56 protein-coding genes and 2 rRNA genes (1 of these 58 running past the window's edge) are annotated in these 56033 nt (G+C 72.6%); 23 read left to right on the top strand and 35 right to left on the bottom strand.

Going from position 1 to position 56033, the window contains the following annotated elements; genetic code table 11:
- The 3 genes from B086_RS0120105 to hemL all read right to left on the bottom strand — a co-directional run.
- On the bottom strand, positions 1-750 hold the 5' portion of the coding sequence (locus B086_RS0120105) for a hypothetical protein (protein ID WP_018568230.1). It extends 549 nt beyond the left edge of the window; the window shows 750 of its 1299 coding nt (coding positions 1-750); it begins with the start codon at positions 748-750; the stop codon falls past the left edge of the window.
- Between the two features lie 228 nt (positions 751-978).
- Complete coding sequence (locus B086_RS0120100; protein WP_051115876.1) at positions 979-1626, bottom strand: histidine phosphatase family protein; 648 nt, start codon at positions 1624-1626, stop codon at positions 979-981.
- Between the two features lie 110 nt (positions 1627-1736).
- Complete coding sequence (gene hemL / locus B086_RS0120095) at positions 1737-3053, bottom strand: glutamate-1-semialdehyde 2,1-aminomutase (protein ID WP_018568228.1); 1317 nt, start codon at positions 3051-3053, stop codon at positions 1737-1739.
- On the opposite strand from hemL, the gene B086_RS0120090 reads away from it, so the two are divergent.
- Together B086_RS0120090 and B086_RS0120085 are read left to right on the top strand one after the other, a co-directional pair.
- Positions 3052-3342 carry a hypothetical protein gene (locus tag B086_RS0120090; RefSeq protein ID WP_018568227.1) on the top strand — a complete coding sequence of 97 codons (291 nt, stop codon included), beginning with the start codon at positions 3052-3054 and terminating at the stop codon, positions 3340-3342. The genes hemL and B086_RS0120090 overlap by 2 nt on opposite strands.
- Positions 3343-3778: 436 nt before the next feature.
- A complete protein-coding gene (locus B086_RS0120085; protein ID WP_018568226.1) occupies positions 3779-4216 on the top strand; it encodes a hypothetical protein in 438 nt (145 codons plus the stop codon).
- Between the two features lie 15 nt (positions 4217-4231).
- On the opposite strand, the gene B086_RS0120080 is transcribed toward B086_RS0120085, so the two are convergent.
- Together B086_RS0120080 and B086_RS0120075 are read right to left on the bottom strand one after the other, a co-directional pair.
- Positions 4232-4792: a flavoprotein gene (locus B086_RS0120080; protein ID WP_018568225.1), complete on the bottom strand. Its 561-nt coding sequence runs from the start codon at positions 4790-4792 to the stop codon at positions 4232-4234.
- 153 nt (positions 4793-4945) lie between these two features.
- Positions 4946-5515 (bottom strand): DoxX family protein, encoded by a 570-nt coding sequence (locus tag B086_RS0120075; protein ID WP_018568224.1) that lies wholly within the window; start codon positions 5513-5515, stop codon positions 4946-4948.
- 229 nt (positions 5516-5744) lie between these two features.
- Between B086_RS0120075 and B086_RS0120070 the strand changes: the two genes are divergently transcribed.
- The 3 genes from B086_RS0120070 to B086_RS0120060 all read left to right on the top strand — a co-directional run bounded on the left by B086_RS0120070 (position 5745) and on the right by B086_RS0120060 (position 9031).
- Positions 5745-6404, top strand: coding sequence for a hypothetical protein (locus B086_RS0120070; protein ID WP_018568223.1), 660 nt, complete (start codon positions 5745-5747; stop codon positions 6402-6404).
- Positions 6405-6496: 92 nt separating this feature from the next.
- Complete coding sequence (locus tag B086_RS45520) at positions 6497-6952, top strand: hypothetical protein (protein ID WP_018568222.1); 456 nt, start codon at positions 6497-6499, stop codon at positions 6950-6952.
- 189 nt (positions 6953-7141) lie between these two features.
- Positions 7142-9031 carry a phosphatidylglycerol lysyltransferase domain-containing protein gene (locus tag B086_RS0120060; protein ID WP_018568221.1) on the top strand — a complete coding sequence of 630 codons (1890 nt, stop codon included), beginning with the start codon at positions 7142-7144 and terminating at the stop codon, positions 9029-9031.
- A gap of 30 nt (positions 9032-9061) precedes the next feature.
- On the opposite strand, the gene B086_RS0120055 is transcribed toward B086_RS0120060, so the two are convergent.
- The 5 genes from B086_RS0120055 to B086_RS0120035 form a co-directional block, all read right to left on the bottom strand.
- Positions 9062-10501: a sensor histidine kinase gene (locus B086_RS0120055; RefSeq protein WP_018568220.1), complete on the bottom strand. Its 1440-nt coding sequence runs from the start codon at positions 10499-10501 to the stop codon at positions 9062-9064.
- Positions 10502-11251 (bottom strand): response regulator transcription factor, encoded by a 750-nt coding sequence (locus B086_RS0120050; protein ID WP_026252599.1) that lies wholly within the window; start codon positions 11249-11251, stop codon positions 10502-10504. It abuts the gene before it with no gap.
- A 150-nt stretch (positions 11252-11401) separates the two neighbouring features.
- Positions 11402-12115 carry a CE1759 family FMN reductase gene (locus B086_RS0120045; RefSeq protein WP_018568218.1) on the bottom strand — a complete coding sequence of 238 codons (714 nt, stop codon included), beginning with the start codon at positions 12113-12115 and terminating at the stop codon, positions 11402-11404.
- The gene (locus B086_RS0120040) at positions 12112-13203 is read right to left on the bottom strand and encodes an LLM class flavin-dependent oxidoreductase (protein WP_018568217.1); all 1092 of its coding nucleotides are present in this window, start codon (positions 13201-13203) and stop codon (positions 12112-12114) included. The genes B086_RS0120045 and B086_RS0120040 overlap by 4 nt, the downstream gene beginning before the upstream one ends.
- 145 nt (positions 13204-13348) lie before the next feature.
- Positions 13349-14704, bottom strand: a complete 1356-nt coding sequence (locus tag B086_RS0120035) for an MFS transporter (protein WP_018568216.1) — start codon at positions 14702-14704, stop codon at positions 13349-13351.
- 131 nt (positions 14705-14835) lie between these two features.
- Between B086_RS0120035 and B086_RS0120030 the strand changes: the two genes are divergently transcribed.
- From B086_RS0120030 to B086_RS0120010, 5 genes are all read left to right on the top strand, one after another.
- Entirely contained in the window at positions 14836-15810 is a 975-nt protein-coding gene (locus B086_RS0120030) for a LysR substrate-binding domain-containing protein (protein ID WP_018568215.1), read from the top strand.
- 100 nt (positions 15811-15910) lie between these two features.
- Positions 15911-16252 carry a YnfA family protein gene (locus tag B086_RS0120025; RefSeq protein WP_018568214.1) on the top strand — a complete coding sequence of 114 codons (342 nt, stop codon included), beginning with the start codon at positions 15911-15913 and terminating at the stop codon, positions 16250-16252.
- A 50-nt stretch (positions 16253-16302) separates the two neighbouring features.
- A complete protein-coding gene (locus B086_RS0120020) occupies positions 16303-17079 on the top strand; it encodes an SDR family NAD(P)-dependent oxidoreductase (protein WP_018568213.1) in 777 nt (258 codons plus the stop codon).
- Complete coding sequence (locus tag B086_RS0120015; protein ID WP_018568212.1) at positions 17079-17315, top strand: hypothetical protein; 237 nt, start codon at positions 17079-17081, stop codon at positions 17313-17315. The genes B086_RS0120020 and B086_RS0120015 overlap by 1 nt, the downstream gene beginning before the upstream one ends.
- Before the next feature lie 43 nt (positions 17316-17358).
- The gene (locus B086_RS0120010) at positions 17359-18627 is read left to right on the top strand and encodes a tyrosine-protein phosphatase (RefSeq protein WP_018568211.1); all 1269 of its coding nucleotides are present in this window, start codon (positions 17359-17361) and stop codon (positions 18625-18627) included.
- Positions 18628-18648: 21 nt separating this feature from the next.
- Here B086_RS0120010 and B086_RS0120005 read toward each other — a convergent pair whose 3' ends face one another.
- Positions 18649-19842 (bottom strand): RtcB family protein, encoded by a 1194-nt coding sequence (locus B086_RS0120005; RefSeq protein WP_018568210.1) that lies wholly within the window; start codon positions 19840-19842, stop codon positions 18649-18651.
- A gap of 206 nt (positions 19843-20048) precedes the next feature.
- Between B086_RS0120005 and B086_RS0120000 the strand changes: the two genes are divergently transcribed.
- The 3 genes from B086_RS0120000 (at position 20049) to B086_RS0119990 (ending at position 23443) form a co-directional block, all read left to right on the top strand.
- A complete protein-coding gene (locus B086_RS0120000) occupies positions 20049-20927 on the top strand; it encodes a hypothetical protein (protein WP_018568209.1) in 879 nt (292 codons plus the stop codon).
- Between the two features lie 145 nt (positions 20928-21072).
- Positions 21073-22023: a DUF3558 domain-containing protein gene (locus B086_RS0119995; protein WP_234029338.1), complete on the top strand. Its 951-nt coding sequence runs from the start codon at positions 21073-21075 to the stop codon at positions 22021-22023.
- Positions 22024-22159: 136 nt separating this feature from the next.
- Positions 22160-23443, top strand: coding sequence for a DUF2637 domain-containing protein (locus B086_RS0119990; protein ID WP_018568207.1), 1284 nt, complete (start codon positions 22160-22162; stop codon positions 23441-23443).
- 91 nt (positions 23444-23534) lie between these two features.
- Here the strand turns inward: B086_RS0119990 and lysS are convergent, their stop codons facing one another.
- Positions 23535-25277 carry a lysine--tRNA ligase gene (gene lysS / locus B086_RS0119985; RefSeq protein ID WP_018568206.1) on the bottom strand — a complete coding sequence of 581 codons (1743 nt, stop codon included), beginning with the start codon at positions 25275-25277 and terminating at the stop codon, positions 23535-23537.
- Between the two features lie 247 nt (positions 25278-25524).
- Between lysS and argS the strand changes: the two genes are divergently transcribed.
- On the top strand, positions 25525-27288 hold the full coding sequence (gene argS / locus B086_RS0119980) for an arginine--tRNA ligase (RefSeq protein WP_018568205.1): 1764 nt from the start codon (positions 25525-25527) through the stop codon (positions 27286-27288).
- 1 nt (position 27289) lies between these two features.
- On the opposite strand, the gene B086_RS0119975 is transcribed toward argS, so the two are convergent.
- Positions 27290-27697 (bottom strand): ATP-binding protein, encoded by a 408-nt coding sequence (locus B086_RS0119975; protein ID WP_018568204.1) that lies wholly within the window; start codon positions 27695-27697, stop codon positions 27290-27292.
- 112 nt (positions 27698-27809) lie between these two features.
- On the opposite strand from B086_RS0119975, the gene B086_RS0119970 reads away from it, so the two are divergent.
- From B086_RS0119970 to B086_RS0119960, 3 genes are read left to right on the top strand one after another with little or no spacing between them, the layout of a single operon-like run.
- Positions 27810-28637, top strand: a complete 828-nt coding sequence (locus B086_RS0119970) for a helix-turn-helix domain-containing protein (RefSeq protein ID WP_018568203.1) — start codon at positions 27810-27812, stop codon at positions 28635-28637.
- Positions 28634-28813 (top strand): DUF397 domain-containing protein, encoded by a 180-nt coding sequence (locus tag B086_RS0119965; RefSeq protein WP_018568202.1) that lies wholly within the window; start codon positions 28634-28636, stop codon positions 28811-28813. The genes B086_RS0119970 and B086_RS0119965 overlap by 4 nt, the downstream gene beginning before the upstream one ends.
- A gap of 34 nt (positions 28814-28847) precedes the next feature.
- Entirely contained in the window at positions 28848-29624 is a 777-nt protein-coding gene (locus B086_RS0119960; RefSeq protein ID WP_018568201.1) for a DUF4253 domain-containing protein, read from the top strand.
- Between the two features lie 18 nt (positions 29625-29642).
- Here B086_RS0119960 and B086_RS0119955 read toward each other — a convergent pair whose 3' ends face one another.
- From B086_RS0119955 to B086_RS0119945, 3 genes are all read right to left on the bottom strand, one after another.
- Positions 29643-30545 carry an SAM-dependent methyltransferase gene (locus B086_RS0119955; RefSeq protein ID WP_018568200.1) on the bottom strand — a complete coding sequence of 301 codons (903 nt, stop codon included), beginning with the start codon at positions 30543-30545 and terminating at the stop codon, positions 29643-29645.
- Positions 30546-30603: 58 nt separating this feature from the next.
- The gene (locus B086_RS0119950) at positions 30604-31506 is read right to left on the bottom strand and encodes an SAM-dependent methyltransferase (protein WP_018568199.1); all 903 of its coding nucleotides are present in this window, start codon (positions 31504-31506) and stop codon (positions 30604-30606) included.
- Between the two features lie 82 nt (positions 31507-31588).
- Positions 31589-32947, bottom strand: coding sequence for a helix-turn-helix domain-containing protein (locus B086_RS0119945; protein WP_018568198.1), 1359 nt, complete (start codon positions 32945-32947; stop codon positions 31589-31591).
- Positions 32948-33183: 236 nt separating this feature from the next.
- On the opposite strand from B086_RS0119945, the gene B086_RS0119940 reads away from it, so the two are divergent.
- Positions 33184-33954 (top strand): DUF4232 domain-containing protein, encoded by a 771-nt coding sequence (locus B086_RS0119940; protein WP_018568197.1) that lies wholly within the window; start codon positions 33184-33186, stop codon positions 33952-33954.
- A 194-nt stretch (positions 33955-34148) separates the two neighbouring features.
- Positions 34149-34373 (top strand): hypothetical protein, encoded by a 225-nt coding sequence (locus B086_RS40300; RefSeq protein WP_018568196.1) that lies wholly within the window; start codon positions 34149-34151, stop codon positions 34371-34373.
- Here the strand turns inward: B086_RS40300 and hemB are convergent.
- The gene (hemB, locus tag B086_RS0119930; RefSeq protein ID WP_026252597.1) at positions 34337-35329 is read right to left on the bottom strand and encodes a porphobilinogen synthase; all 993 of its coding nucleotides are present in this window, start codon (positions 35327-35329) and stop codon (positions 34337-34339) included. The two genes, B086_RS40300 and hemB, sit on opposite strands and share 37 nt — an antisense overlap.
- A gap of 122 nt (positions 35330-35451) precedes the next feature.
- On the bottom strand, positions 35452-36408 hold the full coding sequence (locus B086_RS0119925; RefSeq protein ID WP_037873721.1) for a helix-turn-helix transcriptional regulator: 957 nt from the start codon (positions 36406-36408) through the stop codon (positions 35452-35454).
- A gap of 82 nt (positions 36409-36490) precedes the next feature.
- Here B086_RS0119925 and B086_RS0119920 point away from each other — a divergent pair, with 82 nt between their 5' ends.
- Complete coding sequence (locus B086_RS0119920) at positions 36491-36910, top strand: VOC family protein (protein ID WP_018568193.1); 420 nt, start codon at positions 36491-36493, stop codon at positions 36908-36910.
- Between the two features lie 108 nt (positions 36911-37018).
- On the opposite strand, the gene B086_RS0119915 is transcribed toward B086_RS0119920, so the two are convergent.
- The 6 genes from B086_RS0119915 to B086_RS0119890 all read right to left on the bottom strand — a co-directional run bounded on the left by B086_RS0119915 (position 37019) and on the right by B086_RS0119890 (position 43905).
- Positions 37019-37723 carry an RICIN domain-containing protein gene (locus B086_RS0119915; protein WP_026252596.1) on the bottom strand — a complete coding sequence of 235 codons (705 nt, stop codon included), beginning with the start codon at positions 37721-37723 and terminating at the stop codon, positions 37019-37021.
- Positions 37724-38003: 280 nt separating this feature from the next.
- Complete coding sequence (locus B086_RS0119910; RefSeq protein WP_018568191.1) at positions 38004-39713, bottom strand: uroporphyrinogen-III synthase; 1710 nt, start codon at positions 39711-39713, stop codon at positions 38004-38006.
- Positions 39710-40669: a hydroxymethylbilane synthase gene (gene hemC / locus B086_RS0119905; protein WP_026252595.1), complete on the bottom strand. Its 960-nt coding sequence runs from the start codon at positions 40667-40669 to the stop codon at positions 39710-39712. The genes B086_RS0119910 and hemC overlap by 4 nt, the downstream gene beginning before the upstream one ends.
- Complete coding sequence (locus B086_RS0119900) at positions 40666-42465, bottom strand: glutamyl-tRNA reductase (RefSeq protein WP_018568189.1); 1800 nt, start codon at positions 42463-42465, stop codon at positions 40666-40668. Before B086_RS0119900 ends, hemC begins: the two co-directional genes overlap by 4 nt.
- Positions 42462-43226 carry a redox-sensing transcriptional repressor Rex gene (locus B086_RS0119895; protein ID WP_026252594.1) on the bottom strand — a complete coding sequence of 255 codons (765 nt, stop codon included), beginning with the start codon at positions 43224-43226 and terminating at the stop codon, positions 42462-42464. The genes B086_RS0119900 and B086_RS0119895 overlap by 4 nt, the downstream gene beginning before the upstream one ends.
- 382 nt (positions 43227-43608) lie before the next feature.
- A complete protein-coding gene (locus tag B086_RS0119890) occupies positions 43609-43905 on the bottom strand; it encodes a glutaredoxin family protein (protein WP_018568187.1) in 297 nt (98 codons plus the stop codon).
- Between the two features lie 188 nt (positions 43906-44093).
- On the opposite strand from B086_RS0119890, the gene B086_RS0119885 reads away from it, so the two are divergent.
- The 3 genes from B086_RS0119885 (at position 44094) to B086_RS0119875 (ending at position 47776) form a co-directional block, all read left to right on the top strand.
- Positions 44094-45020 (top strand): HAD family hydrolase, encoded by a 927-nt coding sequence (locus B086_RS0119885; RefSeq protein WP_078509655.1) that lies wholly within the window; start codon positions 44094-44096, stop codon positions 45018-45020.
- A gap of 438 nt (positions 45021-45458) precedes the next feature.
- Positions 45459-46280 carry an ECF subfamily RNA polymerase sigma factor, BldN family gene (locus B086_RS0119880; RefSeq protein ID WP_018568185.1) on the top strand — a complete coding sequence of 274 codons (822 nt, stop codon included), beginning with the start codon at positions 45459-45461 and terminating at the stop codon, positions 46278-46280.
- A gap of 242 nt (positions 46281-46522) precedes the next feature.
- A complete protein-coding gene (locus B086_RS0119875) occupies positions 46523-47776 on the top strand; it encodes a DUF5667 domain-containing protein (protein WP_018568184.1) in 1254 nt (417 codons plus the stop codon).
- A gap of 93 nt (positions 47777-47869) precedes the next feature.
- Here B086_RS0119875 and B086_RS0119870 read toward each other — a convergent pair whose 3' ends face one another.
- From B086_RS0119870 to B086_RS0119820, 11 genes are all read right to left on the bottom strand, one after another.
- Entirely contained in the window at positions 47870-48955 is a 1086-nt protein-coding gene (locus tag B086_RS0119870; protein WP_018568183.1) for a lysophospholipid acyltransferase family protein, read from the bottom strand.
- A 14-nt stretch (positions 48956-48969) separates the two neighbouring features.
- Positions 48970-50031 carry an NAD-dependent epimerase/dehydratase family protein gene (locus B086_RS0119865; RefSeq protein ID WP_018568182.1) on the bottom strand — a complete coding sequence of 354 codons (1062 nt, stop codon included), beginning with the start codon at positions 50029-50031 and terminating at the stop codon, positions 48970-48972.
- A 157-nt stretch (positions 50032-50188) separates the two neighbouring features.
- Positions 50189-50287, bottom strand: coding sequence for a 30S ribosomal protein bS22 (locus B086_RS42950; RefSeq protein ID WP_003948845.1), 99 nt, complete (start codon positions 50285-50287; stop codon positions 50189-50191).
- A 151-nt stretch (positions 50288-50438) separates the two neighbouring features.
- Positions 50439-50651, bottom strand: coding sequence for a helix-turn-helix domain-containing protein (locus B086_RS0119855; RefSeq protein WP_018568181.1), 213 nt, complete (start codon positions 50649-50651; stop codon positions 50439-50441).
- Positions 50652-50780: 129 nt separating this feature from the next.
- Positions 50781-51596 (bottom strand): phosphatase, encoded by an 816-nt coding sequence (locus B086_RS0119850; RefSeq protein WP_026252592.1) that lies wholly within the window; start codon positions 51594-51596, stop codon positions 50781-50783.
- 97 nt (positions 51597-51693) lie between these two features.
- Positions 51694-52866 carry an acetoin utilization protein AcuC gene (locus tag B086_RS0119845; RefSeq protein WP_026252591.1) on the bottom strand — a complete coding sequence of 391 codons (1173 nt, stop codon included), beginning with the start codon at positions 52864-52866 and terminating at the stop codon, positions 51694-51696.
- Positions 52817-54055 carry an MFS transporter gene (locus B086_RS0119840; RefSeq protein ID WP_078531137.1) on the bottom strand — a complete coding sequence of 413 codons (1239 nt, stop codon included), beginning with the start codon at positions 54053-54055 and terminating at the stop codon, positions 52817-52819. Before B086_RS0119840 ends, B086_RS0119845 begins: the two co-directional genes overlap by 50 nt.
- Before the next feature lie 84 nt (positions 54056-54139).
- Positions 54140-54946 carry a VC0807 family protein gene (locus B086_RS40295; RefSeq protein WP_018568177.1) on the bottom strand — a complete coding sequence of 269 codons (807 nt, stop codon included), beginning with the start codon at positions 54944-54946 and terminating at the stop codon, positions 54140-54142.
- A gap of 93 nt (positions 54947-55039) precedes the next feature.
- Entirely contained in the window at positions 55040-55696 is a 657-nt protein-coding gene (locus B086_RS0119830; RefSeq protein WP_018568176.1) for an HAD family hydrolase, read from the bottom strand.
- Positions 55697-55758: 62 nt separating this feature from the next.
- A 5S ribosomal RNA gene (gene rrf / locus B086_RS0119825) occupies positions 55759-55875 on the bottom strand.
- Positions 55876-55959: 84 nt separating this feature from the next.
- A 23S ribosomal RNA gene (locus tag B086_RS0119820) occupies positions 55960-56033 on the bottom strand; the annotation flags it as partial.

The raw sequence follows: 56033 nt of genomic DNA, 5'->3' as shown, positions 1-56033 counted from the left end.
GTCCTTGGCGGTGGGCAGCAGGTGGTCCTGGCCGAGCAGGCAGGGGGTGCGGCCGCCGACCAGTTCCTTGTCGTAGTCGAAGGGCAGGGAGGGCAGGTCGGTCCAGCCGGTGTTGGTCCGCCACTGCTTCACGAACGCCTTGGCCTGGTCGATCTCGCTGCGCCACTGCTTGGGCGTCCAGTTGCCCACGGTGCCGTGGCCGGAGCAGAAGTGGCCGTTGAAGTGGGTGCCTATCTCGTGGCCCTCCAGCCAGGCACGGCGCACGTTGGTGAGCGTGGCCTTGATGTGCTCGTCGGTGAGGTAGCCGATGTCGGAGGCGCCGCGCGCGTTGTTCGGCGGGTCGTACATGCGCTTCTTGGACTCCGGGAGCAGATAGAGCCCGGAGAGGAAGAAGGTCATGCCCGCCTGGTGCTGCTTGGCGAGGTCGAGGAAGCGGGGGAAGAGGCCGTTGCCGACCTCGCCGGCGCCGTCCCAGGAGAAGACGACGAACTGCGGCGGGGTCTGGCCCGGCTCCAGCGGGACCGGCTTGGCGGGCTGGTGCGGCTGCTTGCCGGTGAACGACGTGGAGCCGTCGCCGATCGGCCGGGCGGGCGGCGGCGTGTCCTTGCCCTGCGAACCCGCACCGGAACCGGAACCGCCGGCGTCGTCCGAGCTGTCCGAAGACGAGAGGCCGCCGCAGCCCGCGAGTCCTACGGCAGCCGCGGTGCCCGCGCCGACGCCGAGTATTCCCCTCCGGGAGAAGGTGCGCATGAGTCCCTCGATCCGTCACGTCCGCTGAATGGTGGTCACTCATTCAGAGGGCGTGACGGCCGCGAGGGTTGCGCGACGCGGTATGAATTTCACAACAAACATAGCGAAATTGTCCGCATGTGACCGATGACTTACGGCCTACTTACGCTCTGTGTACTACGGGGGACCGTAGTTGATCGAGATCAGAGCAGAGTGCGGCACGATGGGGCGATATGCCCCATAAGAGCGTTACGCCCCGAAGGCCTTCCCCTGGCCCTTCACCGGCCGGGCGCCCGCCAGCAGATGCGCCGGCACCAGATCACGGGCCGGCTCGCTGTAGCCGACGGAGACGATCCGGTCGCCCTGGTACGTGAACGTCGTCAGCGAGGCCAGCGTGCACTGCCGCTTGCGCGGGTCGTGCCACAGCCGCCGCCGCTCCACGTAGGACCGCACGATCCAGATCGGCAACTGGTGGCTGACGACGACGGCCTCGTGCCCGCGCGCCCGGTCCTTCGCCGCGTTCAGCGCGCCCATCATGCGCACCACCTGGTCGATGTACGGCTCGCCCCAGGACGGCCGGAACGGGTTGACCACGTGCTTCCAGTTCGCCGGGCGGCGCAGCGCGCCGTCGCCGACGCCGAACGTCTTGCCCTGGAAGACGTTCTCCGCCTCGATCAGCCGCTCGTCGGTGGCGAGGTCGAGCCCGTGCGCCTTGGCGATCGGCGTGGCCGTCTCCTGCGCCCGCTCCAGCGGCGAGGCGACGACGTACGTCACATCGCGCGGGGCCAGGTGCTCGGCGACCCGCTCGGCCATCTGCCGCCCCAGCTCGGACAGGTGGTAGCCCGGCAGCCGCCCGTAGAGCACACCGGTCGGGTTCTCCACCTCGCCGTGGCGCATGAGGTGGACGACGGTGACATCGCCGCCCCCACCGCTCCCGGCAGCCTGGATGTCCTCAGCGCCCTTGATGTCCTCGGTGATCTCGGTGATCTCGGTGTTCCGCTGCTCGCTCATGCCGTGGCCTCCGCCGCCGCGCGGGCCGCCGCCGGAAGGGCGTCGGCGATCCGCTGGAGCGCCCGCTCGTCGTGGGCGGTGGACACGAACCACGACTCGAAGGACGAGGGCGGCAGATAGACGCCGTGCGCCAGCATCGCGTGGAAGAAGGCGGTGAAGCGGTACGACTCCTGCGCCCTGGCGTCGTCGTAGTCGCGCACCGGCCGGTCGGTGAAGAACACCGAGAACATGTTGGAGGCGTTCTGGAGGGTGTGCGCGACGCCCTCCTTGGTGAGCGCCTCGGAGACCATGGCCTGGATCTGCTGCGAGACGGCGTTCACCTTGGCGTAGGCCGCGTCGTCGAGCAGCCGCAGCTGGGCGAGGCCCGCGGCGGTGGCGACCGGGTTCCCGGAGAGCGTGCCGGCCTGGTAGACGGGCCCGGCGGGGGCGAGGTGCGCCATCACCTCGGCGCGGCCGCCGAAGGCCGCGGCCGGGAAGCCGCCGCCCATCACCTTGCCGAAGGTCATCAGGTCGGGCTCGACGCCGTCGACGCCGTACCAGCCGGCCCGGCTGGTGCGGAAGCCGGTCATGACCTCGTCGGAGACGTAGAGCGCGCCGTTGTCCCGGCACAGGTCCCTGAGGCCCTGGTTGAACCCGGGCAGCGGCGGCACGACGCCCATGTTGCCGGGCGAGGCCTCGGTGATCACACAGGCGATCTCGTCCGGGTGCGCGGCAAAGGCGGCGCGCACCGCGTCGAGGTCGTTGTACGGCAGCACGATGGTGTCGCCCGCCTGGGCGCCGGTGACGCCGGGCGTGTCCGGCAGCGCGAAGGTGGCGACGCCCGAGCCGGCCGCGGCCAGCAGCGAGTCGACGTGCCCGTGGTAGCAGCCGGCGAACTTGACGACCTTGGCGCGCCGGGTGAACCCGCGGGCCAGCCGGATCGCGGACATGGTGGCCTCGGTGCCGCTGGAGACCAGCCGGACCTGCTCCAGCGGCGCGATGCGCGCCACCATCTCCTCCGCGAGGGCGACCTCGCCCTCACCGGGCGTACCGAACGAGGTGCCGCGCGCGACCGCGTCCTGCACGGCCGCGATCACCTCGGGGTGGCTGTGCCCGAGGATCATCGGCCCCCAGGAGCACACCAGGTCGACGTACTCCCGGCCGTCGGCGTCCGTCAGGTACGGCCCGCTGCCGGACACCATGAACCGGGGCGTACCGCCCACGGCGCGGAAGGCACGCACCGGCGAGTTCACGCCGCCGGGCGTGACGGTCGCCGCCCGGTCGAACAGCGCCTGCGAGGCGGGGGCTTCGTATGGGTATGGCAGTTCGCTCATGACCTGCGACTTCTCCGATTTCTCGGTTCTCCCGGCGCTGATTCGGTCCCTCGGGCTGCCGGCCGTCCGGCGTCCGGGCTTCCGGCGCTCGGGCGGACGGCCGCGGTCCGATCAGCGGTCCGGCGGGCGTGTCCTGTCCGGCCACCGGCCCGGTGACCTGTTCGCCGACCTGTTCGGTGACCACTCCGGTGACCTGTTCAGGGTAGGCCAGGGGGCGCGGGGGGATCCCGTATCGGTATCGGTGGCCGTGGCCGTGGCCGAAGAAGCGGCTCAGGCCCGGCCCATCTGAGAAACTGGCCTCCTCGTACGTATGCACAGAGACAGGGACGGATGCGTGCGGGCGGACGGACAGGAGGAAGAGTCGTGGCAGGGTCGTGCCGACGGCCACGAAGATCCCGCGGCGAGATGGTTCGGCGTACGTTTCGGCGTGCGGCCGTGGGGGAGGTCACTGACACGATGATCGGGTTGCGCGGCGGGGGCCACGCGTCCTAGAAAAGCAGTCGGGTGGAGATATGCATCGCGGTGGCGGACTGGGCGAGGGGACTGACGACCTGGGTCCTCGGCGTGCCCGGCGGGGAAGGCACCGGCGCGAAGCGGAGGAGACCGCCGAAGCACGTCAGGCGCAGGGCGCGCCGGGCGAATCCGAGCGCTCCGACCGGCGGACCGACGACCGGGCGGGACGCCGGGCCGATCGCCTCCGGGCGGGGAGCAGGAATGGTGGTCGGGTGGGGGTGACGTACAAGTACTTCGGCGCCCCCGACGGCGCGACCGCGGCCCGGGTCCCGATCTCCATGCGCCCCGAGGAACTGGGCGGCGACGAGCTGGGCATGAACGGCATGTTCACCAAGATCAAGCCGGAGACCATGGCCGCGATGGTCCTCACCGGCATCGAGGGCGTCCCCCTGCACCGGGTCCCGCCCCTCGAACTGGTCGTCCTCCACCCCGACTACGCCGTCGTCAGACTCCCCATGACCGTCGTCGACCCCCTCCGCGACATCGGCGAGGAAGCGGTCGGCGCCGCCGCCTTCATCTGGTCCACAGTCCCGGACCGCGGCGGCCCGCGCGACGCGTTCAACGTGTACCAACTGCTGCACGAGTGGCAGGATTTCAGCCATCGGCTGCATGAGGCGGGGCATCAGGCTTATTGCCTGGTGTGGCCCTGATCCATGCTGACGTCTTCATGCTGATGTCTTCATGCTGACGTCGGCGCTCAGCAGCTCCAGGGCTTCCTCCCAGCGGAAGCGGCCCGCCCCGCCGCCGGTCTTCGGCCGGTGGGGTTCGTACGAGCCGATCAGGACGCCCATCTCGCGCAGCCGGTCCAGGCTCTGCCGGTGGGTGGGGTGGGCGGCCTGGGCGGAGTTCAGGTAGGGCAGCACGGCGACCGGGATGCCCATGCCGTACGCCTCGCAGAGGATGCCGAGGGCGAGGGTGTCGGAGATCCCTGCGGCCCATTTGTTGATCGTGTTGAAGGTGGCGGGAGCCACGGCGATCGCGTCCGCGGGCGGCAGCGGGCGCGGATCTCCCGGCGAGCGCCAGGCGGAGCGGATCGGGTAGCCGGTCTGTGCCTCGACCGCCGTCGCGTCGATGAAGCCGAGACCCTGCGGTGTGGCGACGGCGCCGACATCCCAGTTCGCCTCCTGGGCGGCAGTGATGAGCTTGCCGACATCACGGGCGACACCTGCCGCGCACACGACGACGTAGAGGAAGGGCTTCTTGTCCGGGGCGGTCGGTCCGGTCACGGGGGGACTCCCGACTGGCGGCTGACGCGGTGCGGTTCCGGCAGGGTACTGCGGCGGGCACGGACGTCGGGGCGGCGGATGCCCCGGGCGGCGCAGGTCTCCGCGCCGCGCGAAGCCTGGTGGCCGTCGGCGGGGCGGCCGGGCAGGCGGGGGTCACAGGGCCAGCGTGATCGCCGCCCCCGCTCCCCCGAGCCCCGCCGCCAGGGCTGCTTCGGGCCAGCCGCCGGTGGACCAGGGGAAGACGCGGTCGGCGGCGAGGCGGCCGGGGCCGGTGGCGGCGACGGTCAGGGCCACGACGGCGATGGCGATGTTGTATTCGATGCCGCCGTCGGCGTCCCAGAAGCCGTGGGCGCCGGTGACCGTGACCATGGCGTTGATCATGACGCCGATCAGTGCGGCGGCGGCGAGCGGGGTGAGGAGGCCGAGGGCCAGGCCGAGGCCGCCGAGGAGTTCGGAGAGGCCGCCGATCACGGCGTAGACGCGGCCGGGACGGTAGCCGATCGCCTCGAAGCCGCGGCCGGTCGCCGCCAGGCCGCCGCCGCCGAAGAGGCCGAACAGCTTCTGGGAGCCGTGCCCGGCCATCAGCAGGCCGAAGGTCAGCCTCAGGAGCAGCAGACCCCAGTCGGCGGCCCATGAGCGGGGCCGGGCGGAGGTGGTGCGGTGGGGTGTCGTCGTCGGCTCCGTGGCGAACGACGAACGGTTCAGGATGCGCTTCGCGGACATGGGAAGCTCCGGAGGGGCAGGGCAGGAAAGGGGTCGTCCTCCACGTTTCCGGACGGGCGGACATCGCGCATGTCGGGACGGGCTCGGCGGGGGCTCGGCGGGCCTGCCGTCGTCGGCCGTGTACAGGAGGGAACGGGCCGTGTGATCATGATGGCTGCGGCCGCCGACCACGGCCGTTGCCGGGGGATGCCGTCCGTGGGCGGCACGGGGACGCATCGGGGGGTGCGCAGTGACACGGACGGCCTCGGTCGTCGCGCTCGTCGTGGCTCTCGCGGGTATCGCCGGGAGCGTCTTCGTCGGCGCCTCCGGACTGGACACGGTGATGGGCTGCGGCCCCGCCGACCACACCTACCCGGACCAGACCGCACGGGACTGGGTGACGCAGGCCGACCATGTCGTGGTGGCCGCGCCGGTCGGCGAGGAGGACACCGGGCGGCGGGACTACAAGAGCGGCCCGGTCAGCTACGAGACCGACCGCAAGGTGACCTTCCGCACCGATCGCCGTCTGTGGTCCGCCGCCCGGCCCCGGCGCGCGCTGGGCGGCGACTTCGCGCTGGTCGCTCCCGGCTGGCGGGTGCTGCGGGCGGGCGGCACCCGGATCAAGCGGACCACCGGGGACGCGCCCCGCCTGGAGACCGGCCACACCTACCTCCTGGCCCTGCGCTGGTCGGAGGGCGCCTGGGCGGTGCTCGGCGAGGGGGCCTCCGTACCGTTCGACGGGCACACGGCCGGGTCGGGCGAGTGGTGCGGTCGGGTCCTGGACAAGGACGACGTCGCCCGCGGCGAACTCTTCTCCCGCTCCGACGACCACAGCCTGGAGAAGGCCCTGCTCGGGAAGGACGAGCAGGCCGTCGTCCGCGCTCTCACCCGCGCCGCCCGCAAGAAGTGACGGAGAGTGACAAAGCCCCCGGTTTTCCTCCGCGCCCGGCACTACGTACTGTAGGGTCCCGCTCGCCCTTCTCCATCGTCCACGGGGGATCCATGCAGGAAGCGCGTTGTCCGGCGCCCGGTGCTCCACCGCCCGGCGAGGAGCGGGACGGCGGGCTCGCGCCCACGGTCGCCGCCCTGGTCGTGAGCCTCACCGTCGCCGCCGTCGGGGTGTACGAGCTGAGCGGCTTCGGGCTGCACAGCCTCGACCACCGGCCCCATCTGTTCAGCGACGGCTTCGCCACGGCCGGTGTGATCGTCGCGACGGTGGCGGCCGGGGCGGCGGTCGGCAACCTGGCCTGGATCCTGACGGCACCCCGAAGGCGCGCCACCCTCACCGTGAGTGACCACACTGATGATCATGACGGTTGCGGTGCCAGGGACGACGAAGACGAAGGGGGCAGCGGCGACCGCAGTGACCGCAGTGACGGTGTCGGTCCGGGCTCCGCGGGTACTCCGCATGCTCCCTGCGTCTCCGCCGCGGTTCATCCTCCCGGCCCCGGCGAGTAAGCACACACCCGTCCCCTCCTTACCTTCTCCCGGAACACTGGGGCCAAGGCCCCTCAGCCACCGCCCCCGACCACCACCGCCAGCCACCCCCGGCCATCGCCAGTCCCTGTCCGTAGCCGCCCCTCCCCGTCCCTCCCGTCCGTCCCCATCGGCCCCCATCCGGCCCGTCCCCGAGGTGACCCGTCACCCATGCCCGCTCGGCAGTCCGTCCTCATCCCCCCGCAGCGCACCCCGCGTACGTCCGCGCGCCCCTCCCCCGGCCCCCGGCTGCGGGCGGGCGCCGCCGCGGCGACCGTCTGGTACCTGCGGGTGCTCGCGCTGCTCAACATCGTCGCGGTGCTCTCGCTGCCGTTCCGCGAGGAGGTGCACGAGCACAACGCCGGTGAGTTCTTCACCCCGTACCTGGCCACCGCGGGCCTCGTCTCGGCCGCCCTCGCGCTCTTCCTGGCCGTGGTGATGCGGCGCCGCAAACGCGCGGCCTGGGTGTTCAACCTGCTGCTCGCCGGACCCCTGTTCGCGCTCTACGTGCTCGCGCTCACCCAGGAGCGCTTCCGCGAACACCCCTTCAACTGGCTCTCGGCGGCCCTGACCGGCCTCTTCGTGATCGCACTGCTGGTCGGCCGCACCGAGTTCAACGCCATCGGCGACCGCTCCAACCCCCGGCTCGCCCTGGCCGTCGGAGCCGTCGGCATCCTGGTCAGCGGCGGCCTGGGCACCTGGCTGGTCGACGCCACCAACAAGGTGTCCGGCGCGCCCCTCACCGACAAGGTCGCCTACACCCTGCTGCGCAGCGTCAGCGTCGGCCCGCTCGCCGACCGCGTCCCCGCCGTGGAGTCGCCCCGCTGGGTGGACATCCTCATCAACGTGCTGATGGCGGGGACCTTCCTGCTGGTGCTGTACGTCTGCTTCCGCTCGCCGCGCGGCCTGGCGCTGCTCGGCGCCGAGGACGAGACGCGGCTGCGCGAACTGCTGGACCGGCACGGCGAACGCGACTCCCTCGGCTACTTCGCCCTCCGCCGCGACAAGGCCGCGATCTTCTCCCCCACCGGCAAGGCCGCCGTCGCCTACCGCGTCATCGGCGGGGTCAGTCTCGCCTCCGGGGATCCGATCGGCGACCCGGAGGCATGGCCCGGCGCCATCGACGCCTGGCTGACCGAGGCCCAGCGGCACGCCTGGACGCCCGCCGTCATGGGCGCGAGCGAGGAGGCCGGGACGATCTACGCCCGGCACGGCCTCGACGCCCTCGAACTGGGCGACGAGGCCATCGTCGACGTCGCCGACTTCAGCCTCGACGGACGCGCCATGCGGGGCGTGCGGCAGGCGCACAAGCGGGTCCAGCGGGCCGGCTACACCGTCACCCTCCGCCGCCACGAGGACATCCCGGACGACGAGATGGCCCTGCTCGTGGAGCGCGCCGACCACTGGCGCGACGGCGCCACCGAGCGCGGCTTCTCCATGGCGCTGGGCCGCCTCGGCGACCCGGGCGACGGCCGCTGCGTGATGCTGGAGTGCCGGGACGCGGACGACGAGCCGCGCGCGCTGCTCAGCTTCGTGCCCTGGGGCGAGCACGGTCTCTCCCTCGACCTGATGCGCCGCGACCGCGAGGGCGAGAACGGCCTGATGGAGTTCATGGTCGTCGAACTGCTGCTGCGCGCCGGGGAGATCGGCGCACAGCGGGTCTCGCTGAACTTCGCGATGTTCCGCTCGGTCTTCGAGCGCGGGGCGCGGCTCGGCGCCGGTCCGGTGCTGCGGCTGTGGCGTTCGGTGCTCACCTTCTTCTCCCGCTGGTGGCAGATCGAGTCGCTGTACCGCGCCAACGCCAAGTACCGGCCGGTGTGGGAGCCGCGGTTCCTGCTGTTCGCCAAGAGCGCCGACATCCCGCGCATCGGCCTGGCCAGCGCCCGCGCCGAGGGCTTCCTCACCCCGCCCGCGCTGCCGTCCTTCGTCCGCCGCGGCCGACGCCACGGCGCACCCGGCACACCGGAGGCTTCCTCCGCGCGGGCCGCCGACCGGTCCGGCCCGGCGGGTCCGACCGGTCCGACCGGTCCGACCGGACCCGCCGACCAGGACCTGTCCTAGCGCTCTCGCCGGGGGAGTGACCTCCGGAGGTCACTCCCCCGCCTCCCGCTCCGCCCCCACCGTGAACCCGATCACCGCACCCCCGCCCTCGCGCCGGTAGGCGAAGGGCGCGCCGCCGTGGGCGAGGGCGACCTCGCGCACGATGGACAGGCCGAGGCCCGAGCCGGGCAGGGAGCGGGCGTCGGCGGCCCGGTAGAAGCGGTCGAAGACGCGGAGCAGATCGGCCTCCGCGACCCCGGGGCCGCGGTCGAGGACCTCGACGCGCACGGTGCCCGGCCGGGCGGGTCCGAGGACCGCGATCTCGATGGGCGCCGTGCCGCCGCGGTCGAACTTGGTGGCGTTCTCCACGAGGTTGGAAATGGCCCGCTGGAGCATGCCCGGCCGGCCGTGGGCCGTCGTGTCGCCGCTCGCCCGGATCACGATGTCGCGGCCGGTGCGGCGGCGGGCGAGGCCCGCCACGTCCTCGGCGATGTCGGCGAGGTCCACCCGCTGCGGCGGTTCGCTGTCGGACTGGCCCGCCGCGAGGTCGACGAGTTCGTTGACGAGGTCGGTCAGTTCGCGGGCCTCCTGGGTGAGGTCGGCGACCAGGTCCTCGCGGGTGGCGGGCGGCAGTTCGTCGATACGCCGCAGCAGCGAGATGTTGGTGCGCAGCGAGGTGAGCGGGGTGCGCAGTTCGTGGCCCGCGTCCTGGACCAGGCGCCGCTGGTCCTCCTCGGACTGGGCGAGGCGGCCGAGCATACGGTCGAAGGCGCGGCCCAGGCGCCCGACCTCGTCGTAGCCGGTGACCGGGACCTGGACGCCGAGCCGCCGGGTGCGGGCGACGTCCTCGGCGGCGGCGGTGAGGACCACCAGGCGCCGGGTGATGCGGCGGGCCAGCCACCAGCCGAACAGACCGGCCGCGATCACCACGATCGCCATCAGCACCAGGGTGCGCTGCTGGAGCGCGCGCAGCAGGTCCTCGGTGTCGCTGAACTCCTGGGCGATCTGGACGGCGCCGCGGCCGTCGCCGAGCGCGACGGTGGCGATGCGGTACACGTCGTCGGCGACGGGCACGTCCTGGTACTCGATGGTCTTGCCCGCCACGGCGTCACCGGCCAGCTCCCGGTCGTCGACGGTGACGGGCAGCGGCGGGCTGCCGCGGTCGACGACCTGACCCCCGGCGCCGAGCACCTGCACGTCGGTACGGCTGGGCCGGACGACCTCGTGGCCGGGGCGGGAGGAGGAGAAGTCCTCCGGGGTGCGGTCGTAGCGCCGCACCTCGTCCTGGACGTCCTGCACGACCTGGGTGAACACCGACTGCTGGTCCACCCGGACCAGCCGGGCGGCGGAGTTGTACGACAGGATGCCCACGAGGACGGTGACGGCGGCGGTCACCACGGCGAACGACACCGCGAACGTGGTCCGCAGCGACCAGAGCCGCGGTCGTGGCCGGGGCCGGGGCCGGTCCGTCAGCCGCGCGAGGCGGCCCACTCAGTCCTCCCGCAGCACGTAACCGACGCCGCGGACGGTGTGGATGAGCTGCGGCGCGCCCGGCGCGTCCAGCTTCCGGCGCAGATAGCCGACGTAGACGGCGAGGTTCTTGGAACCGGGGCCGAAGTCGTAGCCCCAGATCCGGTCGTAGATGGTGGAGTGGTCCAGGACGATGCCGGCGTTGCGGACGAGGAGTTCGAGGAGTTCGAACTCGGTGCGGGTCAGCTCCAGTTCGCGGGTGCCTCGCCAGACGCGACGGGCCTGGAGGTCCATCCGGATCCCGGCCGCCTCGACCTGCCGCTCGGGCAGGTGCGGCGCCCTGGCCGGGGCCGGGGCGGGGGCGGCGGCCGGTGCGGCGGGGGCGGCCGGTGCGGGGGCCGGTTCGGCAGCGGGCGGGGTGGTGCGGCGCAGCAGGGCGCGCAGCCGGGCGAAGACCTCTTCGACGTCGAAGGGCTTGACGACGTAGTCGTCGGCGCCCGCGTCCAGGCCCGCGATCCGGTCTGCGGTCTCCACCAGGGCGGTGAGCATGAGGATCGGGGTGCGGTCGCCCTCGGCGCGCAGCACCCGGCAGACCTGGAGCCCGTCGATGCCGGGCATCATCACGTCCAGCACGAGGACGTCCGGCGGGGTCCGGTGGGCCTGGGCGAGCGCCTCGACGCCGTCGGCGACCGCCGTCACCGCGTAGCCCTCCAGGGTCAGGGCCCGCTCCAGGGCGTGGCGGATGGCGCGGTCGTCTTCGGCGAGCAGCACAGTCTGGGGCACGCGACCAGTCTGCCAAGGCGGTGACGGTACGAAGGGGGCGAGCGGGCCGGTGATCACCCTTTTTACCCGGCTCTCACCGTCCCGGGCGCAACCGGCGGTACGGGCCCGCCGTACTCGCGCCGCTCAGCCCCTCACCCCTCAGCCCCTCAGCCGGGCGAGCTGCTCCTCGAACGGCACCACGGCCAGACCGCCGTCCGCCGCCCCGCCCGGTCCGGCCTGCTGTCCGGGAACGGCCGGCGGCCCGGGTACGGCCTGCTCCCCGGGTACGGTCCGCCCCGCCGGGTCCGCGCCACCACCCACCGGTGCGGCCGGTGCCACCGGTGCCGCCAGCGCCGCCGGTGCCGCCAGCGCCGCGAGTTCCCCCGCCGCCCGCTCGATCCGCTCGGGCAGCCCCTCGGCGCCCCAGTCCTCGGAGGCGGCGTAGACGCCGGTGGGGACGACCACGGCCCGCAGATGGGCGAAGAGGGGCCGCAGCGCGTGGTCGAGCACCATCGAGTGGCGGGCGGTGCCGCCGGTGGCCGCGATCAGCACCGGCTTGCCGGCCAGGGCGTCCTTCTCGCGCGCGCCGAGCACGTCGAAGAAGGACTTGAACAGCCCGCTGTAGGACGCGGAGAAGACCGGCGTGACGGCGATCAGCGCGTCCGCCTCCGTCACCGCGTCCAGCGCGGCGGCCAGCTCCGGGCCGGGGAAGCCGCTGGTCAGGTTGTGCGCGATGGCCACGGCGAGGTCGCGCACCTCGACCACCCGGACCCGGGCGTCCGTGCGGTCGGCGGTCGCGGCGGCCAGCCGGTCGGCGAGCAGCCGGGTGGAGGACGGGACGCTCAGCCCCGCCGAGACGACGACGAGCTTCATACGGTCACCTCCGGGGTGTCCTTCGCGGCGAGCAGCGAGGTGTGGGTGGGCGCGTCCGGCACACCGGCCGGGCGGTCCTCGGCGAACTCCTTGCGCAGCACCGGCACGACCTCCTCGCCGAGCATGTCGAGCTGTTCGAGGACGGTCTTCAGCGGCAGCCCCGCGTGGTCCATCAGGAACAGCTGGCGCTGGTAGTCGCCCGCGTACGAGCGGAAGGCCAGCGTCTTCTCGATGACCTGCTGCGGGGAGCCCACGGTCAGCGGCGTCTGGTCGGTGAAGTCCTCCAGGGAGGGGCCGTGGCCGTAGACGGGGGCGTTGTCGAAGTAGGGGCGGAACTCGCGCACCGCGTCCTGGGAGTTCTTCCGCATGAAGACCTGGCCGCCCAGGCCCACGATCGCCTGCTCGGGGGTGCCGTGCCCGTAGTGGGCGTAGCGCGAGCGGTACAGCTCGATCATGCGCTTGGTGTGGTCGGCGGGCCAGAAGATGTTGTTGTGGAAGAAGCCGTCGCCGTAGTACGCGGCCTGCTCGGCGATCTCCGGGGAGCGGATGGAGCCGTGCCAGACGAACGGCGGTACGCCGTCCAGCGGGCGCGGGGTGGCGGTGAAGCCCTGGAGCGGGCTGCGGAACTTCCCCTTCCAGTCCACGACGTCCTCGCGCCACAGCCGGTGCAGCAGAGCGTAGTTCTCGATGGCGAGGTTGATGCCCTGGCGGATGTCCTGCCCGAACCAGGGGTAGACCGGGCCGGTGTTGCCGCGGCCCATCATCAGGTCGACCCGGCCGTCCGCGAGGTGCTGGAGCATCGCGAAGTCCTCGGCGATCTTCACCGGGTCGTTGGTGGTGATCAGGGTCGTCGAGGTGGACAGGACGAGGCGCTCGGTGCGCGCGGCGATGTAGCCGAGCATGGTGGTCGGCGACGACGGCACGAACGGCGGGTTGTGGTGCTCGCCGGTCGCGAAGACGTCCAGGCCGACCTCCTCGGCCTTCAGCGCGATGGCGACCATGGCCTTGATGCGCTCGCGCTCGGTCGGCGTCCGGCCGGTGGTGGGGTCCGGCGTGACGTCGCCGACGCTGAAGATCCCGAACTGCATGGTCGCTCATCCTCCAGGTTGTTGACTGTTCAACTATACCTGGTGAACGGTCCCCCACCCGGAGGTATTCCGCACCCGCGCCGCACCCCCTCCGCATCCCCTCCGCGCCCCGCGACACCCCTCCGCCGCCCGGCTCCTCGGCGGCTCAGGCCGCCCCGGTCCCCGCCGCCAGCGCCTCCGCCTCCCCCTCCGGACCGCGCCCCTCGTCCCCGTCCCCGCCCTTCGTCCGCCACGGCAGCAGCACCGGCGTCACGAACAGCAGCAGTCCGGCCAGACCGATCGCGGCACGCGTCCCGGTGAACACCGCCAGCAGACCCCACAGCGCGGTCACCGCCGCCGTGGTCAGCTTGCCGCTCGCCGACCAGGCCGCGAGCGTGCGGGCCACCCGGTCCGACGGGGTCAGCTCCAGCCGGTAGGCGCTGTACACCGGGTTGAACACCCCGCACAGGGTGATCAGCACCACCTCGACCACCATCACCACCGCCAGTCCCGGCACCCCGGGCCGTACGAACACCAGGCCCACCGGCCAGCACACCCTGAGCGCCCCCGTGGCGAGCAGGACCCGGCGCCGCCCGTACCGCCTCACCAGCGGGCCCGCCAGCCGCGAGCCGAGCAGCCCGCCCAGGCAGGGCACGGCGAAGGCGAGGCCGTACTGCCACGGCGCGAACCCCAGCGGGCCCAGCATCAGCACCGCCAGCAGCGGCGCCGCCGCCATGATCAGCGCGTTGGTCAGCAGCGTGTTGAAGAACAGCGGCCTCAGCACCGGATGCGTCAGCACGAACCGCCAGCCGTCGAGCAGGTCGGCCGCCCGCAGCCGCCCCGGCGCACCCCCCTCCGCGTCCCCCTCCGCACCCTCCGTCCGCGCGGGACGCGCCCGCGGGGCCGCCTCCGTACCGCCGATCGCGCGCACCCCCAGCGCCGAGAGCAGATAGCTGACCGCGTCGGCCACCACCGTCACCACCGGCCCGAACACCCCGACCAGGAACCCCCCGGCCGGCGGCCCCAGCACCGACGCCGTCCACATCGTCGACTCGAACCGGCTGCTCGCCACCAGCAGGTCCGTCTTCGGCACCAGCGCCTTCAGATACGCCCCGCTCGCCGCGCCGAACGCGATGTCCGCCGCCGCGACCAGCACCGACACCACCAGCAGCTGGACGAACCCGAGCACACCGCACGCGTAGGCGACCGGCACGGTCAGCAGCGCCGCGCAGCGCGCCAGATCGGTGGCGATCATCACCGGCCGCTTGCGCCGGAACTCCACCCACGGCCCGAACGGCACCGCCAGCACCGCGCCCACCGCCGGACCGGCCGCCGCCAGCACCGACACCTCGGCCGGCCCGGCGTGCAGCACCAGCACCGCGATCAGCGCGAACGCGTCGAACGCCAGCCACGTACCGAACGTGCTCGCCGCGTACGCCGCCCACAGCCACCCGAACCGCCGCCCCAGCCCCGGCCGCCGCGGCTCCCGCTGCCGCTCCCGTCGCTCCCGGTCACGCCCCACGCGCACTCTCCTCCCGCCGCCGACCGGCCGCCCATCCAAGCCCCCGCCCGTCCCGCCCGGCAAACAACCGCCGGGGCACTCGGCCCACAACCGGCGGTTGTGGCGCCCCGGTGGCAGTAGGGTCGGCCGACGTGGACCCGGACCTGGACCTCACCGCCGTACGCACCTTCGTCGCCGTCGCCGACGCGGGCCGCTTCCAGGACGCCGCCACCGATCTGGCCGTCACCCAGCAGGCCGTCTCCAAGCGGGTGGCCGCCCTGGAGAAGGCCCTCGGCACCCGGCTGTTCACCCGCACCGCGCGCGGCGCCCGGCTCACCGTCGACGGCCAGGCGTTCCTGCCGCACGCCCGCGAACTCCTGCGCGCCGCCGAACGCGCCGCCGCCTCCGTACGCCCCGGCCGGCGCGCGCTGCGCGTGGACGTCATCGGCCGCAAGCTCGCCCCCTCCGGGCTGCTGCGCGACTTCCTGCGCGCCCACCCGGACACCGCGCTCGACGTGGTCACCCTCTACGACGCCGACGCGGCGGTGGCCGCGCTCCGCGCCGGCACCGTGGACGCCTCGTTCCGCGCCGTCCTCCAGCCCGGCCGGAACCTGCCCGACGACATCGCGGCCGTCCCCGTCCTGGACGAGCCCCTGCACCTGCTGACCGGCCCCGCCCACCCCTTCGCCGACGCCCGCGCCGTGCGCCCCGCCGACCTCGCCGGGCACCCGATCTGGATGCCCGAGCTGGGCAGCGGCACCGAGTGGGCCGCCTACTACGCCGACCTCGCCGCCGCCTTCGGCCTCACCATCGACGTGATCGGACCGCACTTCGGCACCGAGCCCCTGCCCGACGTCCTGGCCGAGTCCCCCACCCTGACCACCTTCGTCGGCGAACTCACCCGCGTGCTCTGGCCCGCCGACTACGACCTGCGCCGCATCCCACTGCGCCACCCGGTCCCGGCGTACCCGCACTGCCTCCTGCACCACCGCGACAACCCACACCCCGCGCTCGCCGCCCTGCGCGACCACCTCCTGCGCGCCGCCCGCACCCGGCGCGCCCCCGGCGAGATCTGGACCCCACCCTGGGCCCGCCGCACCACCCCGGCCACCCCGGCCACCCCCTGACGGACCCACCGCACCACCCGGCCCCCCCTGCCCCTGCCCCTGACCGGCCCGGCCCGGCCACCCCGCGAAGCCCCCGCGCCCGCCGTGAAAAGCTGCCCCCATGCCCCTGATCCTCCGCTCCGCCGCCCTCTTCGTCGTCGCCGCGCTCCTCGAGATCGGCGGCGCCTGGCTGGTCTGGCAGGGCGTGCGCGAACACCGCGGCTGGCTCTGGGCGGCCGGCGGCGTGCTCGCGCTCGGCGCGTACGGCTTCGTCGCCACCTTCCAGCCCGACGCGCACTTCGGCCGCATCCTCGCCGCCTACGGCGGGATCTTCGTGGCCGGATCCATCCTGTGGGGCGTCGTCGCGGACGGCTACCGCCCCGACCGCTGGGACCTCGCGGGCGCCGCGGTCTGCCTGGCCGGAATGGCGCTGATCATGTGGGCCCCGAGGAACGGCGGCTGAGGTTCGCCTACGCTGGGCTGAGCCGAGCGCACGAACCCGAGGAGCAGCCCATGGCCACCGCCGCACCGTCCGCCGCCTCCCGCATCGCCGTGGTCACCGGTGCGAGCAGCGGTATCGGCGCCGCCACGGCCCGGCAGCTCGCCGCCGCGGGATACCGCGTGGTGCTGACCGCCCGCCGCAAGGACCGCATCGAGGCGCTGGCCGAGGAGATCACCGCGGCCGGCCACTCCGCCACCGCCTACCAGCTCGACGTCACCGACCGGGCCGCCGTCGACGAGTTCGCGAGCGCCTTCCGCACCATCGGCGTCCTGGTGAACAACGCGGGCGGCGCGCTCGGCGCCGACCCGGTCGCCACCGGCGACCCCGCCCAGTGGCGCGCGATGTACGAGACCAACGTCATCGGCACCCTCAACATCACCCAGGCCCTGCTGCCCAAGCTCGCCGCGAGCGGCGACGGCACCGTGGTCGTCGTCTCCTCCACGGCCGGCCTCGGCACCTACGAGGGCGGCGCCGGGTACGTCGCGGCCAAGCACGGCGAGCACGTCCTCGCCGAGACGCTGCGCCTGGAGATCGTCGGCGAGCCGGTCCGGGTGGTCGAGGTCGCGCCGGGCATGGTCCGCACCGAGGAGTTCGCGCTGACCCGCTTCGGCGGCGACACCGAGAAGGCGGCCAAGGTCTACGAGGGCGTCGCCGAGCCGCTGACGGCCGACGACGTCGCGGACACCATCACCTGGGCGGTGACCCGCCCCAGCCATGTCAACATCGACCTCCTGGTCGTGCGCCCGCGCGCCCAGGCGTCGAACACCAAGGTGCACCGGGAGCGGTGATGACGATGACGACGCCCCAGAACGCCTCCGGTCCGGACACCCCCGGACCGGGCCCCGCCACCCAGGGCCTTCCCGCCCAGGGCCTGCCCGCCCGGGAGCGGACCGCCGCCGAGCAGCGGCGCCTGGCGGAGGAGAAGAAGCGCGAGCGCTACGTCTGGTACTACCTCGGCTACTTCCTCTTCGGCATCCACGTGGTGGCGTTCGTCATGATCTACGCGGTCCGCCACGCCAAGTGAGGCCCCACGCGGTCGCGTTGCCCCCGCCGTAAGGTGACCGACCGTGGACAGACACATACGCTTCGACGCCCTGCGCAACGTCCGTGACCTCGGCGGGTACGCCACCGAGGACGGCCTGCGGGTCCGCCCGCGCCTCCTCTACCGCGCCGACGGCCTCGGCAAGCTGGACCGCGCCGCCCCGGACTGGGACCGCTTCCTCGCCCTCGGGATCGGCACCGTGATCGACCTGCGCCACGGCTGGGAGGTCGAGCGCCAGGGCCGGGTCCCGGAGCACCCCTCCTTCACGTACCACAACCTCAGCATCGAGCACCGCCCCTACGACCAGCCCGCGCTGGGCCCCGAGGTGGACCCGGGCCCGTATCTGGCCGCGCGGTACATGGAGGTGGCCGAGGACGGCGCCAAGGAGATCCGCGCCGCCCTGGAGCTGATCCGCGACGCGGCCGTCTCCGGCACCCCGCTGGTCTTCCACTGCGCCTCCGGCAAGGACCGCACGGGCGAACTGGCCGCGCTGGTGCTGACCCTGCTCGGCGTCCCCGAGCCCACCGTCGTCGAGGACTTCTCCCTCACCGAACTGGCCACCCCGATGCTGCTGGCCGACTGGCGGGCCCGCAACGGCGGCCGCACCCCGCGCTGGCCCGGCTACGGCCGCGCCCCCGCCGCGGTGATGCGCCTGTTCCTGGCCGCCCTGAGGGAGAGGTACGGCTCCGTCGAGGCGTACGTCACCGACGCCCTGGAACTGGACGCGTCCGCGCTCGCCGCCACCCTGCGCGCCCACCTCCTGGAGCCCGCCCCCGCCACTTGGCCGCCGCTGGCCTTCCGCCGCGCCGTCCCCGCCGACGCGCCGCTGCTGGTCCGGCTGCGCGACAGCGCCGCCCTGCGGCAGCTGGCCCGCGGCATCGACCAGTGGAAGCCGGGCGAGAAGGACGAGGCCCACTTCCGCACCCGGATGCGCGAGGGCGAGGTCTGGCTCGCCCACGCGGGCGAGCACCTGGCCGGCGCCTGGGAACTGTGGTGGGACGACCCCGACGCCTGGGGCCCCCGCCCCGCCGACGCCGGTTACATCCACCGCCTGATGACCGCCCCGCACACCGCCCCGCCCGGCACCGGCCGCCGCCTCCTCGCCGAGGCCGAGTCCCGCATCACCGCCACCGGCCGCCCCTACGCCCGCCTCGACTGCCTCACCACCAACCCCCGCCTGCGCGCCTACTACGAGACGGCCGGCTACACAGCCACCGGCGAACACCCCACCAAACCGAGCAGCACGGGCACCCCGTACGCGGTGACCCTGCTGGAGAAGCGGCTCCGGGACTGACGCAGCCCTCCTCGGCCCTTCTCAGCCCTTCACACAGACCACCTGCTTGAGCCGCGCCACCACCTCGACGAGGTCCCGCTGCTGGTCGATGACCTGCTCGATGGGCTTGTAGGCACCCGGGATCTCGTCGACCACACCGGAGTCCTTGCGGCACTCCACGCCCCGTGTCTGCTCCTCCAGGTCCTTCGTGGAGAAGCGGCGCTTGGCGGCGTTGCGGCTCATCCGCCGCCCGGCGCCGTGCGAGGCGGAGTTGAAGGACTTCTCGTTGCCGAGGCCCTTCACGATGTAGGAGCCGGTGCCCATCGAGCCGGGGATGATGCCGTACTCGCCGGAGCCCGCGCGGATCGCGCCCTTGCGGGTGACCAGCAGGTCCATGCCGTCGTAGCGTTCCTCCGCCACGTAGTTGTGGTGGCAGGAGATCTCCTGTTCGAAGACCGGCTTCGCCTTCTTGAACTCCTTGCGGACGACGTCCTTCAGCAGCGCCATCATGAGCGTGCGGTTGTGCTTGGCGTACTCCTGCGCCCAGAACAGGTCGTTGCGGTAGGCGGCCATCTGCGGGGTGTCCGCGACGAACACCGCCAGGTCACGGTCGACCAGGCCCTGGTTGTGCGGGAGCTTCTGCGCGACGCCGATGTGATGCTCGGCCAGTTCCTTGCCGATGTTCCGCGAACCGGAGTGGAGCATCAACCAGACAGAACCGGTCGTGTCCGTACAAACCTCTACAAAATGGTTGCCCCCTCCGAGCGTTCCCATCTGCTTCGTGGCCCGTTCCTGACGGAATCTGACCGCTTCGGCCACGCCGTCGAACCGCCCCCAGAAGCCGTCCCAGCCCGCCGTGGCCAGGCCGTGGAAGGCGTGCGGGTCGACGGGGTCGTCGTGCATGCCGCGGCCGACCGGGATGGCCTGTTCGATTTTGGAGCGCAGGCGGGAGAGGTCGCCGGGCAGGTCGTTGGCGGTGAGGGACGTCTTCACGGCGGACATGCCGCAGCCGATGTCCACGCCGACCGCCGCCGGGCAGACCGCGCCGCGCATGGCGATGACGGAGCCGACGGTCGCGCCCTTGCCGTAGTGCACGTCGGGCATGACGGCCAGGCCCTTGATCCAGGGCAGGGTGGCGACGTTCTGGAGCTGGCGCAGCGCCACGTCCTCGACCGAGGCGGGGTCGGTCCACAGACGTATGGGTACCTTCGCGCCCGGCATTTCCACGTACGACATAGCGTCCTCATTCCCCCGGTAAACGTACAGAAGTCTCAGAAGTGGCGAATCGCAATACCGGCGCCAAGGTCGACGAAACAGGACATCGGACCGGCGTCCACGGCAGTGCGTGCGATACACATTGTCTCCAGGAGACGCCCCCGCCCGGCAAGCGATTAACCACCGGGCGGCCCGGGTGACCGACCCCCGTCGAGAGGAGCCTGACCGTGCTGCGGAAGGCGTACGTATCCGGCGCCGCCGCGTTGTTCGCGGCGCTGTTGCTGGCCGGCTGCTCCGGCGGCTCGTCGGACGGCGGCCGGGCGGACAACGCCAACCCGGACGGTCCGGGACCCGCGACGGCGGCGGCCCAGCCGGGCAAATACCGCACGCTCCCGGAGGCGTGCCGCGCGGTCGGCCACAGCACCCTCGACACGCTGCTGCCCGGCATCCAGCAGCTCACCGACCCGGAGCAGCGCGAGAAGGCGTACGACGGCGAGGCCACGCTCACCTACGACACGGACCGCAAGGTCGGCTGCCGCTGGAAGGTGGACTCCGCCGAGGCCACCGACCATCTGCACATCGACTTCGAGCGGGTCGTCTCCTACGACAACGCGGTGAGCGACGACAGCCAGGCCGAGGCGGTCTTCGCCACCCGGCAGAGCGCCGCGGACCTGCCCGCCCCGCTCACCCCGTCCGGCGGCTCGCAGTCGCAGTCCGGGTCCTCCGCGTCGCAGTCCGCCTCCCGGTCCCCCTCGCCGTCCGGCGGCACCCCCGGCGGCGCGCCCTCCTCCCACTCCACCGGCGGCCCCTCCGCACCTTCCGCGCCTTCGTCCACGGCTTCCGCCCCGGTCACCGACCCGGCCGAGATCCAGCCCCGCACCCTCGACGACCTCGGCGACGAGGCGTTCCTCGACGACGCGCTCAGCAGCTCCGGTTCGACGGTCAAACAGCGGACGGTGACTGTGGTGTTCCGCACGTCGAACGTGATCGTGACCATCGAGTACGAGGAGCAGCCGGCCGGTGTCGGCGCGGTCCCGGACAGCAAGGAAATGCAGGACAGGGCCCGGAATCTGGCGGCGCAGCTCGCGGATTCGCTGGGCGGCTGACCTCCGCGGCACGGCACTTGGCGCGGTGCCGTGATGCGCGGGAAGGCGGACCACACCGCTGACCGATTGCGTACGGTGGCCCCCGGACCTGATCAGACCGTGATCCGAAACGCAGGGAACCACGAGCGTCATGAGTGAAGGAACCATGCAGCGAGCAGCTCAGCGAGAACAGCGTGACCGGCGTGACCAGCGGGAGGGGCGTGCCGCGGGGGCACCGCGGCTGCGCCGTGCCGTCGTGTGCGCGACCGCGCTGCCGGTGCTGCTGCTGACGGCGGCCGCCTGTTCGTCCTCCTCGGACTCCGGTTCGGACGACGCGTCCGCCACGGCGAGCGCGGCGGCCCCGGGCGGCGCCTCGGCGTCCGCGACGGCGAGCCCGTCGCCGACCGTGCGGGCCGCGGTCTACGGGAAGCTGCCGGACGCGTGCAAGGTGTTCGCGAAGAAGACGCTGGGCGATCTGGTGCCCAAGGGCGAGAAGTCCGCGAAGGCGGGGGCCTCCAGCGATGTGTCGACGCGGGCGAGCTGCTCGTGGAACGGGCTGACGAACAACGGCGTGAAGGGCTCCCAGTACCGCTGGCTGAACGTCTCGCTGCTGCGTTTCGAGTCGGACACGGCGCGCGGTGCGGGCGAGGCGCAGGCGCGCGAGTACTACGGCAAGCAGGTGCGGGACGCGCAGAACGTGACGGACGCGCAGAAGACGAAGTCGGAGCCGGTGTCCGGGGCGGGCGACGAGGCGACGGCGGTGCGCTACGACCTGAAGAAGAAGGAGGGCGCCTTCAAGCAGCAGACGGTCGTGGCCCGGGTGGAGAACGTGGTGGTCACGCTCGACTACAACGGCGCGGGTCTGGCCGGTGACAAGGCGCCGGACGCGGACGACCTGACGAAGGACGCGGTGCGGGCCGCCAAGGAGGCGGTGGCCTCGGTGAAGTCGGCGAACGGCGCCGGTGGCGGGGGTTCCGCGGCCGGTTCGGACGCGTCCTCGCCCTCCGGGAAGGCGTCGGGTGAGGCGTCGGGGAAGGCGTCCGCGCCGGCCTCCGGTTCGACCTCGCCGTCGGCGACGACCGCCCCCTCGGAGTCGGCGTCGAAGTCCGCTCGGTAGCCGTCCGCGCGCGGCCGGGCGGAGCGGACCGCCGGATCCGGCCATCCGTTCCCCGCACGGATGTGCCACTCTGTTGCGCGCAACAGGAGGCAAGGGGAGGGGAGTACGAGTGGCCGCGCCATTGCAGCTGACTCGGATGCACCGGGTACTGATCGGCGTGGTCGTGGCCGGCGCCGTGATCATCGCCGGTATCGGTTTCGCGGGTTCGTACGCGGCCGTGCGCGAGCTGGCCATCAAGAAGGGCTTCGGGGACTTCAGTTATGTGTTCCCGATAGGCATCGACGCGGGCATCTGTGTGCTGCTCGCCCTGGATCTGCTGCTGACGTGGATCCGGATCCCCTTCCCGCTGCTGCGCCAGACGGCGTGGGTGCTGACGGCGGCGACGATCGCGTTCAACGGCGCGGCGGCGTGGCCGGATCCGCTGGGTGTCGGGATGCACGCGGTGATCCCGGTGCTGTTCGTGGTGGCGGTGGAGGCTGCGCGGCACGCCGTGGGCCGGATCGCGGACATCACGGCCGACAAGCACATGGAGGGGGTCCGCCTCACCCGCTGGCTGCTGTCGCCGCTGCCGACGTTCCTGCTGTGGCGCCGGATGAAGCTGTGGGAGCTGCGCTCCTACGAGCAGGTGATCAAGCTGGAGCAGGAGCGGCTGGTCTACCAGGCGCGGATGCGTTCGCGCTTCGGCCGGGCCTGGCGCCGCAAGGCTCCGGTGGAGTCGCTGATGCCGCTGCGGCTCGCCCGTTACGGCGTGCCGCTGGCGGAGACGGCGCCCGCGGGCCTGGCGGCGGCGGGCATCGAGCCCGCGCTGCTGCCTCCGGTGTCCGCGCCGCAGCCGGCGGTGGCCGCCGAGGCGCGGCGGGCGGCGGTGCCGGGCGGCGGGCAGCCGCGCGCGCTGGTGGCCGAGCGCGGCCCGGAGCCGGAGCAGCAGGCGTATGTGCCGGATCCGGCGGAGAGCCCGTGGTTCCAGGCGCCGCGGCAGGTCGACTACCACGGCGGGTACGACCCGACGTACGAGCCGGAGCCGTCGTACGGCCCGGAGCCGCCGTACGACGAGTGGTACGAGGAGCAGCACCCCGACCAGCCGGACCAGCAGGCGCCCCAGCAGCCCGCACCCCAGCAGCCCGCTCCCCGGCAGCCGTCCCCCGAGGACACGGGCGGCTTCCCCGTCCCCGCGGGTCCGAACCGCACTCGTGAGCTGGGCGACGGCGGCGCCGCGCCGGAGCAGGCGCCGGACGAGGAGGGCCTGTACCAGGTGTTCCGGTACTCGATCGAGGGCGAGGGCATGCCGACGCCCGGCACCTTCGCCGCGAACGTCGAGGCGGCGTACGGAGTGCGCCTCCAGTCCCGCGAGCTGAACCAGTACATGGACCGCTTCACGGCCCGTCTCAACGACGAGCTGATGGAGGAGCACATCGCGTAGCCGCGCACGCGCCGGACGAGCGGACAACGGGAAGGGGGCCCTCCGCCTGGAGGGCCCCCTTCCCGTTGTCTTGCGGCGTCCCGCGGAGCGCCTACGCGCCGAGCAGCGTCCGCACCCGCTCCTGGCCCACCGCGAGCAGCAGCGTGGGCAGGCGCGGGCCGGTGTCGCGGCCGACGAGCAGGTGGTAGAGGAGCGCGAAGAACGTCCGCTGGGCGGTCTTGATCTCCGGCGGCAGCTCCTTGGGCGTGGCGTCGGCGGAGAACCCGGCCTGGACCTTGGGCACGCCGTAGACCAGGTGGGTGAGGCCGTCCAGCGACCAGTGCTCGGCGAGGCCGTCCAGCAGGAGCCGCACGGACTGCCGGGACGGCTCGTCCAGCGACTTCAGCAGGTCGGTGTCGGGCTCGGCGCGGACGATGGTGCGCTGGTCGGCGGGGACGTGGGTGTTGATCCACGCCTCGGCCTTGTCGTAGCGCGGGCGGGCCTCGTCCAGCGAGGACAGCGGGTCGGCGGGGTCCAGCTCGCTGAGGATGCGCAGCGCCTGGTCCTGGTGGCCGGCGGTGATGTCGGCGACCGAGGCGAGGGTGCGGTACGGCAGCGGGCGGGCCGTCCGGGGCAGCTCGCCGGAGGCGGTGCCGACCGCGCGGGTGTACGCGGCGACGTCACCGGGCAGCGCGCTGCCGTCGGCGACCTTCCCGGCCAGCTTGTCCCACTCGTCGTACAGCCGCTGGATCTCCTGGTCGAAGGCGATCTTGAAGGACTGGTTGGGGCGGCGGCGGGCGTACAGCCAGCGCAGCAGCTGCGGCTCCATGATCTGGAGCGCGTCGCCGGGCGTGGGCACGCCGCCCTTGGACGAGGACATCTTCGCCATGCCGGAGATGCCGACGAAGGCGTACATCGGGCCGATGGGCTGCTTGCCGTCGAAGATGCCGACGATCTGCCCGCCGACCTGGAAGGACGAGCCGGGCGAGGAGTGGTCGACGCCGGACGGCTCGAAGATCACGCCCTCGTACGCCCAGCGCATCGGCCAGTCGACCTTCCAGACCAGCTTGCCGCGGTTGAACTCGCTGAGCCGGACGGTCTCCGAGAAGGCGCACGCCGTGCAGGTGTACGTCAGCTCGGTGGAGTCGTCGTCGTAGCCGGTGACGGTGGTGAGGTCCTTCTCGCAGTTGCCGCAGTACGGCTTGTACGGGAAGTATCCGGCGGAGCCGGAGCTGCCGTCGTCCTCGGCGGCGGCGCCCGAGCCCTCGGCGGCCTCCAGCTCGGCCTCGTCGGCCGGCTTCTGCTGCTTCTTGCCGCCGGTCTTCGGCCTGGTGCGGTACTGCGCGAGGATCGCGTCGATGTCGGCGCGGTGCCGCATGGCGTGCAGGACCTGCTCGCGGTAGACCCCGGAGGTGTACTGCGCGGTCTGGCTGATCCCGTCGAACTCCACGCCCAGCTCGGCGAGCGAGGCGACCATGGCGGCCCTGAAGTGCTCGGCCCAGTTCGGGTGGGCGGAGCCTGCGGGCGCGGGGACGGAGGTCAGCGGCTTGCCGATGTGCTCGGCCCACGACTCGTCGACGCCGGGGACGCCCGCCGGGACCTTGCGGTAGCGGTCGTAGTCGTCCCAGGAGATCAGGTGCCGGACCTGGCGGCCGCGGCGGCGGATCTCGTCGGCGACCAGGTGCGGGGTCATGACCTCGCGCAGGTTGCCCAGGTGGATGGGGCCGGAGGGGGACAGACCCGAGGCGACGACCACGGGTTTGCCAGGGGCCCGGCGCTCCGACTCCTCGATGACCTCATCCGCGAAACGGGAGACCCAGTCGGTGGTCTCGGTGCTCTGAGCCACGATCGGCACGTCCTCTTTCCTGAAGTTTCCTGGAGTTTCCTGGAGATTCCGGAAGCTCTCCGTGGGCCGCCCACGCGGTCACACGGCTGACCGTCCCATTCTCCCAGGCCGGGCGGCATCCACGAAAACGCCTTTCCACGGCGTTGGACGGAGGGACGCGCCCCGGGGTTGGCCGGGCGGACGGAAAATTCGGTTTACCCCCCGTGGGATACTGAGCGGGACTCATTATCCCCAGACGAGAACGGCACCCATTCCTATGGCCTCGGTCACGTCCCTCACCGCCTCCGTCCACCAGCGTCTCGCGAACGCGCTCTCGGCCGCCCTGCCGGAGGCCGCCGCCGCGGACCCGCTGCTGCGACGAAGCGACCGGGCCGACTTCCAGGCCAACGGGATCCTGGCGCTGGCCAAGAAGGCCAAGGCGAACCCGCGCGAGCTGGCGGCGCAGGTCATGGAGCGGGTGGTCACCGGTGACGTGATCGGGGACATCGAGGTCTCCGGGCCCGGCTTCCTCAACATCACGGTCACCGACAAGGCGATCATCGAGAACCTGTCCGCGCGGGTCACCGACCCGGCGGCCCGGCTCGGCGTGCCGCACGCCGACCACCCGGGCACCACGGTCATCGACTACGCCCAGCCGAACGTCGCCAAGGAGATGCACGTCGGCCATCTGCGTTCGGCGGTCATCGGCGACGCGGTCGTCCAGCTCCTGGAGTTCACCGGGGAGACCGTGGTGCGCCGCCACCACATCGGTGACTGGGGCACCCAGTTCGGCATGCTCATCCAGTATCTGGACGAGCACCCGCACGAGCTGGACCACCGGGCCGGAGAGGTGAGCGGCGAGGAGGCGATGTCCAACCTCGACCGCCTCTACAAGGCCGCGCGCAGGAAGTTCGACTCCGACGAGGAGTTCAAGACGCGCGCCCGGCGCCGGGTGGTCGACCTCCAGGCCGGTGACCCGCACACGCTCGCCATGTGGCAGAAGTTCGTCGACGAGTCGAAGATCTACTTCTTCTCCGTCTTCGAGAAGCTGGACATGGAGATCCGGGACGCGGACATCGTCGGCGAGTCCGGGTACAACGACATGCTGGCCGAGACCTGCCGCCTGCTGGAGGAGTCGGGCGTCGCGGTCCGCTCCGAGGGCGCGCTGTGCGTCTTCTTCGATGACATCAAGGGCCCGGACGGCAACAAGGTCCCGCTGATCGTCCAGAAGTCGGACGGCGGCTACGGCTACGCGGCCACCGACCTCTCCGCGATCCGCGACCGCGTCTTCAACCTGAAGGCCGACACCCTGCTGTACGTGGTGGACGCGCGGCAGTCCCTGCACTTCAAGATGGTCTTCGAGACCGCGCGCCGGGCCGGGTGGCTCGGCGAGGACGTCAAGGCCCAGCAGCTCGCCTTCGGCACGGTCCTCGGCAAGGACGGCAAGCCGTTCAAGACCCGTGAGGGCGAGACGGTGCGCCTGGTCGACCTGCTGGACGAGGCGATCGACCGCGCCTCTGCGGTCGTGCGCGAGAAGGCGCAGGACCTGTCCGAGCAGGAGATCGCCGAGCGCGGCGCCCAGGTGGGCATCGGCGCGGTGAAGTACGCGGACCTGTCGACCTCGGCGAGCCGGGACTACAAGTTCGACCTGGACCAGATGGTCTCGCTCAACGGCGACACCTCCGTCTACCTCCAGTACGCGTACGCCCGGACCCAGTCCATCCAGCGCAAGGCGGGCGAGGTCCGCCCGGCCGCCCACCCCGAGCTGGAGCTGTCCCCGGCCGAGCGGGCGCTCGGGCTGCACGCGGACCAGTTCGCGGAGACGGTCGCGGAGGCCGCCGCCGAGTACGCCCCGCACAAGCTGACGGCGTACCTCTACCAGCTCGCGTCCCTGTTCACCACGTTCTACGACAAGTGCCCGGTCCTGAAGGCCGAGACGCCGGAGCAGGTGGAGAACCGCCTCTTCCTGACCGACGTCACCGGCCGCACGCTCCGGCAGGGCATGGCCCTGCTGGGCATCCAGGCGCCCGAAAGGCTCTGAGTCACCGAGCGAACTCGGCCCACACCACCTTGCCGGGATTCCGCTCCCCCACGCCCCACTTGTCGCTGAGGGCGGACACGAGCAGCAGCCCGCGTCCGCCCTCGGCCGCGTCCGGGGGCCCTTCCGGGATGCGCGGCACCCCGTCACCGCTGTCGTGCACCTCGACGCGTACGACGGCGCCGTCGTAGCGCACCCGCAGCAGAAAGCCACGGCCCGGCGGTACGCCGTGCAGCAGCGCGTTGGTGGCCAGCTCGCTGGTGCACAGGGCCACGTCCTCGGCCCGCGTCCACTCGGCCAGCCCCCAGAACCGCAGCGCCCACTCGGCCAGCCGCCGGGCGGCCGGCACGGACCGGCGGTCACGCCGGTAGAACTGATCGCGCTGGTAGGGGAGTTCGGTTGACTGAATCACGGGACGAATGTCGCGCAGAGTCACTACGCTGGATCAGTGAGTGAACCCGTACGCGTAATCTGTACGGGTCGGCAAGGGTCACCACGAGCGGGGCGTGGGGAGTTGGACCGGCATGAGCACCAAGAAGCAGCCACGGAAGAAGAACTTCTCGACGCTGAAGATGCTGGGCGCGCAGGTGCAGGCCGCGAGGAAAGCGGCCGGTTTCACGCAGCGCGTGCTGGCGGAACGGCTGATGGTGGACGAGGAGACCGTCGCCTCCATCGAGCAGGGCAGACGACCGCTGATGCCGGATGTCGCGGCCACGCTCGATGAACTGCTGGACACCAAGGGAATGTTGTCGGCCGGGGTGGACAAGCTGCCGGAGATCGACCAGTACCCGATGTTCGCCGAGCAGTACATGGTCCATGAGCGGGAAGCGGTGTCACTGTCCTGGTACGACAATGCCGTACTGCCCGGACTGCTCCAGACCGAACCGTACGCCCGCGCTGTCCTGAGTGAGCACGTCCCCGCGTACGACGAGGACGAACTCGCCACCAAGGTCGCGGGACGCATCAACCGCCAGGAGATCCTCCAGCGAAAGTGTCCGCCGACGATGAGCTTCATCGTCTGGGAGCCTGTCCTGCATATCCGAGTCGGAGGGGACAGGGTTCGCCGGGAGCAGCTCAGGCGTCTGCGCGAGTGCACTGAACGGCCAGGACTGTCCTTGCAGTTCCTTCCTACACGGACCTCAGGGCACGCTGGCATGGCAGGCCCCTTCATCCTCCTGGAGACACCCGACCACCACCACCTGGCCTATGCAGAAGGCCAGCGCGGCAGCCAGTGGGTGGCGGACCCGGACGAGGTGTCTGTGATGGCACGCAAATATGCGATGCTGCGGTCACAGGCCATGACTCCAGGGGAGTCGAAGGGCCTGCTCGACCGTCTGCTAGGAGAGCAATGAGCACCCCACTTGAGTGGTTCAAGTCGAGCTACAGCAGTGACCAGGGCGGCGCATGCCTCGAAGTCGCCGCCTGCCCCCACACCATCCACATCCGGGACTCGAAGAACTCGGACGACGCGCCCACCCTCCGTGTCTCACCGGCGACTTGGGAAGCGTTCACCGACTCGGTCAGGTGAGGGATTGTCAGTGGCTGCGCCTACAGTCACTGGCATGGCGACTCTTCCGAATCCGCTGCCCAAGCTCGCCGCCGATCCGAGCGGGCGTTCCCTCGGGCTGCAACTGCCGCCCGGGAGCCTGATCGACGCGACGGACGACGGTCCGTGGCGCGAACCGCTGCTGTGGTGCGCCGGGCGCGCCGTGGCGTCCGGCAACTGGGCGGCGCTGGGCGGGCCCGCCGCCCGGGTGGGCCTGCTGCCGGTGCTGCTGGATCTGAACGGCGGTCAGGGCGGCCCGGAGGACTGGGAGCTGGCGCCCGGCGAGACGTCGTATCCGGGTGACCATGACGCCGAGGACGTGCTCGCGGAGTGCTGGCCCGAGTGGGCGGTGGAGCGGGCGGGCGAGTGGCCGGGACTGGCGGAGCCGCTGTCGCTGACGGCGGCGCCGGACGTGCGGGCGGCGGAGCTGGCGGACGCGCTCGCGGAGGGGCGGCCCTGGCTGAAGGACCCGCATCTGGCGCTGGTGCCCGCGCGGCGCAGCGCGGACATACCGGCGGCGATCGGCTGGAGCGGCCCGGTGAACCACGAGGAGGACGTGGCCCGGCTGTGCGCGGTGCTCCGCTCGTGGGAGGACCGCTTCGGCATACGGGTCGTGGCGCTGGGCTTCGACCACCTCACCGTGTCCGTGGCCGCGCCGCCCGCCACCCCCGCCGAGGCGGAGGCAGTGGCGGCGGAGCACTTCGCGTTCTGCCCGGACAGCGTGGAGGAGAGCCTTGAGGCGTACGCGCGGACGCTGACCGGCGGCCGGTCCTGGCACTTCTGGTGGGACTGAGCGCGGCGGCGGCGCGGGCTACGGCTTGACGCCGAGTGCCGCGTACAGGTTGATGTCGGCGTCGGTGACGTCGTCGATGGCGCGGTAGCGGACCTGCTCGATGTCGTCGAGGGTGTCGAGGTAGGCCGGGTCGGGCTGTTCGGGGACGGGCGCGGCGTGGTCGGGGCGCCAGTGGTGGACGGGGACGACACCGGGCGCGGCCGTCTCCAGGCCGTTGTCCGTGAGGAAGCGGGCGACGTCCGCGCGGGAGCGCAGCACGAAGGTGAAACCACGCTCGGTGTAGGCACGCTGCACCGCGCGGACCTTCTCCGGGTTGAGGTCGTCGGTGAGGTGGCTGAGGATCAGCCGGCTCCCGGCGGGCAGCGCGTCCAGCAGTTCGCGGACGATCGGGTACGCCTCCTCGTCCGCGACGAAGTGCAGGATCGCGACCAGGCAGAGGGCGATCGGCCGGTCGAAGTCGAGGGTGTTCGCGGCCTGTTCGAGGATGTGGGCGGGGTCGCGGAGGTCGGCGTCGATGTAGTCGGTGCGGCCCTCGGGCCCGGAGGTGAGCAGCGCGCGGGCGTGCGCGAGGACGACGGGGTCGTTGTCGACGTACACCACCCGCGCGCCGGGGTCGGTCCGCTGGGCGATCTGGTGGACGTTCTCGGCGGTCGGCAGGCCGGTGCCGATGTCGAGGAACTGGCGGATGCCGTCCTCGGCGGCGAGCGTGGTCACGGCCCGGCGCAGGAAGTCGCGGTTGTGCCGGACGTCGAGGTAGCCGCGCGGGTTGGCGGCGAGTCCGGCGGCGGCCGCGGCGAGATCGGCCGGGTAGTGGTCCTTGCCGCCCAGGAAGACGTCGTAGACCCGCGCCGGATGGGCCTTGGTGGTGTCGATCCGGCGCCGGATCCCGGCGGGGTCCTGGCTGAGGGCGTCACCGGGCACGTCGTACCTCCTGGGGTGCGAAGGGAGTGCGAGAGGAGTGCGAAGGGGCGGACGGTGGTCAGGGCTTGCGGGCGATGGCCGCGTGGATGCTGGGGTCGCCCGCCGAAGGGTCGTTGATGTCGGCGTACTTGATCCGGTCGATCAGCTCCAGGGACTCCAGGTACTCCGGGTCCGGCACGCGCAGCACGGGCGCCGCGCCGTCCGGCCGCCAGTGGTGCACGGGGACGATGCCCGGCTCGGCGGGGGTCAGCCCGTTGTCGCCGAAGAACCGCTCGACCTGCTCGCGCGTGCGCAGCACGAAGGTCATCCCGCTGTTCTTCAGGGAGCCCACCACCTTGGAGGTGCCCGCCGGATTGAGGTCCTCGGCCAGATGGCTCAGGACCAGCCAGCTTCCCGGGGGCAGCGCCGCCAGCAGGTCCCGGACCAGGCCGTAGGCCGCCTCGTCCTCGATGAAGTGCAGCACCGCGAGCAGCACCAGCGCCACGGGCCGGTCGAAGTCGAGCGTGCGGGCGGCCTCTTCGACGATCTGCGCCGGGTCGCGCAGATCGGCGTCGACGTAGTCGGTGCGGCCCTCGGGCCCGGAGGTGAGCAGCGCGCGGGCGTGGGTGAGCACGATCGGGTCGTTGTCGACATAGACGACCCGGGTCTCGGGGGCGAGGCGCTGGGCGATCTGGTGGACGTTCTCGGCGGTCGGCAGCCCGGTGCCGATGTCCAGGAACTGCCGGATGCCCTCGTCCCGTACGAGCGTGGTGACCGCGCGACGCAGGAAGTCCCGGTTGTAGCGGGCGGTGAGGTAGCCCCGGGGGTGCTGGGCGATGGCCCGCGCCGCCGCCTCCCGGTCGACCGGGTAGTGGTCCTTGCCGCCCAGCAGGACGTCGTAGACCCGCGCCGGATGCGGCTTGGTCGAGTCGATCCGGCTCCGCAGCTCGGCGGAGTCGTGGCTGAGGGCATCACCGGGCATGGCGCTTCTCCCTGTAAAGGTCGTCCGATCGCGAACAACCTAGCCGCCCACGGCACTTGGCCGCGCCCGGGGCCCGGTGCACTCAGCTCCCCAGTTCCCGTTCCCAGCCGTGGCCGCCCAGCGGGCTGACGTAGCGCGGACGGCCCTGCGCCCCGCTGGTGCGGAACGGCTTGCCGTGGTCGTCGACGCGGACGGTGCCGTGCCGGTCGCCGCTGGACCAGTCCAGCTCCAGGTACCAGCTCACGTCGTGCCCGGCGGTGTGCCCGTTGACGTAGAACACCTCGGGGTCGGACTCGCTGACCTTGTACGGGAAGTTCCGCTGTCCGGCGATGGGCTGGGCCAGCGGGTTGCCCAGGTCGAGCGAGACGTCGAAGGACTTGGTGTCCACCCCGCCGCCGCAGCCGTTGCTCATCGCGTACGAGTTCCAGGTCAGCGGCGCGTCACTGCGCACCACCCGCACGTGCAGCCCCTGGAGCACGACCGTCTCGGCGCCGCTGCCCTGCACGGTGAGCACGACCATCTGGCGGTCGGCGGCGACCGCGCCCAGCGGCGTGCCCCAGCCGACCACGTCCTGGAGTCCGGGCGGCGGCGGCACGTTCTTCGGGCTGCGGTCCACCAGGAAGCTCTGCTCACAGGGCACGTCCCAGTAGTACGGGGTGACGCCGACCGTGACCGGCACGGCGCCCGGCCGGCCGTTCGCGCGGGACGAGGTGGAGCGCGGGGCGGCCGGGGTGTGCCCGGGAGCCGAGGAGGACGGCGGGGCGGAGGCGGAGCGCGAGGGCGCGAGCGAGGGGGACGCGCTGCCGTCCGGGTCCGTCGAAGGCGTGGTGCGGTCTTCGGTGCCGGTGGCGGAGACCGCGGCGGCGGCGCCTTCCGCGGTGCCGGACGGATGGGCACGGCCGCCCGGCACCAGGTGCACCACGAGCGCGGTCGCGGCGGCCACCGCCACGATCCCGGCGCCCGCGAGCAGGGCGGTGGGACGACGGCGGCCGCGCGGTCCGCCCGCGTCCTCGGATCCAGGACCGGAGCCGGGGCCGGGGCCGTGATCGAGAAGCGCGGGGGCGGGGGCGGGGTCCGGCGCGGCCGGTGATCCGGTCCCGGCGGAACGGCCGGCCGGTGCCGTCCCGTCCGCCGTGTCCTCCACCGTGCCCTCCGACGTGTCCTGCGCCGTCGCCCCGGCCGCCGGACCCGCCCCCTTCGTCCCGCGCAGCGCGTCCGCGCGGACCCAGCGGCGGTGCAGTTCGAGGAGTTCGTCGGGGGTCGCCCGGCAGAGGCGGGCCAGCCGCTCGACGGGCGCGTAGTCGGTCGGTACGACGTCACCGCTGACGTACCGGTGCACGGTCGACGCGCTCATGTGCAGGCGCTTGCCGAGGGCCCCGTAACTGAGTCCGGACCGCTCCTTCAGCTCCCGCAGCAGCCCGGCGAAATCGTCCCCGGTCACCCTCCAGCCCCCTCCTCGCATCCCCGGACGGCGTCCCAGACGGTTGCCGTTCCCGCAGGTCAGACCCGCTTTTGGCATTCCAGCATCCCGGTTGTCCCGGCAGCTGTGGCCGCCGGGACGGATCCTCCCACAAGCTGTGGATCAGCCGAACACGGCGCTCCCGGCCCACCGCCTCACGGCGACCGGTCGAGCGCCGTTCTCCACGGCCTCCCACTCATCCGTACCGAGGAGTTGCCATGTCCGCTCGCATCCGCCGCACCCGCCGCACCCGGCTGTTCACCGCCGCCGCGATCGCCGCCGCCGCCCTGTCCCTGACGGCCTGCCAGAGCGGCGGCGACGACAACGGCGCGGGCGCCGCGTCCTCCGCCGCCCCCGCGGGATCCGTACAGAACGAGCAGCCGTCCGGAGCCGCCTCCGCCGGTACGAAGGCCCCGGACGGGACCGGGACGGGGACGGGGACGGGCTCCGGTTCGGGCTCGGGCTCGAACTCCGGTTCCGGTTCCGCCGCCGGGAAGGGCTCCTCCGCGAGCGGCGGCACCTCCAAGAGCGGCGGCAGCGGTTCCGGCGCGGGCTCGCGGGACACCGGCGACTCCGACGCGTCCTCCGGGAAGCTCGCGAAGTGCGGAGCCAAGAGCCTGCGTTTCAAGGCGGCCACGGTCTCCCGTCCCCTCAACCACCTGCTGATCACCGCGACGAACACGGGCTCGCGGACCTGCATGCTGCCGATGTACCCGGCGGCCCGCTTCGGCGAGGCGCAGTCGGTGCCGCCGGTGGCCGAGGAGACCAAGCCGCAGGCGGTGACCACGCTGGAGCCGGGCCAGTCCGGCTACGCGGGCGTGCTCCTGTCCGGCGACGGGGACCACGGGCACACCGTCACCACCCTGACGATCCCCTTCGACGACGGCTCCATCGGCACGGTCGCGCTGCCCGGCAGGAGCGTCTACGTCGACGACAAGCTGACGGTGACGTACTGGGAGAGCACCATGGAACCGGCCGTGGACTTCTGATCCACGTCCCGTACCGCATCCCAGAGGGACGCCGTCTGCGCAGGTCACAGGGGGTAGTGACGTTCCGGCGTCCCGCATCGGGGGCCGGTTGTGGCGCGGGGTGGTGCCCACGGATCAAGCTGGGCAGCACCCGCCGCCGACCACGGCCTCCACCTCACAAGAACCGCTCGTGCCCGCCCTCAGGGGGATCTTCCATGCCCGCACGCCCCACCCGCGCACGCCCCGCCCGCGTCCGGCTGCTCGCCGCGACGGTGCTCGTGCTCGCCGCCTTGGCCGCCCTGACGGGCTGCGACGACGGTCAGGGCGTACGCGACGAGGGGCCGTCCACGGACTCGGCGTCGCTGGGGCGGCCGTGTGCGACGGCCGCCGTCCAGCCCGGTCCTCAGCGCAGCTTCTGCGCGACCTCGACGGCCCAGTAGGTGAGGATGTTCCGCGCCCCGGCCCGCTTGATGCCGGTCAGGGTCTCCAGGATGGCCCGCTCCCGGTCCACCCAGCCCTTCTCGGCCGCGGCCTCGATCATCGCGTACTCACCGGAGATCTGGTACGCCGCCACCGGTACGTCCACCGCGTCCGCCACCTTGGCCAGGACGTCGAGGTAGGGGCCGGCCGGCTTGACCATGACCATGTCGGCGCCCTCCTCCAGGTCGAGGGCCAGCTCGCGCAGCGACTCGCGCAGGTTCGCCGGGTCCTGCTGGTAGGTCTTGCGGTCCCCCTGGAGCGAGGAGCCGACCGCCTCGCGGAAGGGACCGTAGAAGGCGGAGGAGTACTTCGCGGTGTAGGCGAGGACGGCGACGTCCTCCCGGCCGATCTGGTCGAGCGCGTCGCGGATGACGCCGATCTGCCCGTCCATCATCCCGCTGGGGCCCACGACATGGGCGCCCGCGTCGGCCTGGACCTGCGCCATCTCGGCGTACCGCTCCAGCGTCGCGTCGTTGTCGACCCGGCCCTCGGCGTCCAGGACACCGCAGTGGCCGTGGTCGGTGAACTCGTCCAGGCACAGATCGGACATGACGAGCAGGTCGTCGCCGACCTCGGCGCGCACATCGCGCAGCGCCACCTGGAGGATGCCGTCCGGGTCGGTGCCCGCCGTACCGGCGGCGTCCTTCCTGGCCTCCTCCGGCACGCCGAAGAGCATGATCCCGGAGATCCCGGCGGCGACCGCCTCGGCGGCGGCCTTCTTCAGGCTGTCGCGGGTGTGCTGCACGACCCCGGGCATCGCCGTGATCGGCACCGGCTCGGCGACACCCTCGCGCACGAAGGCGGGCAGGATCAGATCGGCCGGGTGCAGCCGGGTCTCGGCGACCATGCGCCGCATGGCGGGAGTGGTGCGCAGCCGACGAGGTCGCGTACCGGGAAAGGATCCGTACGTCGTCATGTCCCCTACGCTACGCCCGCCCCGGACACCCTCTTGCCGACGCCCTGTCGACCCCGGCACCCCCTCCGCACCACGGAACCACCGCCCCGCGCGGCCCCTCGGTGGAGCCTGATCCGGGGCGGTCAGTCGTCCGACTGGGCGGCCAGCAGCTCGCGGGTGCGGCGAGCCAGCGCCTCCCGCACGGAGTCCGGGGCCAGGACGCGCAGGGGTACGGCCAGACCGAGCAGGTATCCGGCGAGGCCGTCCGGGTCCGGGCCGCCGATCTCGACGACGGTGGCGCCGGGGCCGTCCGGCCGGTGGGTGCCGACGGTCGCCGGGACCAGGCGCAGCGCCTCCTCCAGGGACAGCGGGAGGCGGACCGTCGCGGTCAGCGGGTAGGGGCCGTTGGCGGTGGAACGGGAGACGAGCTGCGCCGGGTCGGGGGCGTCGGTCAGCTCCACCGGCTGCCCGGTCGGCTGGACGCGCTCGACCCGGTCCGCGCGGAAGGTGCGCCACTCGTCGCGGTCCACGTCCCGGGCGACGAAGTACCAGCGGCGGCCGGTGTGCACGAGCCGGTGCGGGTCGACGTCCCGGACGGTGGACCGCCCCTTGCCGTCCCGGTACGCCAGCCGGGCGCGCTCGGCCCGGCGGCAGGCGGCGGCCAGCTCCAGCAGCATCCCGGAGGTGATCTGCGGCGCGGCGCTGCGCGGGGTGTGCACGAAGGCCGCGTCCATCTCCTCCAGCCGCTCCGCGATCCGGCGCGGCAGCACCTGGCGCAGCTTCAGCAGCGCCGACAGCGCGGCCTGGTCGCCGCCGAGCGCCCCGCTCAGCGCGGCCTCGCGCAGGCCCACGGCCACGGCCAGGGCCTCCTCGTCGTCCAGGATCAGCGGCGGCACCCGGGACCCGGCCCGCAGCCGGTAGCCGCCCCAAGGGCCCGGTTCGGACTCGACGGCGTAGCCGATCTCCCGCAGCCGGGCGATGTCGCGGCGCACCGTGCGCTCGGTGACCTCGGTGCGCTCGGCCAGCTCGGCACAGGTCCACGACGGCCGGGCGGCCAGCACGGAGACCAGCCGCAGCAGCCGGGCGGACGCACTGATCACGCCGGAAGTCTTCCACAGCCGCCGCACGGCCGGACGGACAACCAGGACCGGAACTGTCCTGGTCCCGTCCTACGGTCCTCGCATGAGCACTGAGCACACCGAGAACGCCGGGAACGCCGAGCACACCGCATCCGCATCCCCCGCGTTCCGCTACGCCGCCGTCACCTTCGACTGCTCCGACCCCGCCGAACTGGCCCGCTTCTACAGCGAGATGCTCGGCCTTCCCGTCACCTTCTCCACCGAGGACTTCTTCTTCCTCTCCCGCGAGGGCGCCCCCGGCCTCGGTTTCCACCGCCTCGCCGACCACCGCCGCCCCACCTGGCCGGACGGCGACCAGGGCAAGCAGGCCCACCTCGAAGTGGGCGTCGACGACCTGGACGCGGCCGAGGCCCATCTGCTGGCCCGGGGCGCGGAGAAGCCCGGCCACCAGCCCTCCCCCGGCCGCTGGCGGGTCCTGCTGGACCCGGCGGGCCATCCGTTCTGCATCACGACCCTGGTCTGAGGCACCGGCCCGCGGGCCCCGTCGCGTGCGAGAGCCGTTCCGCGCGTGGAGGAGCCAGTCCCGCTCCCCCCGGGCGGGACCGGCTCCGGTTCACGCCCGGTCACGGGGTCAGGGGGTCACGACCCACTTCTGGTTGGCCGCGCCGTTGCAGTCCCAGATGCCCAGCTGGGTGCCGTTGGCGGTGTTGAAGCCCAGGTCGTCGAGGCACTTGCCGGAGTTCTCGTTCCGCAGGGAGCCGTCGTTCTGGAGCACCCACTTCTCGCTCTGGCTGTCCCCGATGCAGTCGTAGATCTCCACCTTGGTGCCGTTGGCGGTGCCGCCCCAGACGACGTTCAGGCACTTGCCCAGCGCCCGGACCGTGTGGTCGTCGCCGATGGTCCACCACTGCGCGTTCGTGCCGTTGCAGTCGTAGATCTGGACCGGGGTGGCGACCGTGGTCTTGCCGCCCTTCACGTCCACGCACTTGCCGCCGTAGCCGACCAGGCGGCCCTGCTTGCCCGAGACGCCCACGACCACCGCGTCCAGCAGCTTGCCCACGTAGGAGCGCGGCAGCGAGCAGACGGCCGTCGAGGTGCCGTTGCCGGTGACCAGGCTGCCGTACACCTTGTAGTCGACCGGCGTCCCGCCGTCGACGTAGAAGCAGCCGGCCTCCGCCCGCCACACCGTGCTCGGTGCCACCCCGCTGCACGACACGGCACCGACCGGGCCGTTGCGCTGAGCCGAACAGCTCCCCGGGCTCGCGGCCTGTGCGGTGCCGGGGAGGACGACCACGGCCGTCAGCACTCCCAGCAGAGCCGTTCCCGAAGCCGACACGGTACGTCTGACGCTACGTCTCACAGTCATGCGCCTCTCTGTTCGTTCACGTCTGGTCACGTCTGTTCACGAAAGCGGTGCAAGTGCGTTTTTGGAGCATCGGAAGCCTGATGGGGCCAGAGAGGAATGTCAACTGACATGGACGATTATCGGACTTCATTCATCTCAGTTGATGCCGCCGTAGCGTGGATCCGGACACGGAAACGGCGGAGCGCCCCCCGCACGGGGGGCGCTCCGCCGTAGCGCTCAGCGCGTACGTCCGCTCAGGCAGGAGGCCCGCTCAGGTCGTCGACCGGCGCCTGCGCGCACCCGGCCGCCGCTCGCTCGGCCGGGTCACCGGGTCACCGGCCTCCAGGGCCGCGGCCCGGCGCTTGAGGCCGAAATCGGCCAGCGCCTCGGCCAGCCTGAGGACGGACGGCTCGGGAGCCATCACGTCCACGCGCAGACCGTGCTCCTCGGCGGTCTTGGCGGTGGCCGGGCCGATGCAGGCGATCACCGTCACGTTGTGCGGCTTGCCCGCGATGCCGACCAGGTTGCGGACCGTGGAGGACGAGGTGAAGAGCACCGCGTCGAAACCGCCGCCCTTGATCGCCTCCCGCGTCTCCGCGGGGGGCGGCGAGGCGCGCACGGTGCGGTAGGCGGTGACGTCGTCGACCTCCCATCCCAGCTCGATCAGCCCGGCGACCAGGGTCTCCGTGGCGATGTCGGCGCGCGGCAGGAAGACGCGGTCGATCGGGTCGAACACCGGGTCGTAGGGCGGCCAGTCCTCCAGGAGACCGGCGGCCGACTGCTCGCCGCTGGGCACCAGGTCCGGCTTCACCCCGAAGGCGATCAGCGCCTTGGCGGTCTGCTCGCCCACCGCCGCGACTTTGATGCCCGCGAAGGCGCGGGCGTCCAGGCCGTACTCCTCGAACTTCTCGCGGACCGCCTTGACCGCGTTGACCGAGGTGAACGCGATCCACTCGTAGCGGCCGGTCACCAGGCCCTTGACCGCGCGCTCCATCTGCTGCGGGGTGCGCGGCGGCTCCACGGCGATGGTCGGCACCTCGTGCGGCACCGCGCCGTAGGAGCGCAACTGGTCGGAGAGCGAAGCGGCCTGCTCCTTGGTGCGCGGCACCAGGACCTTCCAGCCGAACAGCGGCTTGGACTCGAACCACGACAGCTGGTCGCGCCGCGCCGCCGCGGCACTGCGCTCGCCGACCACGGCTATCACCGGCCGGCCGCCGTCCGGGGACGGCAGCACCTTGGCCTGCTTCAGGGTCTGCGCGACCGTGCCGAGCGTGGCGGTCCAGGTGCGCTGGCGGGTGGTCGTGCCGCCGACGGTCACCGTCATCGGGGTGTCCGGCTTGCGGCCGGCCGTGACGAGCTCCCCGGCCGTGGCCGCCACCGAGTCCAGCGTGGTGGACACGACGACCGTGCCGTCCGAGGCGCCGACCTCCGTCCAGCAGCGGTCGGAGGCGGTACGGGCGTCGACGAACCGCACGTCGGTGCCCTCGGCGTCGCGCAGCGGCACACCGGCGTACGCGGGCACGCCGACGGCGCTCGCGATACCGGGGACGACCTCGAAGGGCACGCCCGCGGCGGCGCAGGCGAGCATCTCGGCGGCGGCGTCCGTGTCGAGCCCGGGATCCCCGGACACCGCACGGACGACCCGCCTGCCGCCCCGCGCGGCCTCCATGACAAGATGTGCGGCATCCCGCACCGCGGGGGCCCCGACGGCCGCTGACGTACCGTCAACGACCTTCAGCTGCGGCGTGCCCGTGCCCTGGACGGCGTCCGACGAGGGACCGGCGTCCGTGTGCACGACCGACACGCCCTGGCGGGCATGCGTGCGTACGACGTCGAGCACCTCGTGCTCGGCGACCAGGACGTCCGCGCTCGCCAGCGCCTCCACGGCGCGCAGAGTGAGCAGTCCCGGATCTCCGGGTCCGGCACCGAGGAAGGTGACGTGCCCGTGTTCCGGACCGGCGGGAAGGGTGGTGGGGCTCAATGTGCTCGCTCCCCCATCAGACCGGCCGCGCCCTGGGCGAGCATCTCGGTGGCGAGTTCGCGACCGAACGCCATCGCAGCGTCGTGCGTCGGGGGCACGGGACCGGTGGTGGACAGCTGCACCAGCGCGCTGCCGTCGGTCGTGCCGACGACGGCCCGCAGGCGCATTTCCTTGACAGTCTGCCCGTCGGCCAGGATGTCGGCCAAAGCACCCACCGGGGCGCTGCAACCGGCCTCCAGGGCGGCGAGCAGTGAGCGCTCGGCCGTCACGGCGGCCCGCGTGAGCGGGTCGTCGAGTCCGGCGAGCGCGGCGATCAGTTCCGCGTCGTCCGCGGAGCATTCGACCGCCAGTGCCCCCTGGCCGGGGGCGGGCAGAACCGTGTCGACCGACAGGAAGTCGGTCACCTCGTCGGCGCGGCCGATCCGGTTGAGTCCGGCCGCGGCCAGGACCACCGCGTCCAGACCGCCGTCGCGGACGAACCCGATGCGGGTGTCGACGTTGCCGCGGATCGCGACGGTCTCGATGTCCAGGCCGTGGGCGCGGGCGTACGCGTTGAGCTGGGCCATCCGGCGCGGCGCGCCGGTGCCTATGCGGGCGCCGCGCGGCAGGTCGGTGAACTTCAGCGCGTCCCGTGCGACCAGCACGTCCCGCGGGTCCTCGCGCTCGGGCACGGCGGCCAGGACCAGGCCGTCGGGCTGCGCGGTCGGCAGGTCCTTGAGCGAATGAACCGCGAAGTCCACCTCGCCCCGCAGCAGCGCCTCGCGCAGCGCGGCGACGAACACGCCCGTGCCGCCGATCTGCGCCAGGTGCTCGCGCGAGACGTCGCCGTACGTGGTGATCTCGACGAGCTCGACGGGCCGCCCGGTCACCTGGCTCACGGCATCCGCCACCTGCCCGGACTGGGCCAAGGCGAGTCTGCTGCGCCTCGTCCCCAGTCTCAGTGCCTTGTTCCTCATGCTGGCCCTCGGTTCTTGCCGTTCTTCACGTGGTCGTCGATGGCGACGGGGTCGCTCACGGCCCGGGAGACGGCGGCCACCGTCTCCTGGTCCAGGTCGAACAGGGTGCGCAGCGCGTCCGCGTACCCGGCGCCGCCGGGCTCGGCCGCGAGCTGCTTGACCCGTACGGTCGGCGCGTGCAGCAGCTTGTCCACCACTCGCCGCACAGTCTGGGTGATCTCCGCGCGGTGCTTGTCGTCCAGGCCCGGCAGCCGCCCTTCGAGGCGGGCGATCTCGCTGGACACGACGTCGGCGGCCATGGTGCGCAGGGCGACCACGGTGGGCGTGATGTGCGCCGCCCGCTGGGCCGCCCCGAAGGCCGCGACCTCGTCGGCGACGATCCGGCGGACCTGGTCGACGTCGGCCGCCATCGGCGCGTCGGCGGAGGCGTCGGCGAGCGACTCGATGTCCACCAGGCGCGCCCCGGCCAGCCGGTGCACGGCGGCGTCGACGTCGCGGGGCATGGCCAGATCCAGGACGGAGAGGACCGGCTCGGGGCGCGGCAGCACGGCGACCGGTTCGGGCCTGCGGCGCTCGGGGACCCGGCCGACGGTGGCGGCGGTCGCGGCGAGCGCGGTGATCAGCTCGGCGTCCGCGCCGGCCTCCGCCTGCGCGTCGCGCGTACGGTCCCGCTCCAGCAGCGAGGTGCCGCCGTCCACCCACGCGCCGTGCTGCTCCAGGGTGGCGGCGTCGATGCCCGCCACGGCGGACTCGCCGAGCAGGGAGAAGGCGGGCTCCACGGCGGCCAGGTCCAGCGGGCAGTTCTCCTCACCGGCACCGGCGGGCGGCAGCGGCGTCGTGGCCGTCTCGCGTGCGTCCGGCTTCACCACCGGGGCGGTGCGGCTCCGGGCGGACTCGGCGTACGGGGCGGCCGGGTCCGTGCGGCCGTCGTGCGGGGCCGCGACGGGTGCTCCGGTACGGCCCTCGATCGCGGCGGCGATCGCCTCGGCCGTCAGGACGAGTCCCGTCGCGCCGGTACAGGAGACGGCGACATCTGCACGTGTCAGCTCGGCCGGCACCGCGTCCATCGGTACCGCGCGGGCCGGCACGTGCGTGTCGTCGCCCTCGACGAGGATCCGGGCGAGCCGCTCGGCGCGCTCCTGGGTGCGGTTGGCGATCACGACCTCGGCGACCCCGGCGCGCGCCAGGGTGGCGGCGGCCAGCGACGACATCGAACCGGCGCCGATGACCAGGGCCTTCTTGCCGCGCGCCCAGTCGGCGACGGGCGCGCCCGCGGACAGCTGCTCCAGGCCGAAGGTGACCAGGGACTGCCCGGCGCGGTCGATGCCGGTCTCCGAGTGCGCCCGCTTGCCCACCCGCAGGGCCTGCTGGAACAGGTCGTTCAGCAGCCGCCCGGCGGTGTGCAGCTCCTGGGCGCGGGCCAGCGAGTCCTTGATCTGGCCGAGGATCTGGCCCTCGCCGACGACCATCGAGTCCAGTCCGCAGGCCACCGAGAACAGGTGGTGGACGGCCCGGTCCTCGTAGTGCACATAGAGATAGGGAGTGAGTTCCTCCAGGCCGACCCCGCTGTGCTGGGCGAGCAGCGTGGACAGCTCGGCGACACCGGCGTGGAACTTGTCCACGTCGGCGTACAGCTCGATGCGGTTGCAGGTGGCCAGGACCGCGGCCTCGGTGGCGGGCTCCGCGGCGACGGTGTCCTGGAGCAGCTTGACCCGGTCGTCCGCGTTCAGCGAGGCGCGCTCCAGGAGGCTGACCGGGGCGCTGCGGTGACTCAGTCCGACGACGAGCAGGCTCATGCCGGCATCACGGCGGGGACGTCCCCGTCGGGCCCCTGGTCGGCGGAGCGCTTGCGGGCGGCTGCGGCGGGGGGCAGCGGACCCTCGGCGGCGGCCTCCTCACCGGCCTTGCGCTGCTCGTGGAAGGCGAGGATCTGGAGCTCGATGGAGAGGTCGACCTTGCGCACGTCGACCCCTTCGGGGACGTTCAGCACGGTCGGCGCGAAGTTCAGGATGGAGGTCACCCCGGCGGCGACGAGCCGGTCGCAGACCTGCTGGGCGGCGCCCGCGGGGGTCGCGATCACGCCGATCGAGACGCCGTTGTCCCGGATGATCGCCTCCAGCTCGTCGGTGTGCTGGACGGGGATCCCGGCGACCGGCTTCCCGGCCATCGCGGGGTCGGCGTCGATGAGCGCGGCCACCCGGAAGCCGCGGGAGGCGAAGCCGCCGTAGTTGGCGAGCGCGGCGCCGAGGTTGCCGATACCGACGATCACAACCGGCCAGTCCTGGGTCAGGCCCAGTTCGCGGGAGATCTGGTAGACGAGATACTCGACGTCGTAGCCCACACCGCGGGTCCCGTAGGAGCCGAGGTAGGAGAAGTCCTTGCGCAGCTTGGCGGAGTTGACTCCCGCCGCCGCCGCCAGCTCCTCGGAGGAGACGGTGGGCACCGAGCGCTCCGACAGCGCGGTCAGGGCTCGGAGGTACAGCGGAAGCCGGGCGACGGTGGCCTCGGGAATCCCTCGGCTACGGGTCGCCGGTCGGTGAGTTCGGCCAGTTGCCACGGTGCTCCTGCGGGTAGAGCGGGGCTCTGGGCGGCCACACGTCCCCGGACCGCCCCGTCGACAGCAGGCTATGTCTTTGTGAACGCGTGCACAAAGATGGTGTCCGATTTGCCCGGCCAACGTGACCGGGGTCACGCGCCCCCGGCGCACACATCTGGAACCGGCGCACACGCCGCCGCGTTCCTTACTTGTTGGGGGCAAAACCGCACACGCTCCTCTGTGATCGCCGCCCCCGAGACCAAGCCGCCGTCGATCCTAAGCGACTTTCGGCCACTTTGTACCCGCCGGTCAGTCACGTTCGCCCCCCACCGGCCGGTCCCGGGCGACGTGTCGGCCGGTCATGGGCGGTCCCCTCCGGGCCCCCGCGGCACTCCCGCCCCGCTCAGCCGGTCAGCGCCCGCCGCAGCCGCTCCTCGTTCACCCGCCAGAAGGTGTGCTGCTCCCCGTCGATCAGCACCACCGGAATCTGCTCCCAGTACGCGTCGTACAGCGCCGCGTCCTCGGTGATGTCCCTGCCCTCCCACCGCACGCCCAGCTCCCCGCACACCTTCTCGACGACCGCCTGCGCGTCGTCGCACAGATGGCAGCCGGGTTTGCGGACGAGCGTGACCAGCCGGTCCCGGGAGGCGGGCGCGGCGGCGGACGGCACGGACGCCTTGCGGCGGAAGAGGGCGCTCATAGGGGCATTGTCGCCCCGCCGCCCGGCCCCCGAGTGCCGCTCGTCACCCGCTGCCGCCCCTTGCGCCGCCCCCGTGCGCCCCTTGCACTCCCTTTCGGTGATCCCTGCCACTCCACGGCCGGGCGGAGTTCACGGGCTTCCCACCTCGCGGCTCCGGAAGTCCCGAACAGACTGGCTATGCTCACGCCATGGCCGCTCTCGGATGGCTCACCCCCCGTAGGCGCTCCGCCACCGCGCGGAGCGTGCTGGCAGGCGAGGCCTCGGCGGAGGCAGCGCGCAAGTCCACGCAGGAGGCGGACACCCCGCCGCCCGCGCCCGAGGAGCCTCAGTTCCCCGTGCCCGGGGACGACCGCGCCGCCGCCTTCTTCGACCTCGACAACACCGTGATGCAGGGCGCCGCGCTGTTCCACTTCGGCCGCGGCCTGTACAAACGGAAGTTCTTCGAGACCCGCGACCTCGCCCGGTTCGCCTGGCAGCAGGCGTGGTTCCGGCTGGCCGGGGTCGAGGACCCCGAGCACATGCAGGACGCCCGCGACTCCGCGCTCTCCATCGTCAAGGGCCACCGCGTCGCCGAGCTGGAGTCCATCGGCGAGGAGATCTACGACGAGTACATGGCCGAGCGCATCTGGCCGGGCACCCGGGCGCTCGCCCAGGCCCACCTCGACGCCGGCCAGAAGGTGTGGCTGGTCACCGCGGCCCCGGTCGAGATCGCCCAGGTCATCGCGCGGCGCCTCGGCCTGACCGGCGCGCTGGGCACGGTGGCCGAGTCGGTCGCCGGCGTCTACACCGGCCGCCTGGTCGGCGAACCGCTGCACGGCCCGGCCAAGGCGGAGGCGGTACGCGCCCTCGCGGCGGCCGAGCACCTGGACCTGTCCCGCTGCGCCGCCTACAGCGACTCGCACAACGACATCCCCATGCTGTCGCTGGTCGGCCACCCCTACGCCATCAACCCGGACGCCAAGCTCCGCCGCCACGCCCGCGAGAAGGACTGGCGCCTGCGCGACTACCGCACCGGCCGCAAGGCCGCGAAGGTCGGCATCCCCGCGGCGGCGGGCGTCGGCGCGGTCGCCGGCGGCACCGCGGCGGCCATCGCCCTGCACCGCCGCAGGCGCTAGCCCTACCGATCACGAGCGCCGTCCGCCGCCCACCGTCCGCCACCGGACGCCACCGGACGCCACCGGACGCCACAGAACAGCACAGGACGTCACAGGAACATCACCGGTCACAGTCGCACTCCGCACCCGGATTCCGGTCAGATGACCGAACACGCCCACGCACCGCGCCGGCCAGTCCCGTTGGCGGTACACCGCCACGACATGCCCCGCTCCGGCACCGAATCCGAACCGGACTGATCAGCAAACGGTCAGTCTGTGGCACTCGATCGGGCGTCAACTGGCTACGGAAACGACGTAATCGATGATTTGAGCAACTCGGTGTAGCAGGGCCTACACGAAGCGTTATTCTCCTCAGACGCAATCCGGCACCCCTCCGTCGCTACGACGGGTGAATGGTTCCGCACTGCACGTGATGCAAGCTCTGCCTCTGGGAGTCCCGTGTACCCACACGTCGGGGTTGACGCCTCGGGCCTGGCTACGCTCCGCGCAACGGTCCTCGACCTGCTGCGCGCCCTCGTCCCCACCGCGTACGCCGGCCCCGCCTTCGCCACCGCAGCGCCGGTCGGCCCGTGCTACGCGCTGGCCGACGGCATGGAGCAGGGCCCCGCGCGCAGCGCCGTCGTCGAGGGCCGGCGCTCCGCCGAGGGGAGGGCGGCCAGACGAGGCCGCTCCGCCCCGGCGGCCCCCGTCCGCCGCCCGGCGGCGGACAGCGACAGCGCCCGGATGATGGACCTCGTCGAGCGCGCCCAAGCGGGCGAGGCCGACGCCTTCGGGCGCCTCTACGACCAGTACAGCGACACCGTGTACCGGTACATCTACTACCGGGTGGGCGGCAAGGCGACCGCCGAGGACCTCACCAGCGAGACCTTCCTGCGGGCCCTGCGCCGCATCGGCACCTTCACCTGGCAGGGCCGCGACTTCGGCGCCTGGCTGGTCACCATCGCCCGCAACCTGGTCGCCGACCACTTCAAGTCCAGCCGCTTCCGGCTGGAGGTCACCACCGGCGAGATGCTCGACGCCAACGAGGTCGAGCGCTCCCCCGAGGACTCCGTCCTGGAGTCCCTGTCCAACGCCGCGCTGCTGGACGCCGTACGGCGGCTCAACCCGCAGCAGCAGGAGTGCGTCACGCTCCGCTTCCTCCAGGGCCTGTCCGTCGCGGAGACCGCCCGGGTGATGGGCAAGAACGAGGGCGCGATCAAGACCCTCCAGTACCGGGCCGTACGCACCCTCGCCCGGCTGCTGCCGGACGACGCCCGCTGAGCCCACCGGGCCCCCGACCGAGCGCCACGGCCAACTCACCGCGAGTTGCCGTGCGTTGACTTCTCCACCCGATCCCCGGTCGTCCGTAACCGAAGTGCCGAGCCGCTCGTTGTGCGGGATACAGGCTCCCTGTGGTCACGCCTTGGCCCACGCTGATCACTCGATCGTGTGGCACGGTCGTGGGCGTGCAACCCTCAGGACCCCTGGGGAGTCGACCGTCATGACGAGAGGAGGTGCCGCCAGTGATCGCGAACGTATCGGCGCACCGGCGGGCGAACGCCTTCGCCCAGGCCCTGGAGGAGCTGTCCGACCGGGGCGCGGCGGCCGAGCAGTCCGAGGGACCGCCACCGGCCCCGGCAGCGGCGGAGCAGACCGAGCAGGGCCGGTTCCTGGCCCTGGCGAGCGGTCTGTCCGCACTGCCGAAGCCGGAGCTGGACCCCGAGGTCAAGGCCGTCCAGCGGGCCCGGCTGGTGGCCGCCATGGAGGCCATGCTGCAAGAGGGCACCGCGGCGGGCGAGGCGAACGAGCTGTCGGTGCCCGGCCAGCGCAGCCCCGGCGGCAGGGGCGCGCACCGGGCGACCGGCCTGGGCAGGCTGCGACCGCGTACGCGGCTGGCCAAGGGCCTGACCGCGGGCGGGCTCAGTGTCGGGGTGGTCGCGAGCGCCTTCGGCGGCGTGGCCGCCGCCAGCTCGGACGCCCTCCCCGGTGACTCGCTCTACGGCCTCAAGCGCGGCATCGAGGACTTCAAGCTGCACTATCTGACCGACGGCGCCGACGGCCAGGGCGAGGCGTACCTCGACCTCGCCTCGACCCGGCTGAGCGAGGCCAGACGGCTGCTGGAGCGCGGCCGCGGCGGCCACCTCGACCACGAGTCCCTCGGCGAGATCCGCCGCACCCTGTCCGGGATGCAGCACGACGCCACCGAGGGCCACCGCCTGCTCCACGAGGCGTACGAGCGCGACCCGGAGTCCCTGGGCCCCATCCAGGCCCTGTCCAGCTTCTCCCGGTCGCACCGCGAGGCGTGGGGCGCGCTGCGCCAGAAGCTGCCCGTGCAGCTCGGAGACGTCAGCGACCGGGTGTCGTCGGTGTTCGACGCCATAGACGAAGAGGTCGCCCCGCTCCAGTCGCTGCTGCCGCAGCCCACGGCCCCGGCCGGCGGCGACGGCGGACGGCACGGGAGCGCACCGGCCTCGCCGTCCGGCACCGCCGGTGCCACCGACCGGTCCGCCCCGCCCAGCACCGGCGGCGGCGCGCCCGAGAGCGGACACCGGTCCGGCAGCGGCAGCCCCAGCGCCTCCTCGGGCAGTGGCGGCGACAGCGGCGAGGGCCTGCTCGGCGGCACCACCGGCGGTCTCCTCGACCCGCCGAAGGCCAGCGGCAGCGCCTCCCCGCCCGCGGGCAGGACACCGCCGCCCGGCGACCCCGACGTCACCATCCCGCCGCTCCTCCCGGGCCTCCTGCCCGGTCTGGGCATCGACGGCGAGGACGCGAAGTAACCGCGGCGCACCGGCCGTACGACACCGGTGGGGCGCCCTCGCACGAAGAGCGAGGACGCCCCACCGGTGCGCGCCCCAAAGGAACCGCGAGCGTCAGAAGAACACCGACCGCCGCTGCACCAGCAGCTTGTAGAGCGTATGCTGGATCTGCTCGCGCACCTGGTCGGTCAGGTTGAACATGAGCATCGGATCCTCGGCCGCCTCCGGCGGATAGCCGTCCGTGGGGATCGGCTCACCGAACTGGATCGTCCACTTCGTCGGCAGCGGCACCGCGCCCAGCGGCCCCAGCCAGGGGAAGGTCGGCGTCAGCGGGAAGTACGGGAAGCCGAGCAGCCGCGCGAGGGTCTTGGCGTTGCCGATCATCGGATAGATCTCCTCCGCCCCGACGATCGAGCACGGCACGATGGGCGCGCCCTGCCGCAGCGCCGTCGAGACGAACCCGCCCCGCCCGAACCGCTGGAGCTTGTAGCGCTCGCTGAACGGCTTGCCGATGCCCTTGAAGCCCTCCGGCATCACCCCGACCAGCTCCCCCTGGGCCAGCAGCCGTTCGGCGTCCTCGGCGCAGGCCAGGGTGTGACCCAGCTTGCGGGCCAGCTCGTTGACCACCGGCAGCACGAACACCAGGTCGGCCGCGAGCAGCCGCAGATGCCGGTCGGCCGGATGGTGGTCGTGCACGGCGACCTGCATCATCAGCCCGTCCAGCGGCAGCGTCCCCGAATGGTTGGCGACGATCAGCGCGCCGCCCTCCGCGGGGATGTTCTCGATGCCCTTCACCTCGACCCGGAAGTACTTCTCGTACACCGGCCGCAGCAGGGACATCAGCACCTGGTCGGTCAGCTCGGCGTCGTACCCGAAGTCGTCGACGTCGTACTCGCCGGTCAGCCGCCGCCGCAGGAACGCCAGGCCGCTCGCCACCCGCCGCTCCAGGCCGCCGCCGTCCCCGGCACCGCCCGCCTCCGCCTCCGGCTCCGGCTGTCCGGCCGACTGCCCGGGCGCGGGCCCGTCCGCCCCGGTGTCCTCCTCGCGCGCCGCCGTCCGCCCCGGCAGCGGCTGGACCTCGCCGACCGACGCGGGCTCGGCACCGCCGCGCCGGTGCGCGGTGCGGCGCCGCGGCGACCGCGATCCGGAGCCCCCGCGGGAGCGGTCGTCGTCGAACGGGATGACCTTGGCGTCCGCCATCGTTGCTGCGCTCCTCAGTTGGCGCTCGGCGTCGGGAGGTGAGCGCCGCCCCGGCGGGACAGCGCGGCAATCCGGTCGACGGCCCCCGCGAGGGCTTCGGGCGGCAGCAGCCCGGGGCCGCGGCTGCGGACGAAGTCCTCGAAGGTCTCGGCGGTCGTGTACCGGGGGGCGAATCCCAGCGTGCGGCGCATCTCGTCCGTGGCCACGACCCGGCCGTGGGTGAGCAGCCGGATCTGCTCGGGTGAGAAGTCCGTCATACCCAGCGTACGCACCAGCGAGCCCGCCCAGGTGACCGCGGGCAGCAGCAGCGGCACGGTGGGCCGGCCCAGCCGCCGCGCGCACTGCGAGAGCAGCAGCACCCCGTCACCGGCGATGTTGAACGTGCCGCTGTTGAGCGTGCCCCGCCGGGCCTCCCGCGCGGCCAGCCGCAGCACCTCGACGACGTCGTCCTCGTGCGCGAACTGGAGCCGCGGGTCGTAGCCGAAGACGGTCGGCAGCACCGGCAGCGCGAAGTACGAGGCGAGCGGGGTGTCCACGGTCGGCCCGAGGATGTTGGCGAACCGCAGCACGCACACCGCGACGTCCGGCCGCCGCCGCGCGAAGCCCCGGACATAGCCCTCGACCTCGACGGCGTCCTTGGCGAAGCCGCCGCTGGGCAGGGACTTGGCCGGGGTGGTCTCCGTGAACACCGCCGGGTCGCGGGGCGCGGAGCCGTAGACGTTGGTGCTGGACTTCACCACGAGGCGCCGCACGCTGGGGGACTTCTGGCAGGCGCCCAGCAGCTGCATGGTGCCGATGACGTTGGTCTCCTTGACCGTGGCCCGGCTGCCGCCGCCCAGCGCGGTGCCGGTCACGTCCAGGTGGACGACCGTGTCGGCGGACGCCTCGGCGAGCACCCGCGCGATGGTCGGCTGGCGGATGTCGGCCTGGACGAAGTCGGCACCGCCCAGCGAGTGCTCGGGCGGCACCGCGTCCACGGCCACCACCCGGTCCACCTCCGGGTCCCGCAGGATCCGCCGGACGAACCGGCCGGCGAGCCGGCGGGCCACCCCGGTCACGAGCACGGTCTGTCCCAAGATCAGCGCCTTCCTTCACGTCGCCTCCAGGCCGCCTTCACGTCGCGTCCCGCGTACCCCGTGTGCGGCCAACCTAGTGTGGCCCCCCACCGCACGGGTGGGGGGCCACAGACACGCTCTCGCGTTGTCGCGCACTAACCAGTGGCGACCGGCGTCACTACTTCTTGTTGCGACGCTGGACGCGGGTGCGCTTCAGCAGCTTGCGGTGCTTCTTCTTGGCCATCCGCTTGCGCCGCTTCTTGATAACAGAGCCCACGACTACCCTCGCTCACTTCTCATCACTCGGTGTTTGGGCGCCATGGGCCCACACGACCTACGAGGGGCTAGCCTACCCGCCCGAGTGCTGAGGCCGTTAATCGAGGTGTCCGGGGGTCCCGGCCGGGCCGGTTCGGGCCCCCGGCCGGTCGTCAGGCGGGTTCCACCCCCACATAGCTCTCGCGAAGATACTCGTGAACCGCTTGCTCCGGGACGCGGAAGGACCGCCCCACCCGGATCGCGGGCAGATGACCGCTGTGCACCAGGCGGTACACGGTCATCTTCGACACTCGCATCACCGAGGCGACCTCCGCCACGGTAAGGAACTGGACCTCGTTGAGAGGCCTCTGGTCAGCTGCAGCCATGACACACCTGCACCTTCCGCACTCGACGGTCGCCGGCTTCCCCTTCCGGTGACTCTTCGTCGCTGCGTGCTCACTCCCCAGACTAGGGGCGGGTGGTGCGAGTGGGGAAGAGGTGCACGCACCGGCAACCTAGGGCGAAAGGCCCGCCCGGTCGAGTACGTAGCGGATGAGCGGACGGTAGTACACGGATCGCGCTGCGTCATCCAGCGGCACCACGACGGCCACGCGCCCCTCCGCCTGTCCGACGAACGGAGCGGGATCGTCCGTGTCCGCCAGACCCATGGTCTCGAACCCCAGTTGACCTGCTCCGCACACCCAGCCGTGGTCCCCGATCACCAGCTCGGGCAGCGGTCCTCCGGCCGCCGCGGCCGCGTCGAGCGCCACCCGGACCGGGAGCGGGGAGTGCGTGTGTGCGCCGGGCTCACAACCGGGGCGCGCGGGGCCCGGGAGCCGCACGAGGGCCACTTGTCGTACGTAGTCCAGGTGGTGCGTACGTAGACCGAACCGGGTCGTTATGTCGACACAGCGACCCTGCGCCGGGGTGAGGACGGCACATCCCGCCGCCGACAGGGCGTCCGCGAGAGCGGCGTAGAAACCCAGGAGCCGGTGCGGGTGCCCGGTACCGATCAGCACCGCCGCGCCCCGCCGGGCCGCTGCGCCGAGCCGGTCGGCGAAGGCGCCGAGCGCGCTCAGGGTCAGCTCCGGGTCAATCACATCATGGCCGAAGGTGCACAGCGGATCGGCCGAAACGCCGCACTTCTCAGCCATCAGTTCGATCAGCTCCCGCTGCCCCCAGGGGAGTTCCGGGTCCAGGCCGATCAGCGCCCGGGGATCCCCCGCGGCGAACAGCCGGTACCTGCGCAGGCTCACCTCACGCGTGGTGGCCACGACACCGGCCAGACGGGCACGGACCAGATGCGCGCGCAGCGCGGTGGTGCTCGACACGAGGCGATGGTGGCGGACGGCCACCGCCCACGTCCCGGGAACGGCACAACACCCCACGCCCGGCCTAACGCCACCCCCGCCCGGCCCCACACCGGCCCTAGGACAGCAGCCCGCGCAGCGGGAACGCCGCCCGCCGGGTCGCCAGGATCGCCTGGTCGAGCCGGTCCGCCGGGTCGTACCCGGCCTCCCAGTCCGCCCACGGCACCGGCCACCGGCCGTCCGTCATCCGCAGCGGCCCCAGCTGCCGGGTCCGTGCGTACACCTCCTGGCGCCAGCTCTCCGGGATCACCGTCTCCGGCTCCACCGGGCGCCCCGCCGCGATCCCCACCAGATGCGTCCACGAGCGCGGGACGACCTCGACCACCGCGTAACCGCCGCCGCCCAGGGCGACCCAGCGGCCCTCGGCGTGCTCGTGCGCCAGGTCGTGGCAGGCGGCCTGCACGGCCCGCTGCGCGTCCAGCGAGACCGCGAGATGCGCGAGCGGGTCCTCGAAGTGCGTGTCGGCGCCGTGCTGGGTCACCAGCACCTGCGGCCGGAAGTCCGCGAGCAGTTCGGGCACGATCGCGTGGAACGCCCGCAGCCAGCCCGCGTCCCCGGTCCCGGCCGGCAGCGCCACGTTCACCGCCGAGCCCTCCGCGCTGTCCGCACCGGTCTCCTGCGGCCACCCGGTCTGCGGGAACAGCGTCCGGGGATGCTCGTGCAGCGAGACCGTCAGCACCCGCGGGTCCTCCCAGAACGCGGCCTGCACCCCATCGCCGTGGTGCACGTCGACATCGACGTACGCGACCCGCTCGGCGCCGAGTTCGAGGAGCCGGGCGATGGCCAGCGCCGCGTCGTTGTAGACGCAGAAGCCGGACGCCGCGCCCGGCATCGCGTGGTGCAGCCCGCCCGTGAAGTTCACCGCGTGCAGCGCGTCCCCGCGCCACACCGCCTCCGCCGCGCCCACCGACTGGCCCGCGATCAGCGCCGAGACCTCGTGCATCCCGGCGAAGGCCGGATCGTCCACCGTGCCGAGGCCGTACGCCGGATCGGCCGCCGCCGGATCCGCCGACGCCGTCTTCACCGCCTCGATGTAGTCCAGCCGGTGCACCAGCCGCAGCGTCGATTCCCCGGCCGGCTCGGCGGACACCAGGCGCACCTGGCGGTCGAGCCCGAGGGCGCCGACCAGGCTCCGGGTCAGGGCGAGCCGGACCGGGTCCATCGGATGGCCGCGGCCGAAGTCATACCCCGTTACCGCCTCGTCCCACATCAGCTGTGCGCAGCCGCTCATGACCGCCACCGTATCGGTCGCCCGGCGGCGCGAACGACCTGGCGTACACCAGCGTCACCAGCACCAGGACCATCGGCACCAGCATCGCGCCGCGGTAGCTCCAGGCGTCGCCCAGCGCGCCCACCAGCGGCGAGCCGACCAGGAAACCGACGTAGTTGAAGATGTTGAGGCGCGCGATCGCCGCGTCCGAGGCGCCCGGGAACAGCCGCCCGGCCGCCGCGAAGGTCTGCGGCACCAGCACGCACAGCCCGAGCCCCAGCAGCGTGAACCCGAGCATGCCCACCCAGGCCCCCGGCGCCCCGGCCACCACCGCGAAACCGGCCGCCGCCACCAGCGTGCCCAGACGCACCACCGCCGCCGCCCCGAACCGCCGCACCCCGGCGTCCCCGAGGGTCCGGCCCAGCAGCGTGGTGACCATGTAGACGTTGTACGGGACCGTCGCGAGCTGCTCCGAACTGCCCAGCGTGTCCTGGAGGTACTTGGCGCTCCAGTTGGAGACGGTCGAGTCGCCGATGTACGCGAAGGTCATGACCAGGCAGAGCGGCAGCAGCAGCTTGAACACGACCGTCCCGCCCGCGCCCTCGCCGCCCGGGGCCCCGGCGGCGGCCGGATCACCGGAGCCGGCGGAAACGTCGGCGTCGACGTACCAGCGGCTCGCGACGAACGCCGCCGGGAGCAGCACCGCCACCACCGGCAGATACGACGCCCACAGCGCCAGATGCCAGTGCGCGCCCGCCCAGGCCAGCGAGGCGCCGACGATCCCGCCCAGGCTGTAGGCGGCGTGGAAGCCGAGCATGATGCTGCGGCCGTACGTCCGCTGGAGACTCACCCCGAGCATGTTCATCGAGGCGTCCAGCATGCCCACGGCCAGCCCGAACACGGCCAGCGTCAGGGCCATTTCGGCTATCCGGTCACCGGATCCGGCTCCGAGCAGCGCCAGCAGCACGACCGGCTGCGACCAGCGCAGCAGACGGCTGGGCCGGAACCGCTTGACCAGGTGCTCGGTGGTGACGCTGCCGACCCCCGCGAGGATGGGCACGGCCGCCAGGAAGACCGGCAGCAGGCCGTCCGAGACGCCGTAGCGGTCCTGGATGGCCGGAATGCGCGTCACGAGGAGGGCGAAGGCGGCACCCTGGGCGAAGAAGCTGAACGCCAGCGAGGCCCTGCCGCGCCGCAGCACATCTGTCATGGCGGCGAGCGTAGGGCCCGTGGCTACCTGTGGGTAGATCCAGTCAAAGATGAATTTTCTTCAGCTTCGGCGGGACCGGCCCGCTCAGGCGGTGACGGCGGTCCCCGGAGCGGCGGCGCGGGCTGCCACGACGGCCCCGGCCTCGACGGTCTCCGCCCCAGCGGTCTCTGTCTCGGCCTCGGCCCCGGCGGTCTCGGCCTCGGCGGCCACCAGCTCCTCCATCGGCCCGGCGGCCAGCCCGCCCCCGACCAGGAAGGCGGCCCCCAGCGCGCCGACCATGAAGACCGTGCCGAGCCAGACCATCGTGTCCACGGGCACCGTGTACGCGCCCACGACCCGCGCCACGCACTCGGCCAGCAGCGCCACGCCCCAGACGACCGAGAACAGCCGCTCCTTGCGCCGGAAGACCGCCGAGCCGGCCGCCGCACCGGACACCAGCCGCTCCCACGCGGCCTCCTTGGCGGCGTCCCCCTTCACCATGAAGGGCTTCAGCCCCGCCGTCATCATCGGCCGGCCGAGGAACACCGAGACCAGGATGCCGATCGCGACCGTGCTGCTGACCCCGCTGTCCTTGGCCAGCATCAGCCGCGGGTCCCCGGAGACGAAGCTCAGCAGCAGCGAGACGACGTTCACGAAGAGGATCAGCGCCGCCAGGGCGTTGGCCCGCCGCTCCTTCACCAGGCTCCACACCGTCCGCGCCGCCGGGACCGCGCTGCTCCAGGCCAGCGCCGCGAAGGTGCTCGTCCCGAAGGCTTCCTTGAACACGTAGTACGAGCCGAGCGGCACCGCGATGTCCAGGATGAGCGGCCGGAAGTTGTCCAGCACGCTCGGGTTCCGGACGGCGTCGTCGTGGGCGGTGCTCCGGCTGTGGTTCCCCGTGGTCTTCGTCATGCCCTCAGCTTCGCCCGCGCAGGGGGTCCGGCGGCAGAACCGATCGTCCGGAGCTCCGCATGACAAATGTCAGCACCGCGCCGGTGGCCCGGGTCATGCCTCCGGGCGAACCAGCAGGTCAGGCAAGTCGGCCATGGAGGAGAAGAGTTGGGCGGCCCCGGCGAGCCGGTCGGCCGGGGTCATCGCCGTGAACCCATACACGTCCATCCCGGCCGCCACGGCCGCCCGCACGCCCAGCGGGGAGTCCTCGACGACCACGCACCGGCCGGGCGCCACCCCCATCCGCTCGGCCGCGTACAGGAAGAGGTCCGGCGCCGGCTTGCCCCGGCCGACGTCCTGCGCGCTGAAGACCCGGCCCTCCTCGAACCACCGGTCGAGCCCCGTGGCGCGGTGCCCCACCCGTATGCGCTCATGGCTCCCCGAAGAGGCCACGCAGTACGGCGTCCCGTCCGCCGCCAGCTTCTCCAGTACGCCGACGGCGCCGGGCACGGGCTTCAGCTCCCGCTCGAAGGCGGCGAAGACCCGGGCGTGGAAGACGTCGTCGAAGTCGTCCGGCAGCCGCTTCCCGGTGCGCTCCAGCACCAGGTCGTGCACCCGGTGCATCGCCGCGCCCATGTAGTCGCGGAGCGAGTCCTCGTACGAGGTCGGGTGACCCAGCTCGGTGAGGTAACCGGCGAGCAGGCGGTTCGAGAGGGGCTCGCTGTCGACGAGCACACCGTCGTTGTCGAAGATGACGAGGTCATAGCGCATAGAAAAGAGCCTAGACGCAGAAAAACCCCGCACCGTGAGGTGCGGGGTTTTCCCTAAAATTTGTTCGGCGGTGTCCTACTCTCCCACAGGGTCCCCCCTGCAGTACCATCGGCGCTGTAAGGCTTAGCTTCCGGGTTCGGAATGTAACCGGGCGTTTCCCTCACGCTATGACCACCGAAACACTATGAAACAATCAACCGCACCATGTGTGGCACATGGGGTTGTTCGTGGTTTCAGAACCAACACAGTGGACGCGAGCAACTGAGGACAAGCCCTCGGCCTATTAGTACCGGTCACCTCCACACGTTACCGTGCTTCCAGATCCGGCCTATCAACC

Source organism: Streptomyces sp. PsTaAH-124, assembly GCF_000373685.1.
GTDB classification, from domain to species: Bacteria; Actinomycetota; Actinomycetes; order Streptomycetales; family Streptomycetaceae; genus Streptomyces; species Streptomyces andamanensis.
This window is presented reverse-complemented; position numbering and strand designations above follow the sequence as displayed.

What these genes read in the sequence shown, in the direction of transcription:
- B086_RS0120100 (WP_051115876.1), bottom strand. Translation starts at nt 1,626, where the DNA reads ATGCGCCACGGCGAGGTGGAGAACCCGACCGGTGTGCTCTACGGGCGG.
- B086_RS0120090 (WP_018568227.1), top strand. Translation starts at nt 3,052, where the DNA reads ATGACCTGCGACTTCTCCGATTTCTCGGTTCTCCCGGCGCTGATTCGG.
- hemL (WP_018568228.1), bottom strand. Translation starts at nt 3,053, where the DNA reads ATGAGCGAACTGCCATACCCATACGAAGCCCCCGCCTCGCAGGCGCTG.
- B086_RS0120075 (WP_018568224.1), bottom strand. Translation starts at nt 5,515, where the DNA reads ATGTCCGCGAAGCGCATCCTGAACCGTTCGTCGTTCGCCACGGAGCCG.
- B086_RS45520 (WP_018568222.1), top strand. Translation starts at nt 6,497, where the DNA reads ATGCAGGAAGCGCGTTGTCCGGCGCCCGGTGCTCCACCGCCCGGCGAG.
- B086_RS0120060 (WP_018568221.1), top strand. Translation starts at nt 7,142, where the DNA reads ATGCCCGCTCGGCAGTCCGTCCTCATCCCCCCGCAGCGCACCCCGCGT.
- B086_RS0120045 (WP_018568218.1), bottom strand. Translation starts at nt 12,115, where the DNA reads ATGAAGCTCGTCGTCGTCTCGGCGGGGCTGAGCGTCCCGTCCTCCACC.
- B086_RS0120040 (WP_018568217.1), bottom strand. Translation starts at nt 13,203, where the DNA reads ATGCAGTTCGGGATCTTCAGCGTCGGCGACGTCACGCCGGACCCCACC.
- B086_RS0120025 (WP_018568214.1), top strand. Translation starts at nt 15,911, where the DNA reads ATGCCCCTGATCCTCCGCTCCGCCGCCCTCTTCGTCGTCGCCGCGCTC.
- B086_RS0120020 (WP_018568213.1), top strand. Translation starts at nt 16,303, where the DNA reads ATGGCCACCGCCGCACCGTCCGCCGCCTCCCGCATCGCCGTGGTCACC.
- B086_RS0120015 (WP_018568212.1), top strand. Translation starts at nt 17,079, where the DNA reads ATGACGATGACGACGCCCCAGAACGCCTCCGGTCCGGACACCCCCGGA.
- B086_RS0120005 (WP_018568210.1), bottom strand. Translation starts at nt 19,842, where the DNA reads ATGTCGTACGTGGAAATGCCGGGCGCGAAGGTACCCATACGTCTGTGG.
- B086_RS0119995 (WP_234029338.1), top strand. Translation starts at nt 21,073, where the DNA reads ATGCAGCGAGCAGCTCAGCGAGAACAGCGTGACCGGCGTGACCAGCGG.
- B086_RS0119990 (WP_018568207.1), top strand. Translation starts at nt 22,160, where the DNA reads ATGCACCGGGTACTGATCGGCGTGGTCGTGGCCGGCGCCGTGATCATC.
- argS (WP_018568205.1), top strand. Translation starts at nt 25,525, where the DNA reads ATGGCCTCGGTCACGTCCCTCACCGCCTCCGTCCACCAGCGTCTCGCG.
- B086_RS0119970 (WP_018568203.1), top strand. Translation starts at nt 27,810, where the DNA reads ATGAGCACCAAGAAGCAGCCACGGAAGAAGAACTTCTCGACGCTGAAG.
- B086_RS0119965 (WP_018568202.1), top strand. Translation starts at nt 28,634, where the DNA reads ATGAGCACCCCACTTGAGTGGTTCAAGTCGAGCTACAGCAGTGACCAG.
- B086_RS0119960 (WP_018568201.1), top strand. Translation starts at nt 28,848, where the DNA reads ATGGCGACTCTTCCGAATCCGCTGCCCAAGCTCGCCGCCGATCCGAGC.
- B086_RS0119950 (WP_018568199.1), bottom strand. Translation starts at nt 31,506, where the DNA reads ATGCCCGGTGATGCCCTCAGCCACGACTCCGCCGAGCTGCGGAGCCGG.
- B086_RS0119940 (WP_018568197.1), top strand. Translation starts at nt 33,184, where the DNA reads ATGTCCGCTCGCATCCGCCGCACCCGCCGCACCCGGCTGTTCACCGCC.
- B086_RS40300 (WP_018568196.1), top strand. Translation starts at nt 34,149, where the DNA reads ATGCCCGCACGCCCCACCCGCGCACGCCCCGCCCGCGTCCGGCTGCTC.
- hemB (WP_026252597.1), bottom strand. Translation starts at nt 35,329, where the DNA reads ATGACGACGTACGGATCCTTTCCCGGTACGCGACCTCGTCGGCTGCGC.
- B086_RS0119920 (WP_018568193.1), top strand. Translation starts at nt 36,491, where the DNA reads ATGAGCACTGAGCACACCGAGAACGCCGGGAACGCCGAGCACACCGCA.
- hemC (WP_026252595.1), bottom strand. Translation starts at nt 40,669, where the DNA reads ATGAGGAACAAGGCACTGAGACTGGGGACGAGGCGCAGCAGACTCGCC.
- B086_RS0119900 (WP_018568189.1), bottom strand. Translation starts at nt 42,465, where the DNA reads ATGAGCCTGCTCGTCGTCGGACTGAGTCACCGCAGCGCCCCGGTCAGC.
- B086_RS0119890 (WP_018568187.1), bottom strand. Translation starts at nt 43,905, where the DNA reads ATGAGCGCCCTCTTCCGCCGCAAGGCGTCCGTGCCGTCCGCCGCCGCG.
- B086_RS0119885 (WP_078509655.1), top strand. Translation starts at nt 44,094, where the DNA reads ATGGCCGCTCTCGGATGGCTCACCCCCCGTAGGCGCTCCGCCACCGCG.
- B086_RS0119870 (WP_018568183.1), bottom strand. Translation starts at nt 48,955, where the DNA reads ATGGCGGACGCCAAGGTCATCCCGTTCGACGACGACCGCTCCCGCGGG.
- B086_RS0119855 (WP_018568181.1), bottom strand. Translation starts at nt 50,651, where the DNA reads ATGGCTGCAGCTGACCAGAGGCCTCTCAACGAGGTCCAGTTCCTTACC.
- B086_RS0119845 (WP_026252591.1), bottom strand. Translation starts at nt 52,866, where the DNA reads ATGAGCGGCTGCGCACAGCTGATGTGGGACGAGGCGGTAACGGGGTAT.
- B086_RS0119840 (WP_078531137.1), bottom strand. Translation starts at nt 54,055, where the DNA reads ATGACAGATGTGCTGCGGCGCGGCAGGGCCTCGCTGGCGTTCAGCTTC.
- B086_RS40295 (WP_018568177.1), bottom strand. Translation starts at nt 54,946, where the DNA reads ATGACGAAGACCACGGGGAACCACAGCCGGAGCACCGCCCACGACGAC.
- B086_RS0119830 (WP_018568176.1), bottom strand. Translation starts at nt 55,696, where the DNA reads ATGCGCTATGACCTCGTCATCTTCGACAACGACGGTGTGCTCGTCGAC.